The organism is Chryseobacterium sp. C2(2020), assembly GCF_014218915.1.
Taxonomy (GTDB): Bacteria; Bacteroidota; Bacteroidia; order Flavobacteriales; family Weeksellaceae; genus Chryseobacterium; species Chryseobacterium mucoviscidosis.
Genome location: NZ_JACLCT010000012.1, coordinates 57672 through 111339, shown reverse-complemented (window position 1 = coordinate 111339; position 53668 = coordinate 57672). Strand labels below are relative to the sequence as shown.

The window sequence follows — 53668 nt, the reverse complement described above, 5'->3', positions numbered from 1 at the left end:
AGCAAAATTGTCAAGACAGATGAAGAGTACATTTCTTTCGAGCCCGTTCTTCAGCCTGTTATTTTTGAAAGGAAAGAAAAGGAAATTCCAAACCTTCGGGTATTTTACAAAGCCTATAAAACAGATTCTGCTATTACGGAAATTCTTTATGAATGGGATGTTTACAATTTTGATAAAGGCGAAAATGTGAAGAAACCTGTGAGCTTTAATAAAGCCATGATAAAGAAATATGAAGAGCTTATTAGTGAGGTTTCGAAAAAATATGGCAAAAGTACACAGAGAGGCGATTTAAAGAAACTGGAATTAATTAATTCTGACGACGGACTTGAAAGAAGCGATGAATGGAATGTTAATAATTCTCTAAACATCAATTCCGATATCACTTTATCTGAATATTATGAAAAAAACGGAATGGTTACCACTATTCCCACTCATAAGATTAGATTGTATGTAAAAAATGAGCGAAAAGAAGATGATGGAAATGCGTTAGGAAAAGATAAGATAGATTTATACACTATTGAATTCCTTAAATTTCTTGAAAAGCTTAAAACTTCTGATTTTACCGGAGCAAGAGATTTACTTTCAGAAAAAATTGCTGGTTCCACAACGGATGATATGCTTAAAACTTTAGCCGAAAACATTCATTTTGATAAGCAGATTGATATTTTTATGACGGGGTTTCAGTTGGTAAATGATGGAAGCCAATATCTGATGGTTCAGTTTAAATATAAAGAAGACGTTTCCCCACCCAAAGAAATGATCACCGTTCTTTTTGAGGATAGCGGAAAAATTATAGGAATAAAACCTATGAAAAGATTAGAATAACATATTAAAAAATAAAAAACTATGATGACAGATGTTTTAGTGGCACATGCCAAAGAAGTGGAAAAGGCGGAATTTTATAAAAAGACGTATTTGCACGTTGCTTTGGCGATTCTTGCTTTTATTGGAGTGGAAACCGTATTGTTAAAAACCGTTCCGCCTGAAGTTATTGGGTTAATGTTTGGTGGAAGATATGTCTGGTTATTAATTATCGGAGTATTTTGGCTGGCTTCTGTATTAGCGAATAAATGGTCTCTTTCGCAAAGCAGATCAGTCCAGTATATGGGATTGGGATTTTATATTTTGCTTGAAGCGTTAATTTTTATGCCGATGATCTACATTGCAGTAGCGAATTTTGGCGGATCAATCATTTATCAGGCAGCAATGTTAACCATCGCGATGTTTGCAGGGATTTCTTTTGTAGCGTTTACTTCAAAAAGAGATTTTTCTTTCCTTAGAAATATTATTGTAATCGGAGGATTTATTTCTCTGGGATTAATCGTTGGCGGAATGATTTTCGGATTCGATCTTGGACTTTGGTTTTCGGTAGGAATGGTAATTCTGGCTTCTGCAACGATTTTGTATCAGACAAGCAAACTGAAAGATTCTTACACAACAGATCAGTATGTTGGAGCTTCTTTACAGCTTTTTGCTTCTATTATGCTTTTGTTCTGGTATATTTTGAGAATTTTAATGAGCAGAAGAAGCTAATTCAATAATAGAAATTTTATAAACCCAAAAAATCCTGATGTCTTTTCATCGGGATTTTATTTTTGATTTGATCTAAACACAAGTGACACAATTTTTAAAAAGTATTCGTGTTTATTCGTGAAAGAACATTCGTGATATTCGTGTTTAAGCTAAAACACAAACGGCACTAATTTTATCACAAATGGCACAATTTTTAAAAATATTCGTGTTTATTCGTGAAAACACATTTGTGAAATTCGTGTTTGAACTAAAACACAAATGGCACTAATTTGAGCACTAATGACACTATTTTTAAAAATATTCGTGTTTATTCGTGAAAAAACATTCGTGAAATTCGTGTTTAAAATTATCTGTCAATCGATCCTAAAACCTTCTGAGCAAAAGAATTTAAAGCATCTTTCTCGCTCATTCCGTTTTGTACGTTGGCGTGAACTTCTAAAGCTCCGCAGATATTCGTAATCAATTCTCCTGCAACGTTGATATCTTCTTCGGTAGTTCCTCGGAATTCTGTGAAGCTTTCTAAAACTTCTAACGTTTTTTCAAGATTTTCAGGAGTCTGGCTCTGATAAAACTGTCTGATGATCGGTAACTTCATGATTACAATTCGTTGAATAAATTAATTAAACTTTCTGCCTGATTAGACTGTACCTGATTCACCAACTCACCGTTTCTGAAGATTGCAAAAGTCGGAAGATTATCCACTGTTGCCAATTTTCTGCTTTCCGGTAATTTTTCTGCATCTACATAAAGGAAAGGAATGCTTTCGTTTTCCGATGCCAGTTTTTTAAATTTCGGCTTCATGATTCTGCAGTTTCCGCACCATGTTGCACCGTACTGTACTACAACCTTTTCATTTTCGCTTACAATATTCTGAAGCGTATCTTCTGTTAATTCTGTATACATAATTTTAATTTGAAAATTTATTAATTTGAAAATGCTGAAAAATAGAAAATGAGATAATTCTTAAATAATCAATGTGATCAATTTTCAAATTATCTCATTTTCAAATTAGCACATTATCTTAGTTTTTCGCTAAATACTCCGCCGTAGAAGTTCTGTCTGCTTTCATCGCTTCTTTTCCTTCTTCCCAGTTTGCAGGGCAAACTTCACCGTGCTTCTGTACGTGCGTATAAGCATCGATTAATCTTAAATATTCTTTTACGTTTCTGCCAAGAGGCATATCGTTTACAGACTCGTGGAAAATTTTTCCGGTCTCGTCGATAAGGTAAGTTGCTCTGTACGTAACGTTAGAACCCGTGAAAACTTCTTCACCTTCGTCATTGTATTCGAAATCCTGATCTACAATTCCTAAAATATTAGCCAACTGTCTGTGAGTATCTGCTAAAAGCGGGTAAGTAACGCCTTCAATACCACCGTTGTCTTTTGAAACATTTAACCATGCGAAGTGTACTTCGTTGGTATCGCAAGAAGCACCGATTACTTTAGTGTTTCTTTTTTCAAATTCTGGTAAAGCTTCCTGAAAAGCGTGAAGTTCAGTCGGGCAAACGAAAGTGAAATCTTTCGGGTACCAGAATAAAAGAACTTTCTGTTGGTTTTCTGTAGCTTCCTGGAAGATGTTGATTCTAAGATCATCACCCATTTCAGACATTGCATCTACTGTTACATTCGGGAATTTTTTTCCTACTAAAGACATAATTTTCCTGTTTTTTTATTTTAAATTTTCAGGTGCAAATATAGAAATATTTCGTCTATCGAACAATTTGATTTTGATAAATAAAATCTATAATTATTTTTGATCTGATAAAAATAAAAAAGCCTTTGAATAGGATGTTTTTTATGATTTAGCCATATTTCCTGATAGATGAAATTTTAATAAATCTTAATTTAGCTGTAAATTTAAATACCATGATTTTAAAATTATTCATGAAAAAAGTATTCCTTATTTTGGGATGCATACTTTCAGCAATGATGCTGTCTCAAAAAATGACTTTTGTTTATGATCTTAAATTTAAGCCTAATCCCAATAAACCCGACCTTACTACCGAAACTTATTACTTGGATGTTTTTGAAAAGGAATCTGCTTTTCGTTGCGAGCGCGAAAGGGTTTCCGACTCCATGATACAAAGAACGGGACTTGGTTTAGGCAGAAGCCCGGTTTTTAATTCTCAGATTTATGTTGTGAAAAATCTTGAAACAGCCAATATCCAAAAGGTTATTTTCATGAGCTTTTTTAATGACAAATATTTCATAAAAATAGATGAAAATCTGAACTGGAAGATATTATCCGACAAAAAGAAAATAGAGGATTTTGAATGCCGGAAAGCAACCGTAGAGTACGGTGGAAGAAGCTGGATCGCATGGTTTACGCAAAGTATTCCCATTCCTGAAGGTCCGTATGTTTTTAATGGTCTTCCCGGAATTATTGTGAAAATTTCGGACGATCAGGAAAACTATAGCTTTAATTTAATAAAGATTAAAAAACTGGAGAAAGATAGTTTATTTTTCTCAAAAAAAGGAACAGTAATAAGCTGGGAAAACTTTGAAAAGATTCAATCTGATTATTACGCAGATCCTTTTGCAGAGCTGAAAGCCAGAAATATAAAAATACAATCGGGAGATGAAAAAGGAAATCTTATTCCGACCGATCTTAATAAGATGACAAAACAGCTTAAAAAACAAATCAGAGAGAACAATAATCCCATTGAACTGAATCATAAAATTGATTATGAATGAAAAAAGACCTGAGTTTTTCAAGTCTTTTATTATATTTTTTTTAATTGGAATTATTGAGTTTATCTTTCAGTTCTTCAATTATTTTTTCATTGGCTTGATTTTTTTCAACCAGTTTTTTGAATTCTTCTAAGAAATTTTCAGGGAAATTGTTATTTATCGTAAAATCTTCACAACTAACCTGACCATTATTTTCATGAACATTATTTACAACTTTTGATTCCAAAAAATATTCAAAATCTTTATCAAAAAGCTGACAAACTTTATCCATCAAAAGGAAATCTATTTTTTTAGAATTTCCGCTTTCGATGTTGTGTAAAGTTCCCTGCGAAATACCTAATTCAAAAGCCAGTTCAGTTTGTGAAAGATGTTTTTCTTCTCTTAAATTTTTGATCTTTGTTCCAATATTCATGTTTAAATTTAATTAGTTTTCTAATTGAAATAATTAATTTCTTAGTTGGTAAAGGTATAAAGAATTTTTCATATTCGTATCAGACAATTGATCCGGAAAAATTGTAGTGTAACAAAAATAATTTTTAATTTTTAAACTATCAAATTATGAAAAATTTAAAAAAACTTTCGAGAAATGAATTGAAGTCTGTAAGTGGAGCGAAACTCTATCCTGGAGGAACGAGAGGAGGTAATTGTGCAGACACGTGTACCCCAACAGGAGGTGGAACAGATGATGGGTGTAGTCAATATGGTCTTGTCTGTGGTTTCTTTCAATGCAATGGACAGTTGGTAAACAGATGTATGCCATTTGGAGGTTAAAGTAGAATTGGGGCATAAATTTTATGCCTCAGTTTTATAAGATTATTATATTTACTTTATGAAAAAAGATACAATTTTTAAAAGCCTGTTATTTTTTATTATACTTTTTAATAATTTCCATGGTCAGAATAAGTTATTTAAATATGATTTTGAATATAGACCCAACCCATTAAAAGACAGTACTATTTTAGAAAAAACTTTTTTAGATGTTAATGAAGGTAAATTATCAGTTTTTAGAATTGATCAGGATAGAAAAACTGATTCTCTTAAAGCATTGAATCTTTTGGGTTTTGGAAGGAAAATGAGGTTTGAAGATCAATTTTATATTGTTAAAAAATTATCTGAAAATGAAATTCAAAAAAGTATTCAAACAATCTATTCTGAGATATTTTCTATAAAGATAAATGAAAAGCTTGATTGGGAGATTTTACCCGAAAAGAATAAAATTGGAACTTTTGATGTTCAAAAAGCAAAAGTAAACTATGGCGGTAGAAATTGGACGGCATGGTTTACTACTGAAATTCCTATTCAAGATGGTCCTTATGTTTTTAAAGGTCTGCCAGGATTTATTGTTAAAATTTCAGATGAGAAAAACGATTATAGTTTTAGTTTGACTGAAATAAAAGATGGAAATGAGAAAGTTTATTACAGAAATAAAGGGTCTGAGCTAACATGGGAGCAATTCAAAAAACTATCTGAAAATTACTACTCTGATCCTTTGGCTCGCATGAAATCTATGGGGCTTCCTTTAAGAGTTGACGATGGTAAAGGAAATGCAGTTGTTCCAGATATGAAAGTTCAATCAGATAAGATGAAAAGAATAATAAGAGAAAATAATAATCCTATAGAACTTAATCACAAGATTGATTATAAATAAAAAATTGAATTCATAGTTTGTGAAATCAATTGATATAAAAAAGTATTGATAAAAGTAATTTTAGTCTTTAAATAATGAAAATAGATGTTTGTGATTTTAAATAGATCCAACTTAAATGCAATAATTATAAATTAAAAAAGTCTTGAATTTCAGGGCTTTTTTGTATATTTTAGTTAGTTATTGAGCTTGTCTTTCAGTTCTTCAATTATTTTTTCACTGGCTTGATTTTTTAATATTTTTCAATTTATTTAACATAAAAAATAATTTCCAAAGAAATACAATAATCTGAAATTGATTTTCGTTTTTATGAAAAATTGATTCTATATTTGAATCCCTAAAAAAACACAAATGGCTCTTTTCTACTTTTCTGAATTGCCATTAATACATAAAAAATAAAGTACTTTTTATAAAGTCTTTATAAAGATATATTGCGCAATATGAAGGTAGGAAGTAACCGAAAACCTGCCTCCGAAAGGAAAGTCTAAATTTTCTCTGTTGAAGATTTATACAAAATAAGTAGGTGAAAAAAAATTATATTTTATTTATGAAAAAGCTAATGATTATGTCAGCTTTTGCACTTATGGCAAGTGCATCTTTAAACAACACTCAAGTAAAAGCTAAACAAGGAAGCTATATTTGGTTTTCAAATGGATGTTATTTTCAAATTGTAACCCATAGCATTTTGTGGGGCGCAATTGAATGGGAAGAGGAGCCTCGTTTGATCGGTTGCGGAAGTGGTTTTAACTAAATTAATAATGAGGCTTTCTGTCTTAGAAAGCCTCTTTTAAAAATATGACAAAGATTATAAAAATATTTTTTTTCTTTCTATTATTAAGCGTTAATGCTCAAAGAATAGAACACGATACGCTATCTGAAAAAGTTACAGATATTGAAGGCATTATTATTAATGATGCTGATTATGAAAAAATAGACTACTCTTTTGCATTAAAAAAAGAGATTAATTTCAGACTAAAATCGGTTAATCCTAATGTTAATTTTGAAATAGGTTTAAAATTTAACAATAATTTGGAAAAAAATGGAATAATACGTAATGTAATTTTATTCTTACATAAAACAGATTCACAAGATAATTTAACAGATTTGGAAATTAACTTTTATAGAATGGATTCATTAACTGGTAAACCATTAGAAAAGTTGAACAAGTACCAAATTATATATGTTCCCCAAAATAAAAAGAGAACCGAAGCTAAAATAAATGTGGAGAAATATCGTATTCCTTTTTTAAAAGAGGGAGTATTAGTTACTGTAAAATGGCTGCCTACAAAAAATCATGATTACAGTGTGGGACCAGCACTTCGTTTTACGAATTATAAAGAAAAGCTTACTTATACCAGGTACAATAATGATGCCTCTAAATGGGGATTTGGTCCAAATTTTTCAAAGAAAAATAATTTATATACTAATGCCATGATTGGTTTAGAAGTATATATTAAAAGAAAGAAATAATGATGAAAAAAAATCGAAGTATTATTTATCAATTTATATTTATTTTTTCTTCAGTATTCCTGTATTCTCAAGAAACAAGAATTGATACTATAAGACAAAAATACAAAAATATCCAAGAAGTAATTATTTATGACAAAGATTACGAAAAAGTAGATTACTCTTTTGCATTAAAACAAGAAACAGATACTAAATTATTAATCGGAGCTGGACAATCTACTTACGAATTAGGACTTAAATTTAAAAATAATTTAGAAAAAAAAGGAATCATTAAAAATATAACTTTGTTTTTACATGACACAGATAAAAAATTTAAGTTGGTTGACCTTGAAATAAATATTTATAAGATAGATTCTTTAACAGAAAAACCTTTGGAAAAGCTGAATAATCAAAAGATAGTTTATACACCTAAAAATAGAAATAAGGAAAATGTAAAAATCAATATTCAGGATTATCATATTCCTTTTCCTAAGGAAGGGGTCTTAGTAAGTGTAAAATGGTTAGGAAATATAGGAGACAAAAAAATAGGTCCTGCAATAAGACTTACCAATTATGAAGAAAATTTAACTTATGCAAGATTTTCTGAAAGCAAAGAATGGGAAAGAATACCGAATTTATCTAAAGATAAAAGTTCATTTACTAACGTAATGATAGGCTTGGAAGTTTACGTAAAAAAAAGAAAAAGCGACAATGAATAAAAAATATCTGTATATCATTATTGCATTATTAGCATTACTAATTTTATGCTTACTCACTTATAGAACTTCGGAGAAAATTGTTTTTAATGATACTAAGAGTACTTTAATACATGATTTTGGTACGTTGGATAAAAACAAAGTTCCTTTGTACGAATATACTTTTAAATATGTTAATAAAAAATATGATAGCCTAAAAGTATATGGTGTTAGAGACGGTTGCGATTGTACTGAAAGTGATGTAAGAGCAGGGAATTATTTCAAAAACGACACAATTTTCATAAAAACTAAATATGATCCTAATAAGTATAAAGATAGTGGAATTACTGTTAAACAGTTTTTTCTAATCACAAATAAAAATGTTTCAAAATTTGATACGATATTTCCATTATCTCTAAAAGGGATTGTTAAATGATTTCATAAAAATAAAAAGCAGCTAAATCTTAGCTGCTTTTTTAATATTAATAACCAAAAATCTCAGTCAAATTCAGTTTCTTCATTTCACCAAGTTTCTGCATATCAGCTTCACTTACTTTATCCTGCGAAGCAACCAGACAGTAGGTGTAGCTTTTACCTTTCATTTCCTTGTCGTGGAAACTGTTGATGTCTGCAAACGTCAGTTTTGGAGCCTGTTCGTAAGTATTCTTTCGGATATCCGTATTATTTCCAAGCTTTTGGGCTCTCAGATACGTAAAGATAATTCCGTCCTGCGTAATTCTTTCGGAGGCAATCGTTTTCTTCAGTCCGCTTTTTGCCGTTTCAAATAACTGATCAGATTTCGGAAGCGTTGTCAGAAGCTCATTCATGGCTGTGGTAGATTCATTGAATTTATCCGCCTGAGTTCCCACATAAGCCATAATCATATCTTTATCCTCTTTTTTGCCCGGAAGTGAGAAGTAAGAATAGGTAGAATAAGCCAAAGCTTTCGACTCCCTGATCGTCTGGAAAACTACAGAACCCATTCCGCCGCCGAAATAATTATTGAACAAATTCACGGTCGGAGTAATGCTTACATTATAAGGATCGCTGTTTCTTACCCAGAAAATTTCCGCCTGTACCATATCGTAATGGGCAAACAATACTTTATTCTTATCCGTAGGAATCTGGGTAAATGTTTTAGACTTCGGCATCTCTTTCAGCGAAGCCGGAACTTTATGGATCAGCGTTAAAGAAGAAGCAACTTCGTTGGCTGATTTCGGACCGTAATGAAGAATTTTATGCTTAAAGTTGAATAAATCATGCAATACATTCACTAAATCTTCTGCTTTTAAGGCATCCAGTTCGGCATCGCTCAATACATTATTAAATGGATTTTGAGGACCGTATTGTGCATAACTTCTCAATCCGCTCATGATAGAACCTTTGTTCTGTTTCGCATTGGCTCTTGATTTTTTCAGTCTTACTTTGTAAGAATCTAAAGCTTTCTGATCAGCCACACAGTTTTTAATTAAATCTTCAAACAGAGCTGCTGTTTTATCGAAGTTTTCATTCAGACCTTCCAGTGTAACGTAGGTTTCTTCATTTCCTGCGCTTACATTGAAACTTGAAGCCAGTTTGTAAAATTCTTTACTGATGTCTTCCGAAGATTTATTTTTTGTCCCTAAATATTGCAGATATTCCGCTGCCAAAGGAAGAATTTTATTATTCCATTTTCCGGCATCGAAATAATAATATAATCTGAAAAGATCATTGTCTGTATTTTTTACAGAAAGTACATCCACCGATTTTACTTTGCTTTTGGCAATATCTTTTTCAAAATTCAGCCATACCGGAGAAATCGGAGCTTCCGGCATTTCGTCGATCTTTTTCAGGAACGGCGACTGGTCTTCTCTGTTTACGGAAACCGGAGTAATCGTAGGTTTGTCTACTTTTACGATGTTTTTGTCTTCTCCTTTTCTTTTGTAAACCGCTACATAATTATTGTCCTTAAGATATTTAGATGCGAAATCCATAATATCTTTTTTAGTAAGCTTTGAAATTTCTTCAATATACTGAAGTTGGGTTTTATGGTCTACTTCGGAAGTAAATTCATCCATCAAGGATTCCGCTCTGGAAGTGTATTTTTCATACTTCTGGATTACATTTTTCTTCTCATTATTCACGATCGACTGGATCAGATCATCAGAAAATTCTCCCTTTCTTAGCTTATCGATTTCCTGAAGCAATAAATTCTTCACTTCATCCAAAGACTGTCCTTCCGTAGGATTTCCCTGTAACAAAAGCGCAGAATAATCTTTCAGAACATACGGAAACGCATAAGCACCCAGTAATTTCTGCTTTTTAACCAAATCAAGATCAATTAATCCCGCCTGTCCGTTGGTAAGCATACTTCCAATAAAATTCAGCATTCTTGCATCTTTTGTAGTAGCACCCGGAAAACGGAACCCGATCATAATATTTTCAGGATTTGGTCCGTAAACTTCCCGGGTAATCGGAGCCATAATCGGACTTTCCTGTCCCGGATTGTATGCCGGAACCGGTTTGTTTTTCATATAAGAAAAAGCTTTGTCGATCTTGCCAATCATTTCATCAGGATTAAAATCTCCCGACATGATGATCCCCATATTATTCGGAACGTAATAATTGTTATAATATTCCCTGATCGCCTTTAAAGAAGGATTTTTCAGGTGTTCAATCGTTCCGATGGTCGTTTGCTTTCCGTAATTGTTATTCGGGAAGATTGCGGCAAACATAGATTCCAGAACCTTTCTTCCGTCATTATCCAGACCTCTGTTTTTTTCTTCATAAACCGCTTCCAATTCTGTATGGAAAAGTCTTAAAATCGGCTGTCTGAAACGTTCTGCCTGTAATGCTAAAAATTTATCTGTTACATTTGCAGGAATATCTTCTGTGTAAACTGTCTGTTCGTACGAAGTAAAAGCGTTGGTTCCGTCTGCGCCCATTCCCGACATCATTTTGTCGTATTCGTTGGCGATGGCATATTTCGCTGCTTCTCCCGAAACTTTATCGATTTCTTTATAAATTTCCTTTCTCTTTGCTTCGTCCGTTGTAGAATTGTATTTTTCGTAAAGAGCATCAATCTGGTCAAGAAGCGGCTTTTCTTTTGCCCAGTCTTTAGATCCGAATTGATCCGTCCCTTTAAAAAGCATATGCTCCAGATAATGCGCCAAACCGGTATGATCCGCCGGATCGGTTTTGCTTCCCGCTTTCGTTGCAATATAAGTCTGGATTCTTGGGTCTTTTTTCGTTGGGCTCAGAATAACGGTTAATCCGTTTTTCAGCGTGTAATATCTTGCTGAGGTAGGGTCGTTGGTTACATATTTATAGCTGTAGCCGTTCGACTGTGCTTCTTTCCACTGGAAATCCTGTCCGTAAGCGTATCCGCAGTAACTTGCTGCTGCAATACTGGTTACAATGGTGATTCTTTTTAAAAAATTCATGTTAATTGATGTTGGAATATGTTTGATTATTAAAATTGTTTAAACTATTTCAGGATTAACCACAAAGTCGCAAAAGCTAATATTAAAGTGAGTTTCTATAATAATTAAAGCACTCAAAAGAATAAAAATCAAAGATTTTTAAAACTATTGTGAACTTTTTTATGTATAATGATCAACTTTAAATAAAAGTTTAGTTCATCTTTTGTGGCTTTTGCGGTTAAATAAAAGTTTAAACAGACTTATTATTTAAAAAAATGCTTAAATTATTCTTAGTTAAATTTATCCAGTAAATCTTTAATTCTTTTCATGGCTTCTTTTAAATCTTCCTCCGAAGCCGCATAAGAAAATCTGATGCATTCAGGGCTTCCGAAAGAAACTCCGCCAACACATCCCACATGAGCATTTTCGAGAAGGAACATCGCAAAATCATCAGAATCTTTAATTTCTGTTCCGTCTAATGTTTTTCCGATGTAATGCGATACATCTGGGAAGAAATAAAACGCTGCTTTAGGTAAAACTACTTTAAAACCTGGGATTTCTTTAATTAAATCATAAACCAGATCCCTTCTTTTTTTGAAAGCATCAATCATGTATTTATACTCCGAAGGATCGGTCTGTAAGGCTGTGATAGAAGCTCTCTGAGCCATGGTATTCGCTCCGCTCGTCATTTGTCCCTGAATTTTTTCACACGCTTTAGCCAGCCATTCCGGACACGCAGAATATCCGATTCTCCATCCTGTCATCGCGAACGCTTTAGACATTCCGTTAATAACGGCAGTCTGTTCGTAAACCTCTGGAAACTGAGCAATCGACGTTGTTTTCGTTTCGTAGTTGATGAATTCGTAGATTTCGTCTGAAATTACCGTTACATGAGGATATTTGGCAATCACTTTTGCCAGAGATTTCAGTTCATCATACGTGTAATATCCGCCAGAAGGGTTGCACGGTGAGCTGAACAGGACAGCCTTTGTCTTATCTGTAATGGCTTCTTCAAGCTGTTCCGCAGTGATTTTAAAATCCGTTACATATGAAGTCGGAAGCATCACAGAAACTCCGCCCATCATTTTTACCATTTCATCATAGCTTACCCAGTAAGGATTCGGAAGAATTACTTCATCTCCATCGTTAAGAAGAGCAGCCAGAACATTTAAAATCGCCTGTTTTGCACCGTTGGAAACGCAGATCTGTGTTGGTTTATATTCTAAATTATTATCTCGTTTTAATTTGTGAGCAATCGCTTCACGAAGTTCTAAAAATCCGGGAACAGGAGAGTAGTGACTGTAATTTTGGTTAATGGCATCAAAAGCAGCCTGTTTGATATTGTCCGGAACATCGAAATCGGGTTCCCCTAAAGTAAGGCTTATAACATCTATTCCGCTGGTTTTCATTTCTCTAGCCTTATTCGACATAACAAAAGTTTGTGAGTAACCAAGTCTTTGTACTCTATCTGAAAGTTTCTCCATGTAATTATTTCTATTTTAACAAATATAATAAAAAGTATTTCTTCAGAAATTAAAATACAGCCGGAGTAAGCTTTTTTGTCTGCGTCAGTGTTTTATCACTATATTTGTAGTTATTCAATATAAAATTAAAACACCAGTCATCATTATGTACAAATTTCTGTTTCTTTTTATCGTTTCACTGGCTTCGGCTCAGAATTACCGCTTTGTGTACGAATACAGGATGAGGCCGGATCTCAATAAAAAAGATTCCATTATTACAGATTATATGAATCTGGATACGGACGGTAAGAAATCCTATTTTTATAACGCGGCGAAATACGAAAGAGATTCTGCTTATGCGGCTACAAAAAGTTATAAGGATTTGCTTTCGTCTAAAAACTATGACCAGAATCTCAGCTATATCATTGAAAAAGATTATGCTAAAAAAACAGCTAACTTTTATGATAAGTTTAAGACCGTCAGTATGTTAATTCCGGATAATGAAGCTCCGAAATGGAAAATTGAAAAAGAATTTTTAAAAATTAATAATATAGATTGCCAGAAAGCTACGGCAAATTTTAAAGGAAGAAACTGGGAAGCGTGGTTCAGCAAAGATTATCCGGTTAACGACGGACCGTACAGATTTTCAGGACTTCCCGGACTGGTGGTAAGCCTTAAAGATTCTGAAAATGATCACGTTTTTAATTTAATTCAGATTAAAAAAATCAACGGAATTTTTTCGCTTGTCCCAAAATCTACAAAGCAGATGACTTTTGCAGAGTATAAAAAAGCGATAGGAGGTTTTAGTTTCAGCAACGACGATGTGGAAAGTATAAGCATCAATAAACAGATAGGGAAAGTTGATATCCAATTGAAAGACGGTTACATAGCAAAGCTCGGAACTGATGATATGAAATCCGGAAAACTGGATGAGAAAATTTCTAAATTACTGAAAAGAACCAACAATTATATCGAAAAAGAGGAGTAAAGAAATTTCTGAAAGGTAAATCTTGGTTTTGATAATTTGAATAAAGCTGATAAAAAACTTATTTTTGCTTTTTATAATAATTTACATGTCTACAACGTTACTACTAAAATACTTTCCGGATCTTACAGAAAATCAGATCGATCAGTTCAATAAACTGGAGGTTTTATATCATGAATGGAATGAAAAAATCAATGTGATCTCAAGAAAAGATATGGAATCTCTGTACGAAAAGCATATTTTACATTCTTTGGGAATTGCAAAAGTGATGGAATTTGCTCCCGGAACAAAAGTTTTGGACATTGGAACAGGCGGTGGTTTTCCCGGAATTCCTCTGGCAATTTTGTTTCCTGAAACTCAATTTACTTTAATTGATTCTATCGGAAAGAAAATAACGGTGGTAAATGCTGTTGCAGAAGGAGCCGGATTAAAAAACGTAACCGCAATCCACGGAAGAGCTGAAAAATTAAAGGAAAAATTCCATTTTGTAGTAAGCCGTGCCGTAACACAGATGCCTGAATTTTTAAGATGGCTGAAAGGTAAATTCGAGAAAGAACAGTTCAATACAAAGCATAATGGCGTTCTGTATCTGAAAGGAGGGGATCTTGCTGAAGAACTTGCCGGACTGAAATGTGAAATTTTCAGCCTGAAAAGTTATTTTGACGAAGAATTTTACGATACAAAAAAAGTAGTGTATCTTTCTAAAGGTAATTTTAATTCTTAATTTTGTATTTAGCTTGTTTAAACAAATTTGAAAATTAACCGCAAAAGTCACAAAAGATCAGCACAATGCGACATTAAAATATCTAAAGCTCCCAAAAGAATAAAAATCAAAGATTTTTAAAAACTATTGTGATCTTTTTTATTTATAATTATTAACTTTAAATAAAACGTTTAATGAATGTCCGTAATTTATTATCATTGAAAAACCTTTGAGTTCTTTGCTGAGTGAAACGCCTTTGCGAACTTAAAAGCAGTTGGTATATAAAAGAATCTTTGCGATTCTTTGCGTTAAAAGCAATATGATTAATATAACGGATAATCAAAAAGTTTAAACACATTTTGTTAAATAATAAATTCTGATATTTTTAATAATAATCTAAATTTTGTAACTATGAAAAAGTTTCTCCATTTTGGGTTTTCTGCATTAGTTTTAGGATTATTTTTTACATCTTGTAACAATGATGATGACTATAACACCATAGAATCTGTTGATAAAATTAAAATTGACAGTGTGAGAATTGTTAACGATACGATGGATGTATTTTCAGTTCAGAGTATTAAGACTTATTCTACTTATCCTTCTCATTGTCAGGGTTTTTATGGGTATGATTATGTGCATAACGATAATTTAACAAGAACCGTTACGGCTTATAAATACATTACGAACGGACCGTGTACGGAAAAAACATACACTTCCGCCAATCAGATCAATTTCAGTCCGCAACAGATTGGGAAATACACTTTTAAATTCTGGAATGGCGGCAACAACTGGATCACCAAAACAATAGTAGTTCAATAAAAATAAATGAAAGGAGTTTTTGCAGCTTGTTTTCTGATTTCCAATATTGTATTCGGTCAGAAAATAAAGTGGGAAGAGGGAAAAAAATTGAATTGGAGCAATTTTAAAAGCAAAGTCAATAACCAGCGTGGAGAGAATGTCGTGGCATATACCAACTGTGGCTGGACGTATTCTTACGTAAAATCTTCCAATCCGAAAGCTCCGGTAAAAATTACGATTCAGACGATTTTTAACGAAAACCAATCGTGGAAAGACGTTAAAAGAATCAATGATTATGTGCTGCTTCATGAGCAGAAGCATTTTGATGTTGCCGAAGTTTTTGCCCGCAAACTGAGAAAAGAAGTTTCGGAAAAGATTAAAAACGGAGCTGATTTCGACAGATATTTTAAAACCATTTACAATACGATCCTTAAAGAATATCAGGATTTCCAGAAAACTTATGACGGCGAAACAAGGAACGGAATGGTAGAGGAAAAGCAGGCGGAATACAACCGTATTATTGCTGAACAACTGGAAAATTACAAAAACTATAAAACCTCTTGAAATTCCTCAATAAAATCATCAGCGAATTATTAACCCAGAATTCCGATTTATCTGAATTTAACATCGTTCTGCCCGGAAAACGTCCCATTGTTTTCATCAGACGAATTCTTGAGGAAAACAATTACTCCGGATTTCTGCCGAACTTTTTTACAATTGAAGAACTGATTGATAAAATTGCCGACAAACAGCAGATTCAGGGAATTGCACTCTGGCTTTTCGCTTTTGATGTGTATAAAAGTCTGAACCTGATTCCCAATGACGATTTTTCAGAATTTCTGAAATGGTTTCCCACCTTGCAGAAAGACTGGGACGATATCCTGAAATTCTCAGAAAGCGATGAAGCCGTTTTACGGTATATGTTTGATGAAGAGCGGATTAAAGAATGGGCGCAGGATTTGGGAGAAGATGATGAAGGTCCGAGAAAAAAATTCCTTAATTTCTGGAAAAACATGAATGTCTTTCTTCCCGTTCTCAAGAAAAAACTGAAGGAGAAAAACTGGGCAACTTCCGGAATGATCAACGAAACGGCAAAAGCAAAGATTGATGAATTTGCCAAAAATACCGAAGAAAAATTCGTATTCTGCGGCTTTAATGCCTTTACTCCGGCGGAAGAAAAGCTTGTAAGAAGTCTTCTGCAATGGGACAAAGGACAGTGCTTTTTTCAGGCAGATCATTATTATTTTGATGATGAAAGACAGGAAGCAGGAAAGTTTTTAAGAAACCATAAAACGTGGAAAGAATTTGATGATCACCGTCTTTTTCAATGGATTGAAGACGACTTTAATCAGCCCAAAAACATAAAAGTTTACGAAGTTTCAGGAAATATTACCCAGACGAAAATTTTACCGGAAATCTTCAAAGAAATAGAAAATAAAACCTACTCCGATACTGCGGTGGTTTTGCTGGATGAAAATCTGCTTCCTGCAAGTCTGGATGTGATGCACGGCGTTCCCAATCTGAATATAACGATGGGTTTTCCTCTGAAAAATCTTTCTTTTTCGAATGCCGTAAAACAGCTTTTTTATCTTCAGAAACAACTCGAGAAAAACAAATCGTCATATTATTACCGCGATATTTTTCCGATTCTGGAAGAGTTGCCGAAATCTGCTGAAGATGAACTGGTGATCAATAATTTTAAAGCGAAAATCGAAGAACGCAATATCGTTTACATTTCCAAAAAGCTTTTTTATGAATTGTTACATGAACTTTCATACTATAATTTATTGAAAAAAGCAGATTCTACAAGTGTTTATTTAGATTCTTTAATTGAATTCTGTAAGCAGATCAAATGGCTGGAAATTGATGATATTCAGTATGAAAACGTTTCCCATTTCGAAAATGCTTTCAGAATTATCAAAAATCAGTTATCTCCTTATCAGTTTGAAATTAAAATGGAAACGCTGGAAATTCTGATTAATCAGCATATTAATTCAGAAAGTATTGATTTTCAGGGGGAGCCTTTGAGGGGGTTGCAAATCATGGGACTTCTGGAAACCCGTCTCCTGAATTTTGAAAATGTGATTATGCTTTCTGTAAACGAAGGGAAATTACCACTCGGAAATTCACAGAATACGTATATTCCTTTTGATATCAGAAGATTTTTTGATCTTCACACCTTTTTGGAAAACGACAGTATTTATGCCTATCATTTTTACCGGTTGATTCAGGATTCTAAAAATGTACATTTATTGTTTAATGCCCTAAGTTCCGGAGTAAATACGGGAGAGAAAAGCCGTTTCATCACCCAGATCGAAATGGAAAGTTCTCACAATATCGAACATCTGATTATTGAAAATTCTTCCGAGCCGATTATTACGCAGCCTATCGAAATTTCAAAAACCGAAATTGTTCTTCAACGGTTGGAAAAATGGAAGGAAAAAGTTTCGGCTTCTCACCTTACAAGCTATCTGTACAATCCGATTGATTTTTACCTTTCCAAGATTTTAAAGACCTCGGAAAGTGATGAAATTGAAGAAGAACTGTCTGTAAAAAACTACGGTAATCTGGTGCATTATACCCTTCAAGAAATTTATGAAGTATTAAAAGGTAAAATATTAAAAGAAAACGATTTAAAAGAATCAGTTAAAGCAATAGATCAATATATCGAAGTGGCTATTGAAAAGCTGAAACATCAGCCGGAATTTTATGAAAAAGGAATGAATTTCATTCATAAAGCCATTGCTAAAAAAGTAATTGAAAATATTTTAAATCATGATCTTGAGTTGATAAAAAGCGGAAACGTACTGGAAATTTTAGACATCGAAAAACGTTTCGAAAATGTAGATTTTTATCTTGATGAAAAAGATAAAGTTTCTTTTTTCGGCTTCATCGACAGGATCGACCGGCTTAACGGAACGTTGAGAATTATCGATTATAAAACGGCAAAGATCAAAAATCTTATCGTAAAGATCGACGAATCCAATGTAGACGAATATTTCCATAACAGCGACCGAAAACAGGCTTTGCAGTTGTGCATTTATCAGTACGTTGTACAAAATCTTCCCGAGTTTTGGGGACTTCCGATTGAGACGGGAATCTGGAGTTTTGCCGAAGCTAAAAAAGGCGTTGTTTCTCTTCAGTTTGACAAAGGGGATATTGATGATGCCATGAAATCCATTAAAAGCCTGATCGAAGAAATTCTGAATCCGGATCTTGCATTTATCGAAAACATAAAACCTTATTCTGCATAAAAAGAATGCATCCGAAACGGATGCACTCATTACGATGAAGGATTGTATGAAGAAAATTACTATAATTTCACTTTTTTATTGAAAGTTTTTCCGTCGTTCTGAATTACCTGAACCACATAAATTCCTGTTTTAATGGTATTTGATTCGAATTGAGAACTGTTTACTTCCTGATTCTGGATCAAATCTCCTGAAATACTGTAAATGCTGATATTTTTAATACCGTTTTTAGCTTTTACAATAATCTGATTATTTTGAGCAATAACTGAAACAGGATCTTCCGTTTTCAGTTCGATGATCTGTTTTTTAAACTGTAAATTATAGAAACGGGTAGTAATTTCAAAAGTAAGATTTTGAGAATCAATAGTATTGAGATTTATTCCTCCGTCTTTAATATACTGTTCCTGAGAAATGGATTTGATAAGATTTTTATTGTCATCAAAAATATTGACCGCTAAAAGTTCTTCCTGATTGATTTTTAAATTCAGAATATTGTTGAGCTCAGATTTTACAATATCCTTTTCTTCTACCGTTTCCGGACTGTTTTTAATGTACGGAATGAGTTTTTCCGAATTATTTTCAGAGACTTTTAATAAATACACCCCATCTTGTAAGGAAGCTAAGTTGTTGTTGCTCACAGCTTTTCGTTCAGCTTTTTCTTTATTGAAATCTGTGACTTCAAGAAGTTCCATATTCTGAAGATCAGGTTTTAGCTGTGATTTATAAATAGAACTGATCCCTGATTGACTATTTTGAGACTGTTTTGAAGTCAGCATTGCCCATTCGTTAAAAAGTCCGCCGCTTCTTAAAGTATTAAATTTGGCATTGGAAGCCAGAATAAAAGGTACGATTCCTCCGATATGTCCTAAAGGTCCCCAGTAAAATGCCTCAAGTTTGTATTTATTCAGATCCCACCACGAATAGTAACCTCTCTGAACGTCAATGGTTTTAGAAGTATTTTCCGGATGAATGGCAAGGTCGACCGTAGAATGTCCTAAAGTCATAGGTGTTTTGTTATACCAGTCGTACACGTCATTTGATTTCAGGCATTGTCTCAATTTGTTATTCTGATTATTCGTAACATCATTTACGAAATTATTGGTAAAAAGTGTTCTCCAAACCAAAGGTCCCCAAAGCAGACCTCCGTTATCCTGAACAACATGATAATTGTAGCGATCCAGATATTCTGAAGAGATTACTTCCGAAATATTGCTGTTATACATTTGGTACCCTGTTTTATTGCAGGTATTAACAACATTGGCGATAAATGAAGTAAACGGATAAACCTGTTTTTCCAGAACGCCCTTCTGCAAAGTAACGCCTGAGAAATCATAAGGTCCGTCTCCCATATAAGCATATTTGAAGTTCAGGTTGTTGGGATTCGAAATGCTCAATTTCTTTAATGTAGACATTGCTGCATGAGCGCCCTGCGAATAACCCGCTAAAAAATATTCGTTGTAGCGTTTTACATTTTGCTGGGCAAGAACTTTATTAGCTGCCGTTACAAAATCAATGGTCGCAGAAGCTTCGGTAGGATAGTGTACATAGGGATGAACTCCGTCTCCGCTTCCCATCCCTACGTAATCGGGAGCCATTAAAATATAACCGTTCAGGACGTAGGAAAGCTCCACTACAAATCCTGCATACAGAACTCCTTTAAGATTGGAAGGTACATTTTGGCGGTTGTCGGTAGTTCCGTGATCCGAAACTACCGTAGAAAGCTTGTAATTGGCTTTGGGATACATCAGAAGTCCGGTTGCCTTTACGAGATTATTTTTCTCGTTTTTTGTGTAATATGTTATTTTATAGGCCTTTAATCCTACATTAAAACTGTTGAGATAATTTATAAAATCAGGAGAATTCTGTTCGCCAAGATTGTTTGAGATAAAACCCGCCACCGCTTGCGGAGTAAGATCAAGTTTTGGTTCAACACTGAAAACGTCTCCGGCTTGTTGCGCAAAATAGAAAGAAGCAGTAAGTCCCAGAAAAAGAGTAATTGATTTTTTCATTATTGTCAATTTTTATTGATGATTAAATTAAAATTTTAAAATAAAACATCAATAATTTTATTAGATCAATAATTATTCAGCGAATATCAATTTTTTTTTTAAAATAAAAAAGTCTGACCAAAAACTGATCAGACTGTGTATTATTTATCACAAAATTTTCTCTTTTAGAAGGCGTTGATTCCTGTAATATCAAGACCTGTAATCAATAAATGAACGTCGTGCGTTCCTTCATACGTAATTACAGATTCTAGGTTTGCGGCGTGGCGCATCATCGGGAATTCACCCATAATTCCCATTCCTCCAAGAATCTGACGGGATTCTCTTGCAATATCAATCGCCATTTTCACGTTGTTTCTTTTTGCCATGGAAATCTGGGCAGGAGTTGCTTTATGATCATTCTTAAGATTTCCTAACTGAAGACAAAGTAACTGAGCTTTAGTGATTTCCGTTAAGAATTCAGCTAATTTCTTCTGTTGCAACTGATAAGATCCGATTGGTTTTCCAAACTGCTTTCTTTCTTTAGAATACTGAACAGCAGTGCAGTAGCAATCAATAGCCGCTCCGATAACCCCCCATGAAATACCATATCTTGCTGAATTTAGACAAGATAAAGGTCCTTTTAGTCCTGTAACTCCCGGAAGAAGATTTTCTTTCGGAACTTTTACATCATTAAAGACCAATTCTCCTGTTTTTGAAGCTCTTAAGCTCCATTTATTGTGAGTTTCGGGCGTTGTAAAACCTTCCATTCCTCTTTCAACAATCAATCCCTGAACTTTTCCTTCTTCATTTTTTGCCCAGACTACGGCAATATCGCAAAGAGGAGAGTTGGTGATCCACATTTTAGCCCCATTCAGAAGGTAATGATCTCCCAAGTCTTTAAAATGTGTTTCCATAGAACCCGGATCGGAACCATGATTAGGCTCCGTTAAACCGAAAGAACCGATCATTTCTCCGGCAGCTAATTTGGGTAAATATTTTCTTTTCTGTTCTTCCGAACCGAATTCATTAATAGGGAACATCACCAGAGAACTTTGCACAGAGGCAGCAGAACGTACTGCAGAATCACCTCTTTCAAGCTCCTGCATAATCAGACCGTAAGAAATCTGATCCAGTCCGGAACCGCCGTATTCAACCGGAATATAGGGTCCTAAAGCTCCGATTTGTCCCAATTCCTTCATTAAATTCGGGATGTCGGTGTGGTTTTGGGCAGCATTATCAATCTGTGGCATTACAAAACTTTCCACCCAGTCTCTTACAGACTGTCGGATAAGTTTATGTTCTTCAGTAAGTAAAGCATCGATCCCGTAATAATCGGGAATGCTCGTAAGGGAATAATATGACATTATATTTTAATTTTCCTAAAAATAAGACTTTTCACTATTTCAGAGAAATTTTTTTTAAATGACTTTTATCTGTTGATTTTTAGATATTTAAATTGAATTTTAAATACAAAACATCAGAAATTAATTTTCCGCTTCGTTTGAAATAGGGTACTGGTTTGTCGGATTGTAGATTCTGGTTTTAAACTTGTACAAATACGGAGCTTTATTGGCAGAACCGTCGTACAGTTTTTCGAGGCGGTCTAAAATATTAAGACTTAAAATTTTACGCTGAAAATTATTCCTTCTGAATTTTTCACCCAAAATCGTTTCATACAGACATTGCAGATCTTTCATGGTAAATTTTTCAGGAAGAAGATTACTTGCTGCTACTTCCGTATTGATGTTCATTCTGAGATATTCCAGTCCGGTTTCGATAATTCTGTCGTGGTCAAATGCCATTTTGGGCAGTTTATCCACTTCAAACCATTCGCAGCTTTCGTTGAAAGCATCCGGAAAAGTATTTGCCATTGAAAAATCAATCAGACTGCAGTATCCTACCGTAATAAAACGCTGGAAGATCCAGTGATCTTTAGGCACTTCAACGCCTTTGTTTTTAAGTAGAATCTGGTGAACATTATTTTCTGTCCTGTCGATTCTTCCAAAAGTATGAAACTGTTTCAGGAAAATATTCTGGAGATGCGTTCTTTCATACAGAACACGTTCCGCCGCTTCGCGAAGATCTTCGTCATTAAAAACAAAACCTCCGGGAAGAGACCACAAATCCAGATCGTGGTATTTTAAGAGTAAAACTTTCAGGATGTTGTTATGAAAACCAAATATAGTACAGTCTACAGACACGTGTGCTACAAAGTCTTTTGTATCAATAAGTTCCTGAAGGGTTTCCTTACTCTTTTCGTTCTTGATTTTCATGGGATAAAAATAAAATTATTTTCTAAATTTTTTTATCTGCAAATCTAAAATAAATTAAACTAATTGTAAACAACAGAATAACAGCAGATAAAATATACACAGAATAGTAATTCAGAAGCTGATTTCCGAATAAAACCGACATGATGATCGAACTTACAGAGCTTCCCAATGATGAAAAAATAACAATTAGTGACGTTAAAACGTTGGCTTTCGATTTGTCGATTGTGGCAATCATTTTAGAGTTGATGACGGGATAAAGCGGAGATAAAAACAATCCGATAACAGGAAAGAGAAACAGCAGAATTTTAGAATCATCCCATCCGGAAAATTGGATTCCGATGATGATTAAAAGTACTGCAACAATGGATGATAAGCACAGAACATAATATTTCGACAAAGAAAATCTCTGGATCACATTAGCCGTAACAGTTCTTCCAACATAAGAAAACAGAGCTAAAAACGAAGATGCCTGAAGCGCAAAGAAAGAATTGACTTTTAAATGGTTTTTATAAAAAGAAGGCAGCCATGAATTAAAGCTTTGCTCTACAAAAACAATAGAAAAAACAACCGCTAAAAATATGATTAATAAAGGATTGGCAATTCCTGCAACTTCTTTAAAAATATTTTCATTCTTCATCTTTTCAGGCTCCGAAACAGGAAGTTTTGAAAATAAAAAGATCGTTATTGCCGATAATACAGAAATGGATAAAAATCCGAATTTCCAGAATTCTGAAAACTGACTGGAAATGACCCACCCAAACCCGATATTAACCACGAAGATTCCGATCATGAAGGAGGCTTCTACACTATTCATGGTTTTGGCTAAAGATTTTTCATCCGAAATATTGTTTCTGATGATTCCGAAAACGCAGATTTTTCCGATCGCGAAACACGCTCCGATGATGGCAAACCATACTTTATAAAACCAGAATACTTCTACGAAAGGTAAAATAAGGGAACATATCCCAACAATTGTTAAAGCCAGAATCAGGGATTTTTTTGTTCCGGTTTTGCTGATAAAATTAACAGCAAAAAGTGAAATAAAAGCAATGGGAAGATCTTTAAAAGACTCTAAAAAACCAAGCTTATCATAGGTGATTTTGGCTTCCGAAAGTTGAAGAATTACAATGCCCATGCAGTTTAGCACCATGGAGAAAATTAGAAATGTAAGCTTGAGCGGAAGTGAAATTTTGGAGTGCTTGGTCGTCATTTTGGGGATTGATTTTATCTGTTTTTTTGAAATTTTTACTGTTTCTGAAGAAAAATTTATGCCTTCAAATGCCCAAAAATACAGGAAATATTAAAATAGTTATTAATAAAATGTTAAATAATTAAAAAAAAAATATATTTTTATTGTCTCAATTTGAGAATTAAAAAACTAACTGTATATGAATGTAAGAATATCTAGAAGTTTAGGCATGGTTGCGGTGCTGTATTTCACTGCTAATTTCACTGCCCAAAACACAAAGACCGACACCCTTCCAAAAGAACAGAAAATTGAGGAAGTAGTCATGATTGGTTACGGTACTCAGAAAAAGAGTAATGTGACGGGAGCCATCTCGAGTATCAAAGCAAGTGACATCGAAGCGATCCCTGCCGGAAAACCGGAGCAGGTTCTTCAGGGTAGAGCCGCAGGTGTTAACGTAATTTCCAACTCCGGTCAACCGGGATCCAGTGCAACAATTCGTGTAAGAGGAATTACCAGTTTTGGAGCAAGTAATGATCCGTTGTGGGTTGTAGATGGAATTGTGGTAGATGGAATTGGTTGGCTAAACCAATCTGATATTGAAAATATCGAAGTTCTGAAAGATGGAGCTTCATCTGCAATCTATGGAGTTTCTGCTGCAAGAGGAGTTATTTTAGTAACTACAAAAAAAGGTAAAAAAGGAAGATTGAATCTTAGCTATAACGGGTTTTATGGCTTCGGTCATGCATCAAGAAAGCTGGATCTGTTAAATGCAACTCAGTATGCAACAATTCTTAATGAAGCGTATGTAAATGCAGGACAGACTCCGAAATTTGCAAATCCACAATCTCTTGGTGAGGGAACAAACTGGCAGGATGTTATATTCAATACAGGTGAAAGATCCAACCATGAAGTAAGTATTAGTGGAGGAAACGAAAAATCTACTTTTTATGGTTCATTCGGATATTATGATCAGACCGGTATCGTAATGAGTGATATTTCTTATTATAAAAGATTAACCGCTAGATTAAACTCCACTCATAAAGTTACAGACTGGCTTACTTTAGGACAGACGTTTGCTTATACCCATACAAAATCTCAGGGAATCAACTCAAATGGAGAATTTGGAGGTCCTTTGAGTTCTGCAGTAAACTTGGATCCAACGACTCCAATTTTAAATCCTGATTTGTCAGCAGTTCCTGCTGCAGCGAGACCTTTTGTGGTAAGAAATCAAGATGGTATTCCTTACGGCATTTCAAGTCTTGTTCAGAATGAGATGTCAAATCCTTTAGCTTTTAAATATACCCAGTTGGGAAATCATGGATGGTCGGATGATTTCATTGCCAATATCTTTGCGGAAGTAAAGATCACAAAAGACTTAACCTTTAAATCTTCTATCAACGGTAAAAAAGCTTATTGGGGAAGCTGGAATTTTACACCTCTTTATTATTTGAATGCAAATTACAGTAACCTTGGTGTAAACAGTCTCAGCAGAACAACTCAGGAAAAGTTTGAATGGAGTTTAGAAAACACGCTTAATTATCAGAAAAGATTTGGTAAGCATAATTTGAATTTATTGGCAGGTAACGGATACTATGAATATAATATAGGATTGGGGCAAAGTGTTACTCACAGTAAATTACCCATTTCGAATTGGGAAGATGCTTCATTCAACTTTGATGTGGGGAGAGCCAATCAAACTGTAAGTGCATGGGATTACATCAATACACATAAAGTATCTTACTTCGGTAGAGTTGTTTATGATTATGATAATAAATATTTATTAACGGGAACCGTGAGAAGAGATGGCTCGTCTAAATTCGGAGCCAATCAGCACTGGGGGACATTTCCTGCATTCTCATTAGGATGGAATGTAAATAATGAAAATTTCTGGCCGGAAAATAAGATCATTAATACATTGAAACTCCGTGGAGGATACGGTATTTTAGGAAATGACGGAATAGATGATTTCCAGTTTGCCAGCTTCTATGTTTCTGGTGCAAACTATACAGGATATGACAGTACCGGAAATGAAATAATATTGCCCGGATACTATCCAAACACGTTAGCAAACCCTGATCTTAAATGGGAGACAACATCACAGATGAACTTCGCTGCGGATATTAAGTTTTTAAATAATTTTAATTTAACTGTAGATTACTACAAGAAAAAAACTTCAGATATCTTAAGAAAAATATTTATTCCCGGATACGTAGGGGTAACGAATGCTCCTACTGCTAATATTGGAGATATGGAAAATGAAGGGGTAGAAGTGGAGCTTGGATACAAAAAAAACTGGTCAGATTGGGGAGTTTCTGTAAATGGGAATTTTGCTTATCTTAAAAATACGGTTACAAGACTTGAACGCGGAAGAGATTATATCGATGGTCCAGGATTCCAGTCTATGGGACCAGTTTCCAGACTTCAGGTCGGAGAGTCATACGGATCTTTTTACGGATATAATACTTTGGGAATTTTCCAGAATCAGGCACAAATTAATTCTTACGTAAATGCAAACGGACAAATGATTCTTCCAAATGCAAAACCCGGAGATTTTATTTGGGCAGATACCAACGGAGACGGCGTTATTACAGATGCAGATAAAGTAAATCTTGGTAATTCTGTTCCTAAATTTACTTTCGGGATGACCGTAAACCTTAACTACAAAAACTGGGATTTAATGGTTTTTGCTCAGGGACAGGCTGGAAACAAAATTTTTCAGGGACTTAGAAGATTGGATTTATTAAATGCTAATTACCAGACCGCTATTTTAGACAGATGGACGGGAGAAGGCACTTCCAATACTACACCTAGAGTTACCGTTAATGATACTAACCATAACTACACCTGGATGTCAAATTACTATTTGCAGAAAGGAGATTATGTAAGAATTAAGCTTGTACAATTAGGATATACACTACCACAATCTGCTACGCAAAATTTCGGTGTTAATAAACTTAGACTTTATGTAACCGGAGAAAACTTGTTTACATTTACGAAGTATACAGGATATGATCCTGAAATTGCAGCAGGAGATAGTTTCGGAATAGACAGAGCCTATTATCCACAAGCCAGAACTTTTATCTTTGGAGCTAATATTACATTCTAAAAATTTTAAAAATGAAAAACAAAATATATAAAATATCCTTAGCAGTATCATTACTTTTAGGAACAGGCTTGGTAAATGTGGCTTGTAACAATTCTAATCTTGAAGATGTAGAATACAAAGGTGCTTTCGATACAAACAACTTTTTCAGAAATGAACAGGAATGTTTCTTTGCACTTATAGGTACTTACGATGTATTGAGAAAATATGCGGGCGGATTTGAAAATATGGTCACTTTTTTCAATGCAGGTTCCGATGATTTCTACGCTGGAGGTGGAAGCTCTACAGATGGTGCCGGAATTCAGGGGTTCTCAAACTTTCAGATCAATCCGAATATCATGCCTACAAGTTACTGGAGAGATTATTATCAGGGAATTTCCAGAGCTAATGTTCTTATTGAAAAAATTCCTCAGGCTAATATGAGTGATGCGGTAAAAAGCAGATTTACGGCAGAAGCAAAAGCATTAAGAGCATTATATTATTTTGATCTTGTAAGAACATTTAAAAATGTTCCATTAATTTTAAAAGAAATTAAAGCTTCAGATGATTACTATAATATTCCACAGGCTGCTCTATCCGAAGTATACACACAGATAGAATCAGATTTGTTAGCTGCTATTCCTAATTTACCTGTTACAGTAAGCGGAACCGAAAGAGGCAGACTTACTCAGGGAGCCGCAAAAGCATTGCTAGGGAAAGTTTATTTATATGAAAATAAGAAAACAGAAGCTGCTGCACAATTTGCTGATGTAAACGGAACTCCGGGAGGGTCAAATACCTATGGTTATAAACTTGTCTCTAATTTTGCTGACCTTTGGGTTACAGATAATAAATTTACCACAGAATCTATTCTTGAAGTAATGCATACCAATCAGGGGAGTTCAGACTGGGGCTTTTGGGGACAGGGCAGAGATGAAGGAAACTCTATTTGCGTGATGACTGCTCCGCGAGGCTACAGCAGATTATCTCCTACAGCTCCTGATGTTGTTGCAGGTTGGGCTTTTAATACCGTAACAGAAAATCTTTTCACTTTTATGCAGGGAGACCCAAGAATGGACGCTTCTATTTTAAATGTAAAATTGTTGAAACAACAAGGAAAAGCAAATTACTCTCCTGCATACATGGATTCCGGATATTTCTTAAATAAATATATGCCTACACAGGATGAAAAAACAACATTGCCTGGACCGGCAGAACTGAACTATCGTCAGAATTATATTCTTATCAGATTGGCAGATACCTATCTTATGGAAGCGGAAGCATTAAATGGAACAGGAGCGAGAGCACAACTATTGCTTGATGCAGTAAGAGTAAGAGCGGGTTTATCCTCAATTCCGGTTACTTTACAGGCAGTGAAAGATGAGAGAAGGAGAGAGCTTATTGGGGAAGGACACAGATTCTTTGATCTGGTAAGATGGGGAGAAGCATCTTCTAAATTGGCATTTAAAGGATTTACAGCAGGTAAAAACGAAATTCTGCCAATTCCTTTTACTGAGTTAACGGGAACTGTTCTTAAACAAAATCCTGGATATTAAAAGACCTAGTGTCGACAAAGTTGAATTCCGTAGAACTCAATAATCTTCACACAATTAAATTGATATGAAATTACAATATTCATATAGTTTCGTACTTAGAAGTGCTGCACTTTGCGGTGTAGCGCTTCTTTCTTTTTTAAACTGCAGCAGTACCTCTTCGGATTTATCCAATAATGGTGATAATTCAGGAAACAACGGAAACGGAAGCGGAAACACTTCCGGAGATCCGGTACAGGTATGGTTAACGAAAGGAGATCAGACAGTGAAACTACAACAGCAGGGAACCTCTTATTTTTCAGGAACTTCAGCCGCCGGAACCACCATTGAAGTAGACGGCTCGCAAATATTCCAGACGATAGATGGATTCGGATATACGCTTACAGGAGGAAGTGTACAGGTAATCAATCAGCTGAGTGCGACAAAAAAACAGGAATTGTTAAATGATCTGTTCAGCGCTTCCGGGATTGGGGTAAGTTATTTAAGAATCAGTATTGGGGCTTCGGATCTCAACAGCGAAGTTTTTTCGTATGACGATATGCCGACCGGACAGACTGATCCTACATTGGCTCAATTCAGCTTAACCAAAGATCAGGCTTTGATCAAGATGCTGAAAGATATTCTGATGATTAATCCGAATATCAAAATTTTAGCAACACCATGGTCGCCACCTGTTTGGATGAAAGACAACGGAAACACAATGGGGGGAAGTCTGAAACCTGAATATTATGCAGCGTATGCACAGTATTTCGTAAAATACATTCAGGCAATGCAGGCTCAGGGAATCAGAATTGATGCTATTACCCCTCAAAACGAACCTTTACATCCGGGAAACAACCCAAGTATGTATATGTCGGCAGGAGATCAGGCAACTTTTATCAAAAATAATTTAGGTCCCGCTTTTCAGACGGCAAATATTAATACAAAGATCATTGCTTATGATCACAATTGCGACAATCCGGCGTATCCTTTGGCGGTATTAAATGATACAGCGGCAAATCCTTATGTAGACGGATCGGCGTTCCATTTGTATGCAGGAGATATTTCGGCTTTGGGAACAGTACATAATCTATTCCCGAATAAAAACGTCTATTTTACTGAACAGTGGACAAGTTCTACCGGTGCTTTTTCAGGAGATCTGGACTGGCACATGAAAAATGTTATCATCGGATCCATGAGAAACTGGAGCAGAAATGCTTTAGAGTGGAATGTAGCCAATGATGCTTCATTCGGACCACACACTCCGGGAGGATGTACCCAATGCAAAGGGGCAATTACCGTAAACGGAAGTACGGGTTACGACAAAAATGTTGCCTATTATATTATTGCTCACGCTTCAAAATTTGTTCCGGCAAACTCCCAGAGAATTGCTTCTACACAGTCAGATAACCTTTCCACGGTAGCTTTTAAAACTCCGGCAGGAAAAACAGTATTAATTGTTCAGAACAGCAACTCTACAGATAAAGCATTCAACATAAAATATAATCAGAAGACAGCTTCGGTAAGTATGCCGGGAATTTCTACAGCGACTTATATTTTTTAAGACAAATATATCTGTTAAAATTTGTAATGATTGAAAACTTTTTGTTCTTTGTTAAATAAATTCATCCTGAACTTCAGGTTAAGAAGAAGTACTACAAAAGGACAGATAATTAAAATTAGATTAAAATGAAGAGAGTTTATTTCTTATTGGCAGTTACAGCATTTGGAATCAATACATTCGCACAAAAGACAATTGATCAAAAAGTTTCAGAACTTTTGTCGAAAATGACGTTAGAAGAAAAAGTAGGACAGCTCGTTCAGTATTCAGGATTTGAATACGCAACAGGTCCGCAAAATTCCAATTCTGCAAGTGTTCTAAATGAAATAAAACAGGGAAAAGTAGGCTCAATGCTTAATGTGGCAGGAGCCGAAGAAACCAGAAAATTTCAGGAATTAGCGTTAAAATCGAGATTGAGAATTCCTTTATTATTTGGACAGGATGTCATTCACGGATACCGAACAACCTTTCCTGTAAATTTAGGTCAGGCAGCGAGCTGGGATTTAAAACTAATCGAAAAATCCGAAAGAATTGCCGCAACCGAAGCTTCGGCTTACGGAATTCATTGGACATTTGCACCGATGGTCGACATTGCAAGAGATCCGAGATGGGGAAGAGTAATGGAAGGTTCTGGGGAAGATACGTATCTGGGAACACAGATCGGTCTTGCCAGAATCAGAGGTTTTCAGGGAAAAGGTCTTGGAAATCTAGATGCTATTATGGCTTGTGCAAAGCATTTTGCAGCGTATGGAGCAGCAGTGGGCGGAAGAGACTACAATTCTGTTGATATGAGTTTAAGACAATTGAACGAAACCTATCTTCCTCCTTTCAAAGCAGCGGCTGAAGCCGGAGTGGCGACTTTCATGAACTCTTTTAATGACATCAACGGAATTCCGGCAACGGCAAACAAATATATTTTAAGAGATTTATTAAAAGGAAAATGGAATTATAAAGGTTTTGTGGTTTCAGATTGGGGCAGTATTGGCGAAATGGTTCCTCACGGTTACGCAAAAGACAATAAAGAAGCGGCGGAAAAAGCAATTATTGCAGGAAGCGACATGGATATGGAAAGCCGTGCTTATATGGCAGAACTTCCCAATCTGGTTAAAGAAGGAAAAGTAGATCCGAAGCTGATTGATGATGCGGCAAAAAGAATTTTGGTTAAAAAATTTGAAATGGGATTGTTTGACGATCCTTACCGGTTCAGCAGTGAAAAAAGACAGCAGGAACAGACCAACAATCAGGAAAACAGAAAATTCGGAAGAGAATTTGGATCAAAAAGCATTGTTTTGCTTAAAAATGAAAAAAATATTTTACCTCTTTCAAGATCTGTAAAAACGGTTGCTTTAATTGGTCCTTTCGGAAAAGAAACTTCTGCCAACCACGGATTTTGGTCGGTGGCTTTTAAAGATGACAACCAAAGAATTGTAACGCAGTTTGACGGAATTAAAAATCAATTAGATAAAAATTCAACATTACTTTATGCAAAAGGAGCAAATGTAGATGATCAGGACAGATCGATGTTTGCGGAAGCGGTGGAAACTGCAAAAAAAGCAGACGTTGTAATCATGACGTTAGGAGAAGGTCACGCGATGAGCGGTGAAGCAAAGAGCAGAAGCAACATCCATTTTTCCGGAGTTCAGGAAGATCTTTTGAAAGAAATTGCTAAAACAGGAAAACCGATTGTTTTGATGATCAACGCGGGAAGACCTTTGGTTTTCGATTGGGCAGCAGACAATATTCCGGCAATCATGTATACTTGGTGGCTGGGAACGGAAGCCGGAAACTCTATTGCAGATGTTCTTTTCGGAACAGTAAATCCGGGCGGAAAACTTCCGATGACTTTTCCTAGAACAGAAGGACAGATTCCTGTTTATTACAATCATTACAACACCGGAAGACCGGCAAAAAACAATACCGACAGAAACTACGTTTCAGCATACATTGATCTGGATAATGATCCGAAATTTCCTTTTGGTTATGGTTTAAGTTATACTCAGTTTAAATATTCTGATATGAATTTAAGCTCAAATAATCTTAAAGGAAATCAGACATTAAACATTACTATAAATGTTACCAACAGTGGAAATTATGACGGGGAAGAAGTGGTGCAATTGTACATCAGAGATTTATTCGGAAAAGTGGTAAGACCTGTAAAGGAACTGAAAGGTTTCCAGAAAGTTTTCATTAAAAAAGGAGAAACGAAAACCATCAGTTTCAGTTTAACTCCTGAAAATCTGAAATTTTACGACGACCAGCTTAATTACGACTGGGAAGGCGGAGAATTTGACATTATGATCGGAACCGATTCTAAAAATGTTCAGACAAAAAGAATTAATTGGTTAAAATAAATATTGGTTTATTTACTTACTAAGAGCGGGATAATACCCGCTTTTGGCGGTAGAAGGCTGAAAAATTTTTAGAAGGATATTAATTAAACACAACATTTGTCATTCTGAAAGAATCTAAATAATACTTAGAGAGATGCTTCCAGCATGACAGACTTTGAAAATAATTGAATTAACTTTTAACCATATTGTTGTCATTCAGAACATAGACAGAAAGTCTACGAACGCAGTTCAGAAGCGGAGTGAAGAATCTATTAAAAAGTATTTGAGATTCTTCCTTCGTCAGAATGACAGCTTTGAAAATAAACTGAGTGTAATGAGCGTTAAATTTGTCATTCTGAAAGAATCTACATAATGCTTTAGAGATGCTTTTAGCATGACAGACTTTGAAAATAATTAAATTAACTTTTAAACATATTGTTGTCATTCAGAACATAGACAGAAAGTCTACGAACGCAGTTCAGAAGCGGAGTGAAGAATCTAAATGACCAACATTTAAAAAATAGATTTCTCGTTCCTCAGAATGACAAGTGTTGAGAATAAATTAAATAATAATTAAATCTTAATCTGGAATTTTTTAACGCAAAGATTAAGAAAACGAATTATTGATTTTAAGGAGGCAAAGAAGAATCAGCAAAGCTGATTTGATGAAGCTAACGTTTATCATAATCCTTCATCAGCGATTGGTCACAATATTTGCTCACTAAAATTTTGTTTAATTAAATAAATCTTTGCGTTAAAATATAAACCTAAAACATTAAACTTTGAAAATAAAACTTCAATATATTTTTCATTTCATCATCGGAGGAACTCTGGTTTTTTCAACAGTACATTGTGCTTCTAACAGGCCTGATTCCAACAGGAAATTAATCTGGAGCGATGAGTTTAATTACAAAGGCTTACCCGATTCTTCAAAATGGAACTATGATGTCGGCGGAGACGGTTATGGCAATAATGAAGCTCAGTTTTACACAAAAAACCGTCCGGAAAATGCAAGAGTTGAAAACGGAAATCTTATCATTGAAGCCAGAAAAGAAAACTGGGAAAAGAATAAATACACTTCCGCAAGATTACTGACAAGGGATAAATTTTCCTTTCAGTACGGAACTGTTGAAGTTCGTGCCAAACTCCCAAAAGGTCGCGGAACATGGCCTGCCATCTGTATGATGAGCGAAAACATGAAAAAATGGCCCGATGACGGAGAACTGGATATCATGGAGCACGTCGGATTTAATCAGGGGTACATTCATGCTTCGGTTCATACAAAAAAGTATAACCACATCATCGGAACACAGAAAACAGACACTTTGATTGTAAAAGATGCAAGTGAAAAGTTTCATATTTACAAAGCAGACTGGACACCGGAGAAAATTGATGTTTATATTGATGATCAGAAATTTTTCACCTATGAAAACAAAGAAAAAACGTATGAAGCATGGCCTTTTGATCAGCCATATTTCATCATACTGAATCTTGCAGTCGGCGGCTTCTGGGGTGGAAAAGAAGGCATTGATGATGTCATTTTTCCTCAGAAATATGAGATCGATTATGTAAGGGTTTACGAAAAAAAATAGAATCACTTAAAATTCTCCTCCTTTTGAGCGGTGGATAAATTTTCAAAGAGAATTTAGACGAGGTGGTTTAATATAAAAAAATAAGAAAAGATTATAATGAAGAGATTAATTGTAAGTTGCTTTGTAGTTGGGTTGGCTTTCAATGCAAATGCACAAAATTACTGGAAGAAAAATACAGGAAAAACGGCAAAAGTTTTTCTTACCAACTCGGCAGCCAACGAAAAGATGGTTGACAAAGGCACCGTAAAATTCGAAAAATTTGGTCAGCCCAAAGAAACGGATGCCTGTATTTTTGTAGATCCGGATTTTAAATATCAGAAATTAATAGGAATTGGGGGTGCTATTACAGATGCTTCCGCAGAAACTTTTTATAAACTTCCGAAAGATAAGCAGAAAGAAATTATTGAAGCCTATTACGGAAAAAACGGTTTGGGATACACGGTTGTCCGTACCAATATGAACTCCTGTGATTTTTCTAGTGATTCCTATACCTACGTTCAGGAAAATGATAATTCGTTAAAATCATTTACTGTTGCACATGATGAAAAGTATAAGATTCCGATGATCAAAGAAGCACAAAAATTAATTGGAAAAGATTTTACCTTTTATTTTTCACCTTGGAGCCCGCCCGCATGGATGAAATCAAATAAAAATATGCTGAAAGGAGGAAGACTGGAAAACGCTTTTTACCAGACATGGGCAGATTATTACGTAAAGTTCATTAAAGAATATGAAAAAAGAGGAATCAATGTCTGGGGACTGACGGTTCAGAACGAACCGATGGCAACGCAAAGCTGGGAATCGTGTATTTATTCGGCGGAAGAAGAAGGGGAGTTCCTTAAAAATAATTTAGGTCCGACTCTTTGGAAAAATGGTTTCAAAGATAAAAAAGTAATGATCTGGGATCATAACCGTGATTTGATTTACCAGAGAGCAACCACCACACTCAGCGACCCTGAAACTTCTAAATATGTTTCAGGAATCGGCTATCACTGGTACGAAACATGGAACAACAAAACCCAGCTTTTCGATAATCTGACGGAAACCCAAAGAGCATTTCCGGATAAGTTTTTAGCTTTTACGGAAGGCTGCAAAGAGCAGTTTGATATGTCTAAAATTTATGAAGTGAGTTTAGGCGAATTATACGGAAGAAATATGATCAACGATTTCAATAAAGGAACGGCTTTATGGACAGACTGGAATGTTCTTCTGGATTAAACAGGCGGACCAAACCATGTTGGAAATTTCTGTTTTGCGCCGATCATTGCAGATACTAAAACCGGTGAAGTTCATTATACCTATGAATATTATTATGTAGGGCATGTTTCGAAATTCATTAAACCAAAAGCGGTCAGAATCGGAACTTCGTCAAACAGAGCTGCATTAACTTCAACCACTTTCATGAATGAAAACGGACAGTTGGTAACCGTAATCATGAATGATACGGATAACGACATCGATACGAATCTTTGGATCGAAGGTATGGCTGCAAAATTATCGGCTCCTGCACATTCTATACAGACTGTAATATTATAGACTTCATATTAACATTTTTATTACGTTTCGGCGGAGCCAAAGGCTCCGCCGAAACTGTTTTATTCAAAAATATGTATTAGTTGGTAGCAATTATAATCTACAAATTCTTCAAATTGAAACATAAAAAAGCCGAATTCAATAATCCGGCTTAATTTATATAAGAATAATGATTTAAATTATTCAGTATCATATTTACTGATCACTCTCTGAGTAACCCCCGAACTGCTGAAACCTCCGTCATGGAAAAGATTCTGCATCGTTACTTTTTTCGTAAGATCAGAGAATAAAGTTACACAGTAATCTGCGCACTCAAGAGCCGTAGCATTTCCTAGCGGAGACATATCTTCTGCATATCCAAGGAAACCTCCGAAACCTTTTACGCCGCTTCCGGCAGTTGTCATTGTAGGAGACTGAGAAACTGTATTTACACGAACTTTTCTTTCACCCCAATAGTTTCCGAAAGTTCTTGCAATGCTTTCAAGGTAAGCTTTGTTGTCAGACATATCATTATAGTCCGGGAATGTTCTCTGAGCCGCAATATAAGTAAGCGCTAAAATACTTCCCCATTCGTTCATACAGTCTTTTTCCCAAGCCACTCTCATTACTTTGTGGAAAGAAACCGCAGAGATATCCCAGCCTTTTTCCAACCAGTCGTAGTTCATTTCTGTATAATGTTTTCCTTTTCTCACGTTGATGGACATTCCGATAGAGTGAAGGATGAAATCGATTTTACCGAATTTGGCAACAGCAGCATCAAAAAGCTTTTCAAGATCCTCGATAGAAGTAGCATCTGCACCAATTACTTCAGATCCTGTTTTCTCTGCTAAACCGTTAAGTTCTCCCATTCTCAAAGCAATAGGAGCATTAGACAAAATAAATTCAGCACCTTCTTCATGACATCTTTCTGCAACTTTCCATGCGATCGATTGTTCATTAAGGGCTCCAAAAATAATTCCCTTTTTGCCTTTAAGTAAACCGTATGACATAATTTTTTAATGTTTATTATTATACAAATGTAACAATATTTGTGTTTAGTACATAATAAAAAACGGAGCCTTCTGTAAAAAGACTCCGTTTTTCTTGAAAATATTTATATGACTGAAATTTTAATTCGTTTTCTTATTCCATTCTGCTTTTACATCTTCTGCTGCATCCTTCGTTTTTTCCCATGCATCATTGGCTTTATCTTTAACATCATCCCATGCATCAGCAAAATTATTTTTTACTCTGTCCAGCCAGTCTTCATGTTTTGCTTCCTCATCATTATTTCTTTTTTCATTAATATAATCTTTGGCTCTGTCTGCCAACTCCTCTACCTTCCATTTTGCATTATCTGCCGCATCCTTTAAAGAGTTTTTTGTGTTATCTACTGCGTTTTCTGCTTTGTTGTATTCTGAATTGTTCATAATGTGATATTTTGTTTGTGTGATTATGATTAAACAAGAACCATTCCTAAAATTTTTTCTGATTGTTAAAATTTTCATAAACTTTTATTTCGGGGGAGGAAACGGTTTTAGAATTATTCTTTAATATTTACAGTATATATTACACCAGATTTATATCTACTGAAATCATCATTTTAATAGTTAAAATGAAACTTTGAAAAACTACTCTCATATTATCTATTATGCTCCCATAAATTTTTATTTTTAATAATTCAATGATTTGAGGTCTTTTGTTTTTTCGTTATTAAGTTCATAAATAATTAATATTTATATTTTCTATTTTATTACAATTATTGTATTTTAACACGTTATATACCCCTGAAACCATCAATGTTTATCTCTGTTTTTCTTCAATAAGCAGTGATAAATTGTGCTTTATTCATTTTTTCGTGATATTTTTTATTGATAGGTAAATTTTTAAAAAAAGGATAAAATTATAAAAACACTGTTTTACTGTAATTTAAAGCCGATTTTGTATAGAATAAATTCTATGTTTTTGATCATTAAACAGTGATTAATAGGTGTATTTATTGCAAATTATTCACTTGTTGGTGTTAAATTGTAGAATTATTAAAAAAAATGAGGTTTTATTAAAAATTATTATATTTGCATTATCAAACTGATAGCTATTTAATAAACTAGAAATGCAAAAACAGACGAAACTTCAAATACTTATTACAGCTTTACTTTTTTCAGGCTTTACTTTTACATCAGCTCAGGTTGGGATAGGTACCTCATCGCCTAATCCTTCGGCTATGCTTGAAATTAATTCCGCTAATAAAGGAGTACTTTTTCCAAGTGTCTCTTTGGATTCCGAAACCGATAACATTACCATTCCTTCACCTGCCGAAGGATTAATAGTCTGGAACAACGGACAGGCAGGATTGGTAGAAACTGGATTCTTTTACTGGAACAATGCAAAATGGAATATGCTTTCCGTAGAAGGAAGTCAGGTAACCCCAGTTGTTCCCGGAGGAGGCGGAACTACATCAGGCTGGAATGATTCCGCAACGAACAGTGGAACCAATGCAGGAGCGAATACTGCTCTCGCTTTAGGAACCAATACCTACGATGACCTTATTTTTAAAGTGAATTCTGTAAAAATGGGAAGACTGGGTGTAGATAATTCCGTAAGTTTAGGACCAATGGCAAACGCCGGACAGAACGGCATTTCAATCGGAACTTCAAGTTCTGCTTTTCAGGGAGTTTCTATCGGAAATGAAGCTTCTGTAGGTGCAAATGACGGTTTGGCAGTAGGAAACAAAGCAACAGCAGCGGCATTCAAATCAAATGCAATCGGCTATAATGCCAAAACCAATAAAAATGAATCCACAGCAATCGGGAATAATTCTTTAGCAGACGGATTTCAGTCTACCGCAATCGGATATAACTCAAAAACAACAGCCAACGAATCTTCCGCATTGGGAAACAATTCATTCGCGGCAGGATTTCAATCATTAGCATTAGGTTACAATGCGAAAACAAATTCCAACAGTGAAACTGCGGTTGGATTCAATACGGTAACAAACGGACAGAATTCCACAGCGATAGGTTCCGGCGCTTCTGCAACAGGACAAAATTCCACAGCAATCGGTTACAACACGACGACAAGCCAGTATAATGCTATATCGATCGGAAATAGCAGCGCAAACGTAGGAATAGGAACAAGTACACCGAATACGACAGCAAGATTAGACGTTAACGGGCAATATAAGCTTGGAAGCAAAGGAACCGTTAACAAAAACCAGATCAGTTTTGAGGTTTGGCCGGGTGTTTCCGTTAATAATCTTCCTTCAGGAAAATCCACAACAATGGATATTGCGATTCCGGCAGCTATGGTTCCGACTTCAACAAGAGCGACGATTGTAGTAACTCCGGCTTCGGATTTTGCAGGTAATGCAACTTTCTCAATTTCGAATCCGAGAATGACTTCTACTTCAAATATTACCATCAATCTTACGAATATTTCAGGAAATGCAGAAAGTTTATACTCTGCGCATTTCTATGTAACGATTAATGAATTTTAATAGAATTGATAAAATAGTATAATGCGTCACTTCAGGACAGATTAATCAATCTTCAGGAAGTTTAATTTAATGGTTATAAAGAAAGGATCTCGCTTATGAGATCCTTTTGATTTATTAATGTTGAATGTATAATTATTTGATGATTCTTTCCAATACCCACTCAATAAGGTTTTTCTCAGAAGCATGATGATCTGCGGAGAATTCTCCACGTCTTCTGTTGGCAATCACGTTATTTACAGTAATTGCTTTGTGACCTAAAAGTTTGGATAAAGCATAGATTGCGGAAGTTTCCATTTCGAAATTGGTTATGCCAAGATCATTCAGCTTTTCTAAAAACTGATCGTCCACTGCTTTTAAACGCAACTGTCTTCCCTGTGGAGCATAAAAACCAGGGAAAGTAGCGGTGTTTCCGTGATATTTTGCATCCTTGTACAATGCTCCCAATTCTTCTGCCCAGTCTGCAAAATAAAGCATCGGTTTAATTTTCGGATAAGGGAATTTTTCCATGAAATTTCTTGAAAATTCATTTTCAAACGCATAATCCTGATAAAAATGCATTAAGCCGTCCAAGCCCACAACATTTTGTGTAACCAGCATATTGTCTACCTGAACCTCTGGATTCACACTTCCGCAGGTTCCCATTCTGAATAACTGTAAGGCAGAATGTTCCGTTTTAAACTCTTTATTTTTAAGATCGATATTTACCAGTGCATCAAGCTCGTTCATCACAATGTCAATATTCTCAGTCCCGATTCCGGTAGACATTACAGTGATTCTTTCGCCTCTTAACGTTCCTGTATGCGTGTAAAATTCTCTTTTATTTTTCTTTACTTCTACTTTATCAAAATATTTTGAAACCTTCGCAACACGATCCGGATCGCCAACAAGAATAATTTTTTCGGCAATATCTTCAGGTAAAAGGTTCAGGTGATAAACACTTCCGTCTTCGTTCAGAACAAGTTCTGAAGCAGCAAGTTTATTCAGCATAAATTCGTTTTTATAGTTTAATACATTGAAATTGTGATTGATTGTTGTCAATCTTTAAAAATCTTCTCCAAGATCCTCATCATTATTTTTAGAATGTCAATATTGGAAATTGACTGCTCGGTAATGAATTTGATTTCGGGGTTTAAAATTAATAAAAAATACCCGAATAGAGATGTAAACATTATTTAATTCAGATTTAAAATTGTGGTAACGTCCGAATTGTGCGCTATTAATAGATTTGCGCAAAAAATTTCATGAGATTTTATTCCTTTGCTGCTGTACTTTTTCTGCTTGTTTTTTCTGCAATGTCTTTCAATCCGGTTGATAAAGGAGTGAAAAGTGAAGATACATTCATCAACAATGGTTTATCGGAATTCAAAAATAAACTTGAAAACTTAAAATTGGATGCCAAAAGTTTTTCGGAAGATAAAATTTCCCTTGAAGAACTTCAGAAGTCATTAAAAAATACCAGAAATTCTTTCAAGGAAATCGAGTTTTACGTTGCGTATCACTATCCTGAATTTACAAAAACCCACCTCAACGCAGCACCGCTTTTCCATATTGAAGCAGCGGGAACTTCCGCTTATACACTTCCTCCGGAAGGATTACAGGTTTTGGACGAAATGATATTCTCGGATGAAGCACTTGAAAAAAAGGATGATATTAAAACAATTGCAGATTTTTTATACAACAGCTACGCGAGTTTTTATTTAAGTACCGTAAAAAATGGTTTAAGCAAAGGAAATAATAAAACATTACATTTAAGAATCGAGCTGATCAGGATTTACACTTTAGGCGTTACAGGTTTCGATACTCCGGGTTCGCTGAATGTTTCCGATGAAACCGTTCATGCTTTTTCAGGGATGCAAAAATATCTTCATGATGATCCTTACTTCAAAAACTATAATATTCAGAAAGCCAATGAAATATTAACGGACGGAATTAATTATCTGACAAAAAATACAGATTTTGAAACGTTCGACAGGATTGAGTTTTATAAAAAATACATTCAGCCTTTATACGAAGAATTCGGAAGCTGGGACGGAAGAACGGATGATCTGAAAGAATTTTCGGGTTGGAATGTCGGAAACAAGAACTTTTTCAGCAGCGATTTTCTGGATCCCTATTTTTATACATTATTAAAAAAAGAAGAAGATAACGGAGATTTAAGAAAATTAGGAAAAGAAATTTTTTATGACCAGAATGTGAGTAACAACGGAAAAATGAGTTGTGCAACCTGCCATTTGCCGGAAAATGCGTTCACCGATTTAAAAGCAAAGTCTCCGAGTAATGTAGAGGGAAAAACCGTGCTGAGAAATTCTCCGTCTTTGTACAATGCTGTTTTTGCCAAAAGATTTTTCTATGATCTAAGAGCGTTTTATCTGGAGCAGCAGGCAGAACACGTCATTTATAATAAAGATGAATTCAATACAAGCTATGAAAGCATCATTAAAAAATTAAAAACAAAACCGGAATACAGAAAAGCCTTTAAAGCTGCTTTTAAGAATGGTGAAATCAATAAAGAAAACTTTTCCAAAGCTTTGAGTTCCTATGTGGCTTCGTTATATTCTTATGAAAGTGATTTTGATCGGTTCATGAGAAACGAAAGAGAAATTTCATCGGATGCCAAGAAAGGATTTAATCTCTTTATGGGAAAAGCAAATTGTGCAACCTGCCATTTTGCACCGAACTTTTCAGGTCTGGTTCCGCCGTTCTTTAATGAAAACGAATCTGAAGTTTTAGGAGTTACGGCAAAACCAATCAGCCAGAAACCTTTGGAATTAGATGCAGATCAGGGAAGAATAAACAGTCCTGTGAAAAAGGAAAATTCATGGATCTATGAAAAGTCTTTTAAAACAGTAACGGTAAGAAATGCAGCTCTGACGAAACCTTATTTTCACAACGGTGCTTTTAATACTCTGGAAGAAGTTATGGATTTTTACAACGAAGGAGGAGGAGAAGGTCTTAGCTTACAGGTGAAAAATCAGACGCTGGCTTCGGATAAGCTGAATTTAAGTCAAACAGAGATTAAACAGATTATTGCGTTTTTGAATTCTCTCACGGATGTAAGCCGAAAATAGTTAATGATCAATGAAATATTCAACAGTTTAAGTACCACATTGATAAAATTTGTAGATAAAGTTTTATTAAAATGACTATATTGCGCCGAGAATAAAACGTAAAACTTAGCTTTTCCATATCTGTAAAACAGGACAGATTATTTAAGCTAAAACAATACGATTAATAAAACTATTTACCTAAAAACTCAAATTTATATTCATGAAGTACGTTATCATTTTTGCAGCGATTCTTGCTGTGCTTATTATTTACACGGTAATTTCCAGCCGAAAAAGTTTAAAAAATGCTCCCGGAAGATTAATCAATGCCAGAAAACTGTATGCTGATGGTGATTATAATGCCGCTTTAAAAGAATTAAGAGAAGCTTTTGTTGTTCCTTTCGGAGATAAAGTAACCTTAGAATACAGAACTCATGTTTTAGCTGTTTTAGATCTTTTAACAGAAATTTTAAACGGAATGAACGTTAAAGCCGATAAATTAACCGCCAAATTATACAAGCGACTGAATGAAGCTACGGGAACGATTCAGATTGAAGAATATTTGCTAAAACCGATCAATAATTTCTTCGAAAATACAGAATCTGATGAAAAACTGGCGGAATTTCTGAAAAAAGCAGCAATGTCGGGTGAAATTGGTGTTGTTTACAGTGACGATAATTCCGGTCCGGATATCAGCAACAGAACGAATGAATTTATCAACCGCGGCGGGAAATTTTTGATGAAAGGAGAATATCAGAACGCAATTGATGTTTATAATGAAGCGCTTACCCAAAGCTGGGATCAGCAGGATGAAGCTTTTCTGTACGATCAGTTAGCATCATGTCATTTAATGAATAAAGATATTGCAGCAGCGGAAGCAAATTACCAGAAAAGTATTAGTATCAAACCGTACTATACCAATATGTGGAACTACTGCGACTTTTTAATTTACAACAAGCGAAAAGCCGATGCGGAAACACAGATGTCACAGCTTGCTGCGTTGATTAAGACAAAATCTGACCAGAAAGATTACGACAGTCTGTTCAAAAAATGGTACAGCCTGTCTTAGAATACTTAAAGAAATTGAATTACAAAGTCATATATTTTTATATGGCTTTTTTTGTTTTTATAAGTTCCGACTTAACATAAAATTCATGTAATTAACATTCGGTTTTCCATTAATTAATATTTTCGAATATTTATTTAAAATCCTATTAACAGGGACTTTGCTTCAATCCGGTAGTTTTGCACTGTCTAATAAATCGAAATTTTAAAATGAAAAGAAAACTACTAACAGTTGCAGCTCTTGCAATGGTCGCGGGTTCGTTACTGAACGCACAGACTTTTATTTTTAATAAAAATTCCGCATGGAAATACAACGATAGCAATACTGCTTTGGCATCCCAATGGAAAACAGCAACTTATGATGTTTCCACATGGTCTCAGGGAAACGGACCGCTTGGTTATGGTGATCCTGTAACAACTACAACGGCTACAGGACTTATCACGGCTTATTTTGCAAAAGATTTTACCGTAAACTTAAACGATCTTTCTTCCACTATGGAATTAGGAGTGATGAGAGACGACGGAATCGTAGTTTATCTTAATGGAGAAGAAGTCGTAAGAGACAATATGCCTTCCGGAACAATCGATTTCAATACACTATCAAGTACAACAATCGATGGAGCGGCAGAAAGTGTTTATAATGTTTTTTCTATTCCAAAATCCAAATTTGTTAACGGAAACAACAGAATCTCTATTGAATTGCACAACAGAGGAGCTTCAAGTTCAGATTTAAGAATTGATGCTTATCTTAAAACAACTTCAACCGTAACTCCGGTTCCTTGTAACGCCAATCACATCAGTTGTTTTACTTCCATCGTTCCTACCGCACAGACAAATAAACTGATTATTCCGACAGAACATAAATATCAATTAATCCTAAAAGAGGGTGATAACTACACAGAAGGAGGAGGTTTAGTAGGAGGACAAAACGATTTCACAGCTTATGTTCCGAAAAATGCAAGCAGTACCAATGGATATCTTTCTGTAAACCACGAAACAAATCCGGGAGGAGTTACCATGGCAGAAATCAATTATAATGCTACTACAAAACTTTGGCAGTTGTCCCGATCAAGAGCAGTGAGCTTTTCGGCTCCGAGTCTGGTTCAGACCATCAGAAACTGTTCGGGAGGAGTTACTCCGTGGGGAACGGTAGTAACTGCGGAAGAGCAGACCACTTCAAGCGATGTTAATGCAGACGGAATGAAAGATTACGGATGGCTGGTAGAAATAGATCCGGCAACCGCTCAGGTCATTTCCCAGAATACAGACGGATCTAAAGGAAAACTTTGGCAGATGGGAATCATGAATCACGAAAACGTAGTGATAAACAATACAGGAACAATCGCTTATTATGGTGAAGACGGCGGAACACACATGGTTTACAAATATGTCATGGATACTCCGAACAATCTTTCTTCCGGAAATCTTTATGTGCTGAAACTGGATCAGGGATTAAGCGGAGGAGATCCTGTTGCAACAACCGCAACGTGGATTCAGGTTCCTAATAAAACAAAAGCAGACCAGAATAACACTACCGCTTTGGCACAGTCTCTTGGCGGAACGTCTTTCAACGGAATCGAAGATGTGGATATCAGTCCGCTTGACGGAAAAATCTATTTTACGGCAAAAGGTCTTAATAAAGTGTACCGATTAAAAGATGACGGAGTCACAGCTTCTCAGGTGGAAACTTTCGTAGGGGGTCTTACGACGAACTATTCTTTCGACACAGCGCAGGGAACAAAAACCGAAGCTTGGGGAGACGGAAACGACAATCTTACGTTCGATGAGCTTGGAAATCTTTGGGTGCTTCAGGATGGTGGTAAAAACTACATCTGGGTAATTGCTCCGGATCATACTCAGGCAAATCCGAAAGTGAAACTATTCGCATCGATGCCTGCAGGATCGGAGCCGACCGGACTTACTTTCACGCCGGATCACAAATTCGGATTCTTCTCCGTACAGCATCCGGATTCTACGATTTCAACTGATATTGATGCGACTGGAAATACGATTGATTACAGAGGAAAATCGGCAACTGTTGTTATCGCTCTTAAAAACAATTTAGGAACTACAGGTTCATTAGGAACAATTGATGCGCAGACAGAAAATACAGTAACTGTTGCTCCGAACCCGACTTCAGGATTGGTGAAGATCAATTCTCCGAAAGGGTTGAAAAATATTATGGTAACAGCGTACAGTATCGATGGTAAGATTGTTTTCACCCAGAAATATTCAGGATTGAATAAAGTTTTAGACTTAGACTTTACAAGACAGCTTGAATCTTCAAGAGTACTGGTTTTAAACATCGAAGCGGAAGGAGGATTCCAGCAGACGGTAAAATTGCTTAAAAAATAAATTATTAATATTTACATAACTGCCGGTGATGATATATTGCCGGTAGTTTTTTATTTGTATGAAAAAGCTCTTTTTTTCTATTTCATTTTTAATACTTTCACAGGCAAAAGCACAGATTGATCCTGTAAAATATCCGACGTATACCAATGTGGATGACGCAATAAAAAGCGGACAAACCATTTACAGTGTGAGTTTCAGAGGAAAAACCATGTTCAATCTTCCGGTTGAAATCCAAAAGTTAAAATCCATCTTTTTCCTGAATTTAATGGAAAACAGGTTTGAGAAAATGGATGAGTCAATTTTCAGGCTGAAAGAACTTACCATTTTAAACTTAAACGAAAACAGCATCAAATATATTCCGGACGAAATCGCAGAACTTCAGAAACTGGAAAGTTTTTCTATTAATTTAAATAGTTTAACGAAGATAAACCCGAATTTGGCAAAACTTCAGAAATTAAAGGTGATCCATCTTGATGCCAATAATCTGAATGTTTTTCCGGAAGCTTTATTAAGAATTCCGAGTCTGGAGGAAATTAATTTGCAGGGAAATCAGATCAGTTTTATTGCTAAAGATTTAGATCAGATTAAAAACCTGAAATCATTAAATCTGGCTTCCAATCAAATTAACGATTTGGGAGATTTAAAATTCCCTAAAGACTTAAAATATATAGAGTTACAGCAGAATTCAATTTCAAAACTTCCCGATGGATTATTTCAATCCGGGAATCTGGAGTTTTTAAACGTAAGCCAAAACCATATCAAAGAAATTTCGCCCAAAGTAAAAGGACTGAAAAATATAGTAAGCATGAATTTAGCAAACAATCAGCTAAAAGACCTTCCCTCCGAGTTTTCTCAACTGAAGAATCTTAAAACACTGATCTTAACAGGCAATCCGATGGAAAAATCAACCATCGAAAAGTTAAAAACCATGATGCCGCAAACACAGATTTATTTTTAAAAATCTTAAAATTATAACGTAACATTTGCAAGGCTTCTACTATCATTTGCTGAACGAAGTGCCATTGCGAACGAGAATATTTTCAGGTAAGATTATAAAACTTTCGCGGTCATAGCGTTTGAAGAATTTAAAATTAAAAACTATCCGCCAACTCTTTTCGTTTTATAGCCCATTTCTTTAAGGATATTCATAATCTTATCACGGTTATCTCCCTGAATGATAATTGTTCCATCCTTTTCAGAACCACCGATTCCCAGTGTGGTTTTTATCTTTTTTGAAATGTTTTTAAGTTCTTCCTCGCTTCCTTCCCAGCCTTCAACAATCGTTACGGGCTTTCCGTTTCTGCCTTTTTTCTCAAATTTACACACCAAAGGTTCCTTTTGTCTGAACTGTTCTTCAGGCATCTCAAAATCCTGCTCTTCATGATCAGGAAAAAGGTTTTTCAGTTGATCTCTTAAATCCATACAGCAAAATTAATAAAATATTTACTTTTTTGCTATTAACTAAAAAGTAAAATACGTTTATACTAAAAACAAATTTTAAACAAAATTTAAGTCCGTCAATTGTTGATTTCATTTCAAAATAAATAAATTTGTAGGACAAAAGTTTATACAAAATGTCGAAAAAAGCAATATTAGCGATCCTTGACGGATGGGGATTGGGAATGAATCCGGACGTTTCAGCCATTGATAAAGCAAACACTCCTTTTATAGATAACTGTCTTAAAAATTTTCCGCATACAACACTCGAAGCGAGTGGTTTAGCAGTTGGACTTCCTGCAGGACAGATGGGAAATTCCGAAGTTGGACACATGAATTTAGGAGCAGGAAGAGTGGTGTACCAGAATCTGGTAAAGCTGAACATGGCAGTCGAAAACGGATCTTTAGGACAGCAGAAAGTCATTCAGGATGCTTTTGATTATGCTAAAAAAGAAAATAAAAAAGTACATTTCATCGGTTTGGTTTCCAATGGAGGAGTACATTCACATATCAACCATTTAAAAGGACTTTTAACGGCAGCTCACGAATTCGGACTGAATGAAAATGTTTTCGTTCATGCCTTTACAGACGGGCGCGACTGCGATCCGCTTTCAGGAAAAGGGTTTATCGAAGAACTTCAGGATCACATGGAAAAAACGGTAGGAAAACTGGCAACCGTAGTCGGAAGATATTATGCCATGGATCGTGATAAAAGATGGGAGCGTGTAAAACTCGCTTATGATGCGATGGTAGAAGGAGTGGGAGAACAGTCGACGGATGCATTGGCTTCAATTCAGAAATCATATGATAATAGTGTAACGGATGAATTTATAAAGCCTATTATCATGATAGATTCCACGCAGACAGGAAATGTGGTTCCGATTGCTAAAATAACAGATCAGGATGTGGTGATCTGCTTCAATTTCCGTACAGACAGAGGTCGTGAGATCACGGAAGTACTTTCTCAGAAAGATTTCCCGGAGTTTTTTATGAGAAAACTGCCGCTTTACTATGTTACTTTAACAAACTATGATAAAACGTTCCAGAACGTTCATGTAGTTTTCGATGAAGAAGTTTTGCACGAAACGATGGGCGAGATTTTAGAAAAAAATCATAAGACGCAGATCCGAATTGCGGAAACAGAAAAATATCCTCACGTTACCTTTTTCTTTTCAGGAGGGAGAGAAGCTGAATTTGTGGGCGAAAAAAGATTGCTTTGCCCAAGTCCAAAAGATGTTCCGACCTACGATTTAAAACCCGAAATGTCAGCATACGATATTACCAACGCGATTGTTCCCGAGCTGGAAAACGAAACCGCGGATTTTATCTGTCTGAATTTTGCAAACACAGATATGGTAGGTCATACCGGAGTTTTTGAAGCAGCCGTTAAAGCAGCCGAAACCGTAGATCAATGCATTGAAAAAGTGGCAACTACAGCTTACGAGCACGGTTATGCTGTTTTCATTTTGGCAGATCACGGAAATTCTGATGTGATGATTAATCCGGACGGAACCCCAAATACACAGCATTCCACCAATCTGGTTCCTTTCATCGTAATGGACAAAGATCAGGCATGGAATCTTAAGCCCGGAAAATTGGGCGATGTGGCACCTACGATCTTAAAAGTGATGGGAGTGGAAATTCCTGAGATTATGACAGGCGATATTTTAGTCAGCTAAAAGATAAAAGTTTTAAAGAATGAAATCATTGTTAAATGTGACAGACTTTTCAAACTTAAAAAAGGACAGTAGAAAAAATCCTAACGAACTTTAATCTAAAATATTATTTAAAATTCAGAAATAATAAAGATAAAATGCCGTTATTATTTACATAGCGGTATTTTTTTATGACTAATATCAGAAATAATTAACAAAATATTATGTCCTAAATAATAAATAAAACTATAAATTTGCAGTTTAATCTAAATTCTAAAAATGTATCAAAAGCTTGTAAGGAAAGAAGTAATGGGAATTTTGGAAAAGGAGGTAGGTTCTTTTCTGAATAAATTTTTAACGCCAATCGAGAAAATCTGGCAGCCTTCCGATTATCTTCCGGATCCGTCGAGTGAAGATTTCAAACATGATTTAGAAGAAATACAGACTTTCGCACGCGAGATGCCTTATGATCTTTTCGTAACGCTTATCGGCGACTGTATCACAGAAGAAGCTTTGCCTTCTTACGAGTCCTGGTTAATGGGAGTAGACGGAGTAGATCAGGAGCAGAAAGAAATTGGCTGGGCAAACTGGGTAAGAGCGTGGACTGCTGAAGAAAACAGACACGGAGATCTTTTAAGCAAATATCTTTACCTGTGCGGAAGAGTGAACATGAGAGAAGTTGAGGTTACCACTCAATATCTTATTAATGACGGTTTCGATCTGGGAACAAGCATGGATCCTTACAGAAACTTCATCTATACAAGTTTTCAGGAAACTGCGACCAACATTTCTCACCGAAGAGTAGGAACTCTTGCAAAACAGTCCGGAAACGGAAAATTAGCTAAAATGTGCGGAGTAATTGCGGCGGATGAAGCAAGACACGCGAAAGCTTACAAACATTTTGTAGAAAAAATCCTTGAGATCGATCCTTCGGAAATGATTCTTGCTTTTGAAGACATGATGCGTAAAAAGATCGTAATGCCCGCTCACATGATGAGACAGTCCGGACAAAAAGCAGGAGAACTTTGGGGACATTTCTCAGACGCTGCGCAAAGATGCATGGTGTATACAGGACAGGATTACATCAATATCCTTAAAGACCTTCTGGACGAATGGAAAATCGAACACGTAAAAGGTCTTAATGAAAAAGCTGAAAAAGCACAGGAATATTTAATGAAACTTCCTGCGAGACTTCAGAAAATCACGGACAGAATTTCAACGCCGGATCTTCAGTTTCAGTTCAGTTGGGTGAAAAGTTAGTTCTATAATTGGATAAATTATAAAGTAGGAGTGCTAAGTGTTTTTAGCACTCTTTTTATTTTGTATCTTTGCATTTCTAAATCTTAAATATAATGATGAATAATAAGAAAATTGCTGTTGATTTCGACGGAACCATTGTAGACGATGCGTACCCAGGAATCGGCAAGGCAAAGGTTTTTGCTTTCGAGACACTTAGAAGACTTCAGGCAGAGGGGTTCAGATTGATTCTGTGGACATACAGACACGGAAAAACATTAGATGAAGCAGTAGAATTCTGCAGAAAAAACGGGATTGAATTTTATGCAGTCAATTCAAGTTTTGAAGGAGAAGTTTTCGATCCGGAAACACAATCCAGAAAGCTGGATGCAGATTGGTTTATTGATGACCGAAATCTGGGAGGTTTTCCGGGATGGGGCGAAATTTACAATATTATTCAGGAAAGAATAGAATTCCGTGTGGAAGGAAAAGAGGTTTTAGCCTATTCAAAATTAAAAAAAGAAAAGAAAAAAGGATTATTCTGGTAGAATTTAGAAATTAGAAGGCAGGTGTTAGAAATTAGTCTGAGATCACTTTTAATTATTTATCAGAAAAGTAAGATGTTTAGAATGAGAAAATTTATTCATTAAGTTGTAAATCTAATTTCTGGCATCTAATATCTAACATCTATATAAACAATGATTCAATTAAAAACAATAGACGAACTACGTCTTATGAAAGAAAGTGCCCGTTTGGTTTCCAGAACATTAGGAATGTTGGCGAAAGAAATCAAACCTGGGATTACCACTTTATATCTGGATAAATTAGCACACGATTTCATTAAGGATCACGGTGCTGAACCTGCATTTTTAGGATATGGAGGATTTCCGTACTCTTTGTGTATTTCTCCGAATGAGCAGGTGGTTCACGGTTTTCCGAGTAAAGAAGAAATTAAAGAAGGAGATGTGCTTTCGGTAGACTGTGGTGCAGTTCTGAACGGTTTTGTGGGAGATCATGCCTATACTTTTGAGATCGGGGAAGTAAAACCTGAAACCAAAAAACTTTTAAAAGTAGCTAAAGAATCTCTTTATAAAGGAATTGAGCAATGCGTAAGAGGAAAGAGAATCGGGGATATTTCCCACGCTATTCAGGCGCACTGTGAAAAAGAAGGATATGGTGTTGTAAGAGAATTGGTAGGTCATGGTGTCGGAAGACAGATGCACGAAGATCCGCAGGTTCCGAATTACGGAAGACAGGGCAGTGGAAAAGTAATTAAAGACGGATTAACGATTGCAATCGAACCCATGATTAATCTGGGAACTGAAAAAGTGAAGTTTCATAATGATGGATGGACGGTGACAACATTAGACAATCAGCCTTCTGCGCACTTCGAGCACGATGTTGCGGTAGTCAACGGAAAACCGGTGCTGCTTTCAACATTCCAGTACATTTATGAAGCTTTGGGAATTGTAAGCGATGAAGAAAAAGCCTTCCAATTGGATTTTTAATGAAAAAAGTAACTAAACTTTTACTGAATAAAATTCCGCGTCCGATGCTTATTAAAATGAGCATTTGGGCACGACCGCTTATCTATCAGTTTTTTAAAGGCGATACGTTTTTTGATCCTATTGACGGAAAATCTTACCGTAAATTTCTTCCTTACGGATACGGAAGTCAGCGTGAAAACGCCTTGTCTCCCGGAACGTTGAGTCTGGAAAGACATCGCCAGATGTGGCTTTACCTGCAAAATGAGACCGATTTTTTCATTAAAAATTACAAAGTTCTGCATATTGCTCCGGAGCAGGAATTCCTTCGAAAGTTTAAAAGAATGAAAAACTTAAACTACATTTCTGCCGATCTTTTTTCGCCGATTGTAGATGTAAAAGCAGACATTCTTGATCTTCCTTTTGAAAATGAAAGCTTTGATATTATTTTTTGCAACCACGTTCTGGAACATATTGAAGATGATGCAAAAGCGATGAGCGAACTATACCGTGTTTTAAGACCGGGAGGTTGGGGAATTCTTCAGGTTCCGATGAAAAATTCTCTGGAAAAAACGTACGAAGATTTTACGATTAAAGATCCGAAAGAACGTCAGAAGCATTTCGGGCAGTACGATCACGTTCGCTGGTACGGAATGGATTATTTCGACCGACTGAAAAAAGCTGGATTTGAAACGGATATTAATTTTTATTCTAAACAGTTTACCCAGGAGGAAATAAAAAAATACGGGCTCAGAGAAAATGAAATTCTGCCTTTGGTATATAAAAAATAACAAAAACGTCTTCATTGCGAAGACGTTTTTGCTGTATTAATGATAACAAACAATTTATTCTTTAATAAACTTCAAAGGTTTTTGTCCTTCAATCATTAAAATATATTGTCCTTTTTCAAAATTTTGAGTGTCAATTTTTACTTTTTTATCGGATGTCTTACCTTCATACATCATTTGTCCAAGCATATTGAAAACCTTTACAGGAAGATCATTTTCCAGATTTATCACAATTAAATTATCCTTTACAGGATTTTGAAAAGAAAAGGTTGCTTTGAGGGTATTCTCTTTTGTAGATAAAATGGAACTGTTGTAATAGATTTTATTACCATTAGAAGGATTTGTTATGATTAAAGTCTTTCCTGAACCATTGGGAATCACCTGATAATTATAAACCTGACCAATTGCCGGATTAACGTAAAAATCACAGTTTTTTTGATCATATCCTTGTACAGCCGTCAAATTATTTCCCCAGTAATCTGCCAACGTACATCCTGCAGAATTGTTTTTAATAAAGGAATCATCTATCGTAGAAAAGGTAAGCGGTATTCCGGAAACATTAAAATACTTTGAAGTAAAAACGTTACTTCCGGATGAATTTGAAAATGTAGAAGGCTGAAGAGACTGATCCATAGTCGGCGTAACAATGGTCTGTCCGCTAATGGTCATTTGTGAAATATACCAGTTTGTATTAAACAGTTGGGAACTATTCTGTGCAAAGATAAGACTGCTTGTAAATAACAATAGTAAAGTTTTTTTCATGGTTGAAATTTTTTCAAAGATAATTAAAATTATAAACTTTCTGTAATAAAAAAACCGCTTTCAAATTCTGAAAACGGCTCTGCTATAAAGCATTTAACAAGATTATAAATTTTTCTTTAATTTTTTAATGTGCAGAAACAGCTTTCAGTCCAACCACAGATCCTATTAAAGTTACAATAAAGAAAATTCTCCAGAAGCTTACCGGATCTTTAAAAAAGAAAATTCCCATTAAAACAGTTCCTACCGCTCCAATTCCTGTCCAGACGGCATAAGCGGTTCCAATAGGTAAGGTTTGGGTGGCTTTAATCAGTAAAAGCATACTTACCGTTAAAGAGATCAGAAAACCTGCAAACCAAAAGTACATTGTTGTTCCGCTTGTTTCTTTTACTTTTCCCAAACATGAAGCAAAGGCAACTTCAAATAGTCCTGCAATAATCAAGATGATCCAATTCATTTTTCTGTAATTTTCAAATGCAAAGTTCCGTAATTTGGAAAGAATAAAATTTTACAATTGTTAAAAAATCTACTGTAAAGATTAAATTTCATCTATCCAAACCCTAAAACCCTCACACTCTCAAACCCTCGCATTCTCTCCAACTCCCAAACCCTCAAACGCTACAACCTAAAAAACACTACAACTTAATCTCCGCCCTTATTCTACTTAAGCTTACTTGCG

The 53668-nt window shown here is 35.3% G+C and carries 49 protein-coding genes (1 of these 49 running past the window's edge); 32 read left to right on the top strand and 17 right to left on the bottom strand.

From position 1 onward, the window contains the following. Positions 1-825, top strand: an 825-nt coding sequence (locus H6W52_RS09210) for a hypothetical protein (protein ID WP_185216653.1), incomplete at its 5' end; no start/stop codon positions are given. Between the two features lie 21 nt (positions 826-846). After that, on the top strand, positions 847-1533 hold the full coding sequence (locus tag H6W52_RS09205) for a Bax inhibitor-1 family protein (RefSeq protein ID WP_116099566.1): 687 nt from the start codon (positions 847-849) through the stop codon (positions 1531-1533). Between the two features lie 346 nt (positions 1534-1879). Here H6W52_RS09205 and H6W52_RS09200 read toward each other — a convergent pair whose 3' ends face one another. The 3 genes from H6W52_RS09200 to H6W52_RS09190 form a co-directional block, all read right to left on the bottom strand. Then, on the bottom strand, positions 1880-2128 hold the full coding sequence (locus tag H6W52_RS09200) for a DUF6952 family protein (protein WP_116099565.1): 249 nt from the start codon (positions 2126-2128) through the stop codon (positions 1880-1882). A 2-nt stretch (positions 2129-2130) separates the two neighbouring features. Continuing rightward, positions 2131-2436 (bottom strand): thioredoxin family protein, encoded by a 306-nt coding sequence (locus H6W52_RS09195; protein ID WP_108410035.1) that lies wholly within the window; start codon positions 2434-2436, stop codon positions 2131-2133. Positions 2437-2554: 118 nt separating this feature from the next. Beyond that, the gene (locus H6W52_RS09190; protein WP_076390398.1) at positions 2555-3187 is read right to left on the bottom strand and encodes a peroxiredoxin; all 633 of its coding nucleotides are present in this window, start codon (positions 3185-3187) and stop codon (positions 2555-2557) included. 230 nt (positions 3188-3417) lie between these two features. Here H6W52_RS09190 and H6W52_RS09185 point away from each other — a divergent pair, with 230 nt between their 5' ends. Beyond that, on the top strand, positions 3418-4227 hold the full coding sequence (locus H6W52_RS09185) for a GLPGLI family protein (RefSeq protein WP_157967276.1): 810 nt from the start codon (positions 3418-3420) through the stop codon (positions 4225-4227). 40 nt (positions 4228-4267) lie between these two features. On the opposite strand, the gene H6W52_RS09180 is transcribed toward H6W52_RS09185, so the two are convergent. Next, positions 4268-4636, bottom strand: a complete 369-nt coding sequence (locus H6W52_RS09180) for a helix-turn-helix domain-containing protein (protein ID WP_116099563.1) — start codon at positions 4634-4636, stop codon at positions 4268-4270. Positions 4637-4782: 146 nt separating this feature from the next. On the opposite strand from H6W52_RS09180, the gene H6W52_RS09175 reads away from it, so the two are divergent. The 6 genes from H6W52_RS09175 (at position 4783) to H6W52_RS09150 (ending at position 8446) form a co-directional block, all read left to right on the top strand. After that, positions 4783-4995 (top strand): bacteriocin-like protein, encoded by a 213-nt coding sequence (locus H6W52_RS09175; RefSeq protein ID WP_116099562.1) that lies wholly within the window; start codon positions 4783-4785, stop codon positions 4993-4995. A gap of 58 nt (positions 4996-5053) precedes the next feature. Further along, complete coding sequence (locus tag H6W52_RS09170; RefSeq protein ID WP_116099561.1) at positions 5054-5872, top strand: GLPGLI family protein; 819 nt, start codon at positions 5054-5056, stop codon at positions 5870-5872. A 544-nt stretch (positions 5873-6416) separates the two neighbouring features. Further along, positions 6417-6620 (top strand): hypothetical protein, encoded by a 204-nt coding sequence (locus H6W52_RS09165; RefSeq protein ID WP_116099560.1) that lies wholly within the window; start codon positions 6417-6419, stop codon positions 6618-6620. 44 nt (positions 6621-6664) lie between these two features. Further along, positions 6665-7339, top strand: coding sequence for a hypothetical protein (locus H6W52_RS09160; RefSeq protein ID WP_116099559.1), 675 nt, complete (start codon positions 6665-6667; stop codon positions 7337-7339). Further along, entirely contained in the window at positions 7339-8034 is a 696-nt protein-coding gene (locus tag H6W52_RS09155) for a hypothetical protein (RefSeq protein WP_116099558.1), read from the top strand. The genes H6W52_RS09160 and H6W52_RS09155 overlap by 1 nt, the downstream gene beginning before the upstream one ends. Beyond that, positions 8027-8446, top strand: a complete 420-nt coding sequence (locus tag H6W52_RS09150; protein ID WP_116099557.1) for a DUF1573 domain-containing protein — start codon at positions 8027-8029, stop codon at positions 8444-8446. Before H6W52_RS09155 ends, H6W52_RS09150 begins: the two co-directional genes overlap by 8 nt. Before the next feature lie 46 nt (positions 8447-8492). On the opposite strand, the gene H6W52_RS09145 is transcribed toward H6W52_RS09150, so the two are convergent. After that, positions 8493-11432 carry a M16 family metallopeptidase gene (locus tag H6W52_RS09145; RefSeq protein WP_116099556.1) on the bottom strand — a complete coding sequence of 980 codons (2940 nt, stop codon included), beginning with the start codon at positions 11430-11432 and terminating at the stop codon, positions 8493-8495. Positions 11433-11701: 269 nt separating this feature from the next. After that, complete coding sequence (locus H6W52_RS09140) at positions 11702-12895, bottom strand: pyridoxal phosphate-dependent aminotransferase (protein ID WP_116099555.1); 1194 nt, start codon at positions 12893-12895, stop codon at positions 11702-11704. Positions 12896-13040: 145 nt separating this feature from the next. Between H6W52_RS09140 and H6W52_RS09135 the strand changes: the two genes are divergently transcribed. The 5 genes from H6W52_RS09135 (at position 13041) to H6W52_RS09115 (ending at position 18614) form a co-directional block, all read left to right on the top strand. Further along, positions 13041-13862 carry a GLPGLI family protein gene (locus tag H6W52_RS09135; protein WP_116099554.1) on the top strand — a complete coding sequence of 274 codons (822 nt, stop codon included), beginning with the start codon at positions 13041-13043 and terminating at the stop codon, positions 13860-13862. Between the two features lie 85 nt (positions 13863-13947). After that, positions 13948-14583 carry a 16S rRNA (guanine(527)-N(7))-methyltransferase RsmG gene (gene rsmG, locus H6W52_RS09130; protein WP_116099553.1) on the top strand — a complete coding sequence of 212 codons (636 nt, stop codon included), beginning with the start codon at positions 13948-13950 and terminating at the stop codon, positions 14581-14583. Positions 14584-14973: 390 nt separating this feature from the next. Then, entirely contained in the window at positions 14974-15381 is a 408-nt protein-coding gene (locus tag H6W52_RS09125) for a hypothetical protein (RefSeq protein ID WP_116099552.1), read from the top strand. Between the two features lie 6 nt (positions 15382-15387). Next, positions 15388-15924 (top strand): DUF922 domain-containing protein, encoded by a 537-nt coding sequence (locus H6W52_RS09120; protein WP_116099551.1) that lies wholly within the window; start codon positions 15388-15390, stop codon positions 15922-15924. Beyond that, on the top strand, positions 15921-18614 hold the full coding sequence (locus tag H6W52_RS09115; protein WP_116099550.1) for a PD-(D/E)XK nuclease family protein: 2694 nt from the start codon (positions 15921-15923) through the stop codon (positions 18612-18614). The genes H6W52_RS09120 and H6W52_RS09115 overlap by 4 nt, the downstream gene beginning before the upstream one ends. A 59-nt stretch (positions 18615-18673) precedes the next feature. Here the strand turns inward: H6W52_RS09115 and H6W52_RS09110 are convergent, their stop codons facing one another. The 4 genes from H6W52_RS09110 to H6W52_RS09095 all read right to left on the bottom strand — a co-directional run bounded on the left by H6W52_RS09110 (position 18674) and on the right by H6W52_RS09095 (position 24082). Next, positions 18674-20620 (bottom strand): T9SS type A sorting domain-containing protein, encoded by a 1947-nt coding sequence (locus tag H6W52_RS09110; protein ID WP_116099549.1) that lies wholly within the window; start codon positions 20618-20620, stop codon positions 18674-18676. A gap of 164 nt (positions 20621-20784) precedes the next feature. Then, positions 20785-21963: an acyl-CoA dehydrogenase family protein gene (locus tag H6W52_RS09105; protein ID WP_116099548.1), complete on the bottom strand. Its 1179-nt coding sequence runs from the start codon at positions 21961-21963 to the stop codon at positions 20785-20787. Positions 21964-22083: 120 nt separating this feature from the next. Further along, positions 22084-22872, bottom strand: coding sequence for an NUDIX hydrolase (locus H6W52_RS09100; RefSeq protein ID WP_076390384.1), 789 nt, complete (start codon positions 22870-22872; stop codon positions 22084-22086). Positions 22873-22894: 22 nt separating this feature from the next. Next, entirely contained in the window at positions 22895-24082 is a 1188-nt protein-coding gene (locus H6W52_RS09095) for an MFS transporter (protein WP_228457558.1), read from the bottom strand. Positions 24083-24260: 178 nt separating this feature from the next. Between H6W52_RS09095 and H6W52_RS09090 the strand changes: the two genes are divergently transcribed. The 8 genes from H6W52_RS09090 to H6W52_RS21380 all read left to right on the top strand — a co-directional run bounded on the left by H6W52_RS09090 (position 24261) and on the right by H6W52_RS21380 (position 35694). Continuing rightward, the gene (locus H6W52_RS09090) at positions 24261-27167 is read left to right on the top strand and encodes a SusC/RagA family TonB-linked outer membrane protein (protein WP_116099546.1); all 2907 of its coding nucleotides are present in this window, start codon (positions 24261-24263) and stop codon (positions 27165-27167) included. A gap of 11 nt (positions 27168-27178) precedes the next feature. After that, positions 27179-28699 carry a RagB/SusD family nutrient uptake outer membrane protein gene (locus tag H6W52_RS09085; RefSeq protein ID WP_116099545.1) on the top strand — a complete coding sequence of 507 codons (1521 nt, stop codon included), beginning with the start codon at positions 27179-27181 and terminating at the stop codon, positions 28697-28699. A gap of 64 nt (positions 28700-28763) precedes the next feature. After that, positions 28764-30239: a glycoside hydrolase family 30 protein gene (locus tag H6W52_RS09080; protein WP_116099544.1), complete on the top strand. Its 1476-nt coding sequence runs from the start codon at positions 28764-28766 to the stop codon at positions 30237-30239. A 125-nt stretch (positions 30240-30364) separates the two neighbouring features. Continuing rightward, positions 30365-32587, top strand: a complete 2223-nt coding sequence (gene bglX, locus H6W52_RS09075; protein WP_116099543.1) for a beta-glucosidase BglX — start codon at positions 30365-30367, stop codon at positions 32585-32587. Between the two features lie 154 nt (positions 32588-32741). Next, positions 32742-32939, top strand: a complete 198-nt coding sequence (locus tag H6W52_RS09070) for a hypothetical protein (protein WP_123892010.1) — start codon at positions 32742-32744, stop codon at positions 32937-32939. Positions 32940-33348: 409 nt separating this feature from the next. After that, the gene (locus H6W52_RS09065) at positions 33349-34158 is read left to right on the top strand and encodes a family 16 glycosylhydrolase (RefSeq protein WP_116099542.1); all 810 of its coding nucleotides are present in this window, start codon (positions 33349-33351) and stop codon (positions 34156-34158) included. Positions 34159-34254: 96 nt separating this feature from the next. Further along, positions 34255-35376, top strand: coding sequence for a glycoside hydrolase family 30 protein (locus H6W52_RS09060; RefSeq protein ID WP_228457557.1), 1122 nt, complete (start codon positions 34255-34257; stop codon positions 35374-35376). 42 nt (positions 35377-35418) lie between these two features. Continuing rightward, positions 35419-35694: a glycoside hydrolase family 30 beta sandwich domain-containing protein gene (locus tag H6W52_RS21380; protein WP_308196693.1), complete on the top strand. Its 276-nt coding sequence runs from the start codon at positions 35419-35421 to the stop codon at positions 35692-35694. 176 nt (positions 35695-35870) lie between these two features. Here H6W52_RS21380 and H6W52_RS09055 read toward each other — a convergent pair whose 3' ends face one another. Then, positions 35871-36680 carry an enoyl-ACP reductase gene (locus H6W52_RS09055; RefSeq protein WP_047375319.1) on the bottom strand — a complete coding sequence of 270 codons (810 nt, stop codon included), beginning with the start codon at positions 36678-36680 and terminating at the stop codon, positions 35871-35873. Between the two features lie 120 nt (positions 36681-36800). After that, the gene (locus H6W52_RS09050) at positions 36801-37100 is read right to left on the bottom strand and encodes a hypothetical protein (protein ID WP_087709915.1); all 300 of its coding nucleotides are present in this window, start codon (positions 37098-37100) and stop codon (positions 36801-36803) included. A 683-nt stretch (positions 37101-37783) separates the two neighbouring features. On the opposite strand from H6W52_RS09050, the gene H6W52_RS09045 reads away from it, so the two are divergent. Further along, positions 37784-39166 (top strand): hypothetical protein, encoded by a 1383-nt coding sequence (locus tag H6W52_RS09045; RefSeq protein ID WP_116099640.1) that lies wholly within the window; start codon positions 37784-37786, stop codon positions 39164-39166. 132 nt (positions 39167-39298) lie between these two features. Here the strand turns inward: H6W52_RS09045 and H6W52_RS09040 are convergent, their stop codons facing one another. Beyond that, a complete protein-coding gene (locus tag H6W52_RS09040; RefSeq protein WP_116099660.1) occupies positions 39299-40153 on the bottom strand; it encodes a nucleoside phosphorylase in 855 nt (284 codons plus the stop codon). 254 nt (positions 40154-40407) lie between these two features. Between H6W52_RS09040 and H6W52_RS09035 the strand changes: the two genes are divergently transcribed. The 4 genes from H6W52_RS09035 to H6W52_RS09020 all read left to right on the top strand — a co-directional run bounded on the left by H6W52_RS09035 (position 40408) and on the right by H6W52_RS09020 (position 46588). Then, positions 40408-42234, top strand: coding sequence for a cytochrome-c peroxidase (locus H6W52_RS09035; RefSeq protein WP_116099641.1), 1827 nt, complete (start codon positions 40408-40410; stop codon positions 42232-42234). 199 nt (positions 42235-42433) lie between these two features. After that, the gene (locus H6W52_RS09030) at positions 42434-43279 is read left to right on the top strand and encodes a hypothetical protein (RefSeq protein ID WP_116099642.1); all 846 of its coding nucleotides are present in this window, start codon (positions 42434-42436) and stop codon (positions 43277-43279) included. Between the two features lie 206 nt (positions 43280-43485). Beyond that, positions 43486-45630 (top strand): PhoX family protein, encoded by a 2145-nt coding sequence (locus H6W52_RS09025; protein WP_116099643.1) that lies wholly within the window; start codon positions 43486-43488, stop codon positions 45628-45630. Positions 45631-45688: 58 nt separating this feature from the next. Then, on the top strand, positions 45689-46588 hold the full coding sequence (locus tag H6W52_RS09020; RefSeq protein ID WP_116099644.1) for a leucine-rich repeat domain-containing protein: 900 nt from the start codon (positions 45689-45691) through the stop codon (positions 46586-46588). 140 nt (positions 46589-46728) lie between these two features. On the opposite strand, the gene H6W52_RS09015 is transcribed toward H6W52_RS09020, so the two are convergent. Continuing rightward, positions 46729-47052, bottom strand: coding sequence for a translation initiation factor (locus H6W52_RS09015; protein ID WP_076390370.1), 324 nt, complete (start codon positions 47050-47052; stop codon positions 46729-46731). A gap of 152 nt (positions 47053-47204) precedes the next feature. Here H6W52_RS09015 and gpmI point away from each other — a divergent pair, with 152 nt between their 5' ends. The 5 genes from gpmI to H6W52_RS08990 all read left to right on the top strand — a co-directional run bounded on the left by gpmI (position 47205) and on the right by H6W52_RS08990 (position 52233). Further along, positions 47205-48746 (top strand): 2,3-bisphosphoglycerate-independent phosphoglycerate mutase, encoded by a 1542-nt coding sequence (gene gpmI, locus H6W52_RS09010; RefSeq protein WP_116099645.1) that lies wholly within the window; start codon positions 47205-47207, stop codon positions 48744-48746. A gap of 255 nt (positions 48747-49001) precedes the next feature. Beyond that, positions 49002-49982: an acyl-ACP desaturase gene (locus H6W52_RS09005; RefSeq protein WP_076390367.1), complete on the top strand. Its 981-nt coding sequence runs from the start codon at positions 49002-49004 to the stop codon at positions 49980-49982. A gap of 92 nt (positions 49983-50074) precedes the next feature. Further along, complete coding sequence (locus tag H6W52_RS09000) at positions 50075-50506, top strand: BT0820 family HAD-type phosphatase (RefSeq protein WP_076390366.1); 432 nt, start codon at positions 50075-50077, stop codon at positions 50504-50506. A gap of 150 nt (positions 50507-50656) precedes the next feature. Continuing rightward, positions 50657-51466, top strand: coding sequence for a type I methionyl aminopeptidase (gene map / locus H6W52_RS08995; RefSeq protein WP_116099646.1), 810 nt, complete (start codon positions 50657-50659; stop codon positions 51464-51466). Further along, positions 51466-52233 carry a class I SAM-dependent methyltransferase gene (locus tag H6W52_RS08990; protein WP_116099647.1) on the top strand — a complete coding sequence of 256 codons (768 nt, stop codon included), beginning with the start codon at positions 51466-51468 and terminating at the stop codon, positions 52231-52233. Before map ends, H6W52_RS08990 begins: the two co-directional genes overlap by 1 nt. A gap of 54 nt (positions 52234-52287) precedes the next feature. Here the strand turns inward: H6W52_RS08990 and H6W52_RS08985 are convergent, their stop codons facing one another. The 3 genes from H6W52_RS08985 to H6W52_RS08975 form a co-directional block, all read right to left on the bottom strand. Continuing rightward, entirely contained in the window at positions 52288-52992 is a 705-nt protein-coding gene (locus tag H6W52_RS08985) for a T9SS type A sorting domain-containing protein (protein WP_116099648.1), read from the bottom strand. A gap of 124 nt (positions 52993-53116) precedes the next feature. Further along, positions 53117-53446, bottom strand: coding sequence for a DMT family transporter (locus H6W52_RS08980; RefSeq protein ID WP_116099649.1), 330 nt, complete (start codon positions 53444-53446; stop codon positions 53117-53119). A gap of 178 nt (positions 53447-53624) precedes the next feature. Next, positions 53625-53668: the end of a Crp/Fnr family transcriptional regulator gene (locus H6W52_RS08975; RefSeq protein WP_116099650.1), read on the bottom strand. It continues 523 nt past the right edge of the window; 44 of the gene's 567 nt are visible here — the last part of the coding sequence; its start codon lies beyond the right edge, outside the window — the gene reads right to left on this strand; it ends in the stop codon at positions 53625-53627.

Coding starts and splice junctions, on each gene's coding strand:
- H6W52_RS09205 (WP_116099566.1), top strand. CDS start 847: ATGATGACAGATGTTTTAGTGGCACATGCCAAAGAAGTGGAAAAGGCG.
- H6W52_RS09200 (WP_116099565.1), bottom strand. CDS start 2,128: ATGAAGTTACCGATCATCAGACAGTTTTATCAGAGCCAGACTCCTGAA.
- H6W52_RS09195 (WP_108410035.1), bottom strand. CDS start 2,436: ATGTATACAGAATTAACAGAAGATACGCTTCAGAATATTGTAAGCGAA.
- H6W52_RS09190 (WP_076390398.1), bottom strand. CDS start 3,187: ATGTCTTTAGTAGGAAAAAAATTCCCGAATGTAACAGTAGATGCAATG.
- H6W52_RS09185 (WP_157967276.1), top strand. CDS start 3,418: ATGAAAAAAGTATTCCTTATTTTGGGATGCATACTTTCAGCAATGATG.
- H6W52_RS09180 (WP_116099563.1), bottom strand. CDS start 4,636: ATGAATATTGGAACAAAGATCAAAAATTTAAGAGAAGAAAAACATCTT.
- H6W52_RS09175 (WP_116099562.1), top strand. CDS start 4,783: ATGAAAAATTTAAAAAAACTTTCGAGAAATGAATTGAAGTCTGTAAGT.
- H6W52_RS09170 (WP_116099561.1), top strand. CDS start 5,054: ATGAAAAAAGATACAATTTTTAAAAGCCTGTTATTTTTTATTATACTT.
- H6W52_RS09165 (WP_116099560.1), top strand. CDS start 6,417: ATGAAAAAGCTAATGATTATGTCAGCTTTTGCACTTATGGCAAGTGCA.
- H6W52_RS09160 (WP_116099559.1), top strand. CDS start 6,665: ATGACAAAGATTATAAAAATATTTTTTTTCTTTCTATTATTAAGCGTT.
- H6W52_RS09155 (WP_116099558.1), top strand. CDS start 7,339: ATGATGAAAAAAAATCGAAGTATTATTTATCAATTTATATTTATTTTT.
- H6W52_RS09150 (WP_116099557.1), top strand. CDS start 8,027: ATGAATAAAAAATATCTGTATATCATTATTGCATTATTAGCATTACTA.
- H6W52_RS09145 (WP_116099556.1), bottom strand. CDS start 11,432: ATGAATTTTTTAAAAAGAATCACCATTGTAACCAGTATTGCAGCAGCA.
- H6W52_RS09140 (WP_116099555.1), bottom strand. CDS start 12,895: ATGGAGAAACTTTCAGATAGAGTACAAAGACTTGGTTACTCACAAACT.
- H6W52_RS09135 (WP_116099554.1), top strand. CDS start 13,041: ATGTACAAATTTCTGTTTCTTTTTATCGTTTCACTGGCTTCGGCTCAG.
- rsmG (WP_116099553.1), top strand. CDS start 13,948: ATGTCTACAACGTTACTACTAAAATACTTTCCGGATCTTACAGAAAAT.
- H6W52_RS09125 (WP_116099552.1), top strand. CDS start 14,974: ATGAAAAAGTTTCTCCATTTTGGGTTTTCTGCATTAGTTTTAGGATTA.
- H6W52_RS09120 (WP_116099551.1), top strand. CDS start 15,388: ATGAAAGGAGTTTTTGCAGCTTGTTTTCTGATTTCCAATATTGTATTC.
- H6W52_RS09110 (WP_116099549.1), bottom strand. CDS start 20,620: ATGAAAAAATCAATTACTCTTTTTCTGGGACTTACTGCTTCTTTCTAT.
- H6W52_RS09105 (WP_116099548.1), bottom strand. CDS start 21,963: ATGTCATATTATTCCCTTACGAGCATTCCCGATTATTACGGGATCGAT.
- H6W52_RS09100 (WP_076390384.1), bottom strand. CDS start 22,872: ATGAAAATCAAGAACGAAAAGAGTAAGGAAACCCTTCAGGAACTTATT.
- H6W52_RS09095 (WP_228457558.1), bottom strand. CDS start 24,082: ATGACGACCAAGCACTCCAAAATTTCACTTCCGCTCAAGCTTACATTT.
- H6W52_RS09090 (WP_116099546.1), top strand. CDS start 24,261: ATGAATGTAAGAATATCTAGAAGTTTAGGCATGGTTGCGGTGCTGTAT.
- H6W52_RS09085 (WP_116099545.1), top strand. CDS start 27,179: ATGAAAAACAAAATATATAAAATATCCTTAGCAGTATCATTACTTTTA.
- H6W52_RS09080 (WP_116099544.1), top strand. CDS start 28,764: ATGAAATTACAATATTCATATAGTTTCGTACTTAGAAGTGCTGCACTT.
- bglX (WP_116099543.1), top strand. CDS start 30,365: ATGAAGAGAGTTTATTTCTTATTGGCAGTTACAGCATTTGGAATCAAT.
- H6W52_RS09060 (WP_228457557.1), top strand. CDS start 34,255: ATGAAGAGATTAATTGTAAGTTGCTTTGTAGTTGGGTTGGCTTTCAAT.
- H6W52_RS09055 (WP_047375319.1), bottom strand. CDS start 36,680: ATGTCATACGGTTTACTTAAAGGCAAAAAGGGAATTATTTTTGGAGCC.
- H6W52_RS09050 (WP_087709915.1), bottom strand. CDS start 37,100: ATGAACAATTCAGAATACAACAAAGCAGAAAACGCAGTAGATAACACA.
- H6W52_RS09045 (WP_116099640.1), top strand. CDS start 37,784: ATGCAAAAACAGACGAAACTTCAAATACTTATTACAGCTTTACTTTTT.
- H6W52_RS09040 (WP_116099660.1), bottom strand. CDS start 40,153: ATGCTGAATAAACTTGCTGCTTCAGAACTTGTTCTGAACGAAGACGGA.
- H6W52_RS09035 (WP_116099641.1), top strand. CDS start 40,408: ATGAGATTTTATTCCTTTGCTGCTGTACTTTTTCTGCTTGTTTTTTCT.
- H6W52_RS09030 (WP_116099642.1), top strand. CDS start 42,434: ATGAAGTACGTTATCATTTTTGCAGCGATTCTTGCTGTGCTTATTATT.
- H6W52_RS09025 (WP_116099643.1), top strand. CDS start 43,486: ATGAAAAGAAAACTACTAACAGTTGCAGCTCTTGCAATGGTCGCGGGT.
- H6W52_RS09020 (WP_116099644.1), top strand. CDS start 45,689: ATGAAAAAGCTCTTTTTTTCTATTTCATTTTTAATACTTTCACAGGCA.
- H6W52_RS09015 (WP_076390370.1), bottom strand. CDS start 47,052: ATGGATTTAAGAGATCAACTGAAAAACCTTTTTCCTGATCATGAAGAG.
- gpmI (WP_116099645.1), top strand. CDS start 47,205: ATGTCGAAAAAAGCAATATTAGCGATCCTTGACGGATGGGGATTGGGA.
- H6W52_RS09005 (WP_076390367.1), top strand. CDS start 49,002: ATGTATCAAAAGCTTGTAAGGAAAGAAGTAATGGGAATTTTGGAAAAG.
- H6W52_RS09000 (WP_076390366.1), top strand. CDS start 50,075: ATGATGAATAATAAGAAAATTGCTGTTGATTTCGACGGAACCATTGTA.
- map (WP_116099646.1), top strand. CDS start 50,657: ATGATTCAATTAAAAACAATAGACGAACTACGTCTTATGAAAGAAAGT.
- H6W52_RS08990 (WP_116099647.1), top strand. CDS start 51,466: ATGAAAAAAGTAACTAAACTTTTACTGAATAAAATTCCGCGTCCGATG.
- H6W52_RS08985 (WP_116099648.1), bottom strand. CDS start 52,992: ATGAAAAAAACTTTACTATTGTTATTTACAAGCAGTCTTATCTTTGCA.
- H6W52_RS08980 (WP_116099649.1), bottom strand. CDS start 53,446: ATGAATTGGATCATCTTGATTATTGCAGGACTATTTGAAGTTGCCTTT.